Raw genomic sequence first — 56,704 nt, 5'->3', positions numbered from 1 at the left:
GACATCGTCGAGGCCGCACGGCTCGCGCCGGACCACTGGATCAGCATGATCGACCCCGGCTGGGACGGCGAGGGCGTGCCGCCCGACCGGGTCGTGGTCGGACGCTGGCGCACGGGAGCGACCGGTGAGATCGAGGAGTGGGAGGACAACGAGGCGTACCGCCCCTCCCCGGAAGCGCTCGGCTGGCCCGAGCCCACCGACGACGTCGACGCGGCCCTCCAGCTCGCGGTCACCGGTCACGGACCGGTCGAGGACGCCCTGCGCGCCCTGGCGACCGCCGAGGTGGCGGTGCTGACCCTGCCGGACGGCACACCGGTGACCGCCTCCGTCGGGGACGGCGGACTCGTCGTCCCGGTCTTCACCGCCGCACCCCATCTCCACGCGGCAGGCGGCTTCGCCTTCGAACGCGTCACCGTCCCGGCCCTCCTGGACCGCCTCCCACCCGGCCACGCCCTCTACGTCAACCCGGCCGGCCCGGCGGGCACGGTGCTGGAGCCCGACCAACTCGCGGAGACGGCCACGGACGGAACACGACCGGACGACACACCCGACCCCCTGACACCATAGGGTGCCGGCCCACAGAGCTCCGGGACTCAACACTCACCGCATCCCCGGTCGGCTTCCTCCTGCGCGTCGAACACGGGCCGAAACCCACCACCGCGCGTGTATGAGGGCCTCGGACCCTGCCCAAAGGCCGCTGTCGCTTCCCTGCGCTTGGAGGCATGACGTCCGGGTGAGCGCAGCGCATGGTGCCGGCCGACGAACGCTGAGGTGGTCTCCAGGGAGCGAACGCCCCCTCACTCTGCCGAAAAGGGTGAACATCCGGCGGGCAAATGTGACTCGTGCACTCAAATGAGCGGAGTATGAACACTGAAGGGCGGAATGCTCCCGCTTTTCGAAAAGACACATGCCTTCCGGCGGTGTGGTGAGGGGTCACGCGCTCGACGCCGTGACCGCACGCCAGGGCGTGACGCGGAGCGTGCGGGGGCAGGACCGTGTGGTGCGAGCTGCCCGACGGTTCCGGCAGTCACCTCTGACCGGACGGGCACCTCTCGTCACGGGAAGCGCCGACCGGGGTCCGTTCCCTCAGCACTCGATGATGTTCACCGCGAGCCCGCCCCGCGCCGTCTCCTTGTACTTGACCGACATGTCCGCGCCGGTCTCCTTCATCGTCTTGATGACCTTGTCCAGGGACACCTTGTGCGAGCCGTCGCCGCGCATCGCCATCCGGGCCGCCGTGACCGCCTTCACCGCGGCCATGCCGTTGCGCTCGATGCACGGGATCTGCACCAGACCCCCGACGGGGTCGCAGGTCAGGCCGAGGTTGTGCTCCATGCCGATCTCGGCGGCGTTCTCCACCTGCTCGGGGGAGCCGCCCAGCACCTCCGCCAGCGCGCCCGCCGCCATCGAGCAGGCGGAGCCGACCTCGCCCTGGCAGCCGACCTCGGCGCCGGAGATCGAGGCGTTCTCCTTGAAGAGCATGCCGATCGCGCCGGCCGCCAGCAGGAAGCGGACCACGCCCTCCGCGTCGGCGCCGGGCACGAAGTTCATGTAGTAGTGCAGGACGGCGGGGATGATCCCGGCCGCGCCGTTCGTCGGGGCGGTGACGACCCGGCCGCCGGCCGCGTTCTCCTCGTTCACGGCCATGGCGTACAGGGTGATCCACTCCATGGCGAGGGCCTGCGGGTCGCCCTCGGAGCGCAGCTTGCGCGCGGTGTTCGCGGCGCGGCGGCGCACCTTCAGGCCACCCGGCAGGATGCCCTCGCGGGACATGCCCCGGTCCACGCACGCCCGCATCACCCGCCAGATCTCCAGCAGGCCCGCGCGGATCTCCTCCTCGCTCCGCCAGGCGCGCTCGTTCTCCAGCATCAGGGCGGAGATCGACAGGCCGGTCTCCTTGGTGAGGCGCAGCAGCTCGTCACCGGTACGGAAGGGGTACTTCAGGACCGTGTCGTCCAGCACGATGCGGTCCGCGCCGACCGCGTCCTCGTCCACGACGAAACCGCCGCCGACCGAGTAGTACGTCTTGGTCAGCAGCTCCGTACCGGAGGCGTCGTACGCCCACAGGGTCATGCCGTTGGCGTGGTACGGGAGCGCCTTGCGGCGGTGCAGCACCATGTCGTCGTCGAAGGAGAACGCGATCTCGTGCTCGCCGAGCAGCCGGATCCGGCCACCGTCCTTGATCTTCTCCACCCGCTCGTCGGCCGACTCCACGTCCACCGTGCGCGGCGAATCGCCCTCCAGGCCCAGCAGCACCGCCTTGGGCGTGCCGTGGCCGTGCCCGGTGGCGCCCAGGGAGCCGTACAGCTCCGCCCGGACCGAGGCGACGGAGTCCAGCAGGCCCTCGTTGCGCAGCCGCCGGGCGAACATCCGGGCCGCCCGCATCGGGCCGACCGTGTGCGAGCTGGACGGGCCGATGCCGATCGAGAAGAGATCGAAGACCGAGATGGCCACGGGAGGACTCCTAAGGGTTCGGCGGACGACGCTGTCCACCGGAAAGGGTGGTTCAGAAAAAGGGGGATCGTCGGTGCGGCGGTACATGGTGCGGGGCACCGCGCCCACCGACCCAGTGTGCGCGATGCCCCTGATGTTCGTACGTAGGAAAGCGTACGAAATTACTTCAGACCGGGGTACAGCGGGTGCTTCGCGGCGAGTGCCGTCACCCGGGCCCGGAGCGCCTCCGCGTCGAAGGACGGCTTCAGCGCCTCGGCGATCACGTCCGCGACCTCGGCGAAGTCCTCGGCCGTGAAGCCGCGGGTGGCCAGGGCGGGCGTACCGATGCGCAGGCCCGAGGTGACCATCGGCGGGCGAGGGTCGTTCGGGATCGCGTTGCGGTTGACGGTGATACCGACCTCGTGGAGGCGGTCCTCGGCCTGCTGGCCGTCCAGCTCGGAGTTCCGCAGGTCGACCAAGACCAGGTGCACGTCCGTGCCGCCGGACAGCACGTCCACGCCCACGGCCTTCACATCGTCCTTGACCAGGCGCTCGGCCAGGATGCGGGCGCCCTCCAGGGTACGGCGCTGGCGCTCCTTGAAGTCCTCGGAGGCGCACACCTTGAAGGCGACCGCCTTGGCGGCGATCACGTGCTCCAGCGGGCCGCCCTGCTGACCGGGGAAGACCGCGGAGTTGATCTTCTTGGCCAGTTCGGCCGTGGAGAGGATCACACCGCCGCGCGGGCCGCCGAGGGTCTTGTGCGTGGTGGTCGTCACGACGTGGGCGTGCGGCACCGGGTTCGGGTGCAGGCCCGCGGCGACCAGACCGGCGAAGTGCGCCATGTCGACCATGAGGTACGCGCCGACCTCGTCCGCGATCCGGCGGAACGCGGCGAAGTCCAGCTGACGCGGGTACGCCGACCAGCCGGCGACGATCAGCTTCGGCTTCTTCTCCTTGGCGAGGCGCTCGACCTCGGCCATGTCGACCTGGCCGTCGTCGCCGACGTGGTAGGCGACCACGTCGTAGAGCTTGCCGGAGAAGTTGATCTTCATGCCGTGGGTCAGGTGCCCGCCGTGCGCGAGGTTCAGGCCCATGATCGTGTCGCCGGGCTTGAGCAGCGCGAACATCGCGGCGGCGTTGGCCTGCGCGCCCGAGTGCGGCTGCACGTTGGCGTGCTCGGCGCCGAAGAGCTCCTTGACCCGGTCGATGGCGATCTGCTCGATCACGTCGACGTGCTCGCAGCCGCCGTAGTAGCGGCGGCCGGGGTAGCCCTCGGCGTACTTGTTGGTGAGGACCGAGCCCTGGGCCTCCATGACCGCGACCGGGGCGAAGTTCTCCGAGGCGATCATCTCGAGGGTGGACTGCTGGCGGTGCAGCTCGGCGTCGACCGCGGCGGCCACGGCGGGGTCGAGCTCGTGCAGGGGCGTGTTCAGAACGGACATGCGGCTACGGACTCCTCAGCCGGCGATCTCGGCGTCGTACTCGGCGGCGGAGAGCAGGTCGGCCGGCTCGTCGGTGACCCGCACCTTGAACAGCCAGCCGCCCTCGAAGGGGGCGGAGTTCACCAGCGACGGGTCGTTCACCACGTCCTCGTTGACCTCGGTGACCTCACCGGTGACCGGGGAGTACAGGTCGCTGACCGACTTGGTCGACTCCAGCTCGCCGCAGGTCTCGCCCGCGGTCACGCTGTCACCGACCTCGGGGAGCTGGACGAAGACCACGTCTCCGAGCGCGTTGGCCGCGTGCTCCGTGATACCGACCGTCGACACGCCGTCCTCGGCGGCCGACAGCCACTCGTGCTCCTTGCTGTAACGCAGCTGCGTGGGGTTGCTCATGACCTGGATTCTCCTGTACGGGGGGACTGCGGATGACTGGGGGGATTGCGTGCGGCGCGTCGGTGAGCAGGCACGACGTGCTCACCGGCGCGCGTGGGAGCCGTCTGTGACGGTGTCACTTCCGCCGCTTGTAGAACGGCAGCGCCACGACCTGGTACGGCTCGTGGCTGCCGCGGATGTCCACGCCGACGCCCTCGGTGCCGGGCGCCGCGTGGGCGGCGTCGACGTACGCCATCGCGATCGGCTTGCCCAGCGTGGGGGAGGGGGCGCCGGAGGTGACCTCGCCGATCACCTCGCCGCCGGCCACGACCGCGTACCCGGCGCGCGGGACCCGGCGGCCCTCGGCGACCAGGCCGACCAGGACGCGGGGCGGCTCGGAGGCGGCGCGCCCGGCGGCCTCGGCGAGCGCCGCACGGCCCACGAAGTCGCCCTCCTTCTCGAACTTCACCACCCGGCCGAGACCGGCGTCGAAGGGCGTGAGGCCGGTGGTCAGCTCGTGCCCGTACAGCGGCATGCCGGCCTCCAGGCGGAGCGTGTCCCGGCAGGACAGCCCGCAGGGGACCAGGCCCGCGCCCTCGCCCGCCTTGGTCAGCGCCTGCCACAGCTCGACCGCGTGCTCGGGCTTCACGAACAGCTCGAAGCCGTCCTCGCCGGTGTAGCCGGTACGGGCGATGAGCGCGGGCACACCGGCGACCGTGCCGGGCAGACCGGCGTAGTACTTCAGGCCGTCCAGGTCGGCGTCGGTGAGCGAGGCGAGGATGCCGGGGGACTCGGGGCCCTGCACGGCCAGCAGCGCGTACGCGTCGCGGTCGTCGCGGACGTCGGCGTCGAAGCCGGCCGAGCGCTCGACGAGCGCGTCGAGCACGGTCTGCGCGTTGGAGGCGTTGGCGACCACCATGTACTCGGTGTCGTCCAGCCGGTAGACGATCAGGTCGTCCAGGATGCCGCCGTCCTCGCGGCAGATCATGGTGTAGCGGGCGCGGCCGGGCTTCACGCCGCCGATGTCGCCGACCAGCGCGAAGTCCAGCAGCGCGGCGGCCCCCGGCCCGGTGACGGTGATCTCGCCCATGTGCGAGAGGTCGAAGAGGCCGGCCCCGGTGCGGACGGCGTTGTGCTCGTCGCGCTCGGAGCCGTAGCGCAGCGGCATGTCCCAGCCGGCGAAGTCGGTCATCGTCGCACCGAGCGAGCGGTGCAGGGCGTCGAGCGCGGTCCGGCGGGGTTCGGTACTGCTCATCGGTCGGTCTCCCAAAGCATGACGGGCGGCGAGGGCGTTTCCTCCCCATCTGTCATCGGAACCTGAGAGGTTCGCCATGACCGCCCCGCGGGGGTGTCCTGGCTTGCACCTTGGGTGGAGCCGCCGGAGCACTGCTGCATGCCCTTCGGCGGCCCGCTTTTCAGATGTGCCTCGCCCGCGCGGTAACGGGGCCTGAGAGATTCAAGGGAGGGACTTGCTCCTTCGGCGCCCCGGCGGCAAACGGTGCCGGGGACTCTCCCGCGCGGATTCAAACGGCCGGTATGCAGTTGGCGCGCACATCATTGCACGCATCGCGGGGCCGCGGCAGGGGGACCCTTCACAGGGGGTGCACCGGGTGTACGGGCGCCGTCACAGGGGGCTGTGACACGCCTGTTTCGAGAAACGGACGGAAACGACAGACATCCGGCATTACCTTCTCTTTACACTCGGCGGGGATCGGTACTCGTACCCGGCCCCAGGGGAGGACGATCACGGTGAACAGGACCACGGCGTGCGCCACCACCACGGGCGTCACGCTGCCCCAGCAGCCGGCCGCCCGGGCCCGGGGGGCCCGCGGCGCGCTGCCGGCGCCCGTCGTCCGCGATCTGCGCGCGCGGGCCGGCCGCAGCCCGCGCGCACTGCTCTTCGGACCCCGGGACCTCGTCGTGGTCACCGGGCTGCCCGGCAGCGGCAAGTCCACGCTGATGCGGCGCACGGTGCGCGGCACCCGTGTCGACTCCCAGGACACCCGGGACCGCTGGGACCGCCGCATGCCGCGCCTGCTGCCGTACGCGGTGTACCGCCCGCTGGTCCGCCTCGCCCACTACGCCGGGCTGCGCCGCGTGCTGCGCACCGGCGGGCCGGTCGTCGTGCACGACTGCGGTACGCAGGCCTGGGTGCGCCGCTGGCTGGCCCGCGAGGCCCGCCGCCGGGGCGCGAGCCTGCACCTGCTGCTGCTCGACGTCACCCCGCAGCAGGCCCTGGCCGGCCAGCGCGAACGCGGGCGCGGCGTCTCGCGCTACGCGTTCCTGCGGCACCGCGCGGCGAGCGAGCGGCTGCTGCGCGCGGTGGAGCGGGGCGCCCTGCCGGCGGGCTGCGGTTCGGCCGTCCTGATCGACCGGGACGCGGCGGACACGCTGCACCGGGTCGGCTTCACGGGCTGACCGGATAGCCTTTCCAGCCACAGCAGTGGCTTCAGGCAGCAGGCGGTAGGCAGATGGACTTCCCGGCGGACTTCCCGGCACAGGCGCACCCCCATCCGCACGGCGGATGGCCCGGCAACGAGCTGGAGGAGGTGCTCTCCGCCTCCCTGGGCGTCCCCTCGGCGGGCGGCAGGATCGTCGAGGTGCTGGGCCGCAGCTTCGTCTGGGTCCCGCTGCCGAACGGCGGCGGCCCGGACAGCGGCCCGCTGGACCTGCCCACGCTGGAGATCGACGGCCAGGCCTACGTCCCCGTCTTCAGCTCCGAGGAGCAGTTCCGCCAGGTCGTCGGCTCCCACCTGTCGTACACGGTCGCGCCCGCCGTGGAGTTCGCCCGCGGCCTGCCGCCGCAGGCCGGGATCGCGGTGAACCCCGGCGGCGTGGTCGGCATCCCGCTGCCGCCGCCGGCCGTCGCCGAACTGTGCCGGGCCGGACGCACCCTGCTGGACGGCCCGGCGGCCGGCGGCCGGGTCCGGCTGTTCGAGCCCGACTGGCAGGACGACCCGCTGGACTTCCTCGCCGCCGCCTCGGCGGAGTTCGACGCCCTCGGCGTGGTGACCACCGCCCGCCGCTGCCTCGCCGCGATCGAGACGGCCGACCCGGTCCTCTTCATCGGCGTGGAGCTCTCCCAGTGGGAGGGCGACGCCCGCACCCTCCCCCTGAACGCCCTGGGCCGGGCCCTCGGCCGCACCCCCGCCCCCTGGCCGGTCAACCTCATCGTCCTGGACATCGCCCAGGACCCGGTCGGCGACTGGCTCCGCACCAAGGTCAGCCCCTTCTACCAGCGCCAGCAGTAACCCCCCTGGGCGTGGGACCGTACCGACGTGCGGCTCCGCCGCGCGGGCGCGACCGACCACGACGCACCCGCACCCGCCGGACAACGCGCGGCCCCGAGCTCTTCCGCGAGCTCGCCGCAACGCAGCCAGGCAGCCCGCCGCACGGCGTCGGCTTAAGCTAGGTCCATCCGCTGGCGAGGTACGGAGGGGCGATACAAGTGAGCGCTGGCACCGCGGCGACCGGACAGGTCGAGCACATGCTGCGCCAGGTGACGCCCGGGCGTTACGACGCGTACGAGGCGTTGCTGCGCGCCCTCGCGACCCCCGCCTCCGGCCAGGTCTGGATGCTGCTCTGGCACGGCCAGGCCGGCTCCCCCGACGCCCAGTACGCGAACATGGAGGTCGACGGCTTCGGCTACGCGCCCTGCGTCACCTCCGCCCAGGAACTGTCCGCCAGCGGCTGGAACCGGTCGTACGAGGTGGTCGACGGCCTCGAGGTGGCCCGCGCGCTCTACCCCGGCCACTACGGGCTCTGGCTCAATCCGCACGCCCCCGGCGGCGGCGTCGGCATCCCCTGGCTGGACCTGCGCCGGATCGCCGGCGGCCTGGACCACCGGCCCGCCGGACCGCTGCGGCTGTCCGAACCGGCCATCGAGATCCCTCAGTTCTACGCCCTCCTCGCGCAGAACGCCCACCGCACCCCGGCCGTCCGCTCCCTGCGCCGCGCCTGGGTGCAGCCCGCGCTGGGCGCCCCGTACCTCGCCATCGGCCTGGACGTGTACGACGCCTCCCCGCCCGCCGTGGACGCCGTACGCGCGATGATGCAGCAGTCCATCGGCGCGGTCCCGGACGGACTGCCCGTGTCGACCGTCGCGATGTCCGACGAGTACGACCCGGTCGCGATGTGGCTGCGCGTCAACTCCCGCCCGTTCTACGACCGCGAGGCCCACGGCGTCGCGCCGTCCCCCGCCGCGGCCTACGGCTACCCGCCCGCGCACCGGGGCTGACCGACCACACACCGGCGCTACCCGCCCGCGCACCGGGGCTGACCGGCCCGGACGTCGGCATGGTGACGGAGCGTGACTGTCCACCAGGTGGACAGGGGGCGCCGACCGGAATCGATGCTTCCGCACGGCCTGCCGCGCGTCGTCGATTTCGCGACACATTTTCAGTCATGTGCACTCAGCAACAGCCCGTTGACCCCCTGTCACCTGCGGTTTCACTCGTTCTCCATGTCACCCGGCGCTACCTGGGCGACTGCCGGAACGGTACTTACATGTCCGGCGGGTTAAATCTTGGCGGGGGGACGCCTGAACCGTCCCTTATGTCAACTGTTCAGATCTCAGGTAGGTATCACCGTTATCCGGACTGTTCCTGACCGACTGTGAACGTCTGTAGTGTTCGGCCGGTCAAGATGCATCCACATAGCGGACCCGGAGTGGCCCTAGTATGCGCATATTCAAGTCCCGAGCCGCTCGGGCGATCACGGCCGCGGTGGCGGTCGGTCTGATCGCCACGGGCTGCTCCAGCGAACGGGACGCTGACAACGGAAGCGGCGGCGGTGACAAGGACACGTTCGTGTTCGCCGGCGCAGGTGACCCCGGTTCCCTGGACCCTGCCCTCGCGAGCGACGGTGAAACCTTCCGTGTGACGCGTCAGGCGTTCGAGGCTCTGCTCGAGCACGAGTCCGGCGGGACCAAGCTGGTCGGCGGCCTCGCCGAGACCTGGTCGAGCAACGACGAGGGCACGGTCTGGACCTTCAACCTCCGCAAGGGCGTGAAGTTCCACGACGGTGAGGCGTTCAACGCCGCGGCGGTCTGTGCCAACTACGACCACTGGTTCAACTGGAAGGGCACCTACCAGTCCAGCGCGGTCTCGTACTACTGGCAGACCATCATGGGCGGCTTCGCGAAGAACGAGGACAAGGAGACGCCCGAGGCGAACTACAAGTCCTGCACCGCGAAGGACGAGAACACCGCCGTCATCGAGGTCAAGAAGCCCTCCGCCAACCTCCCCGGCGGCTTCTCCCTCCAGGCCCTGGCGATCCACTCGCCGAAGGCCCTCAAGGAGTACGAGAAGGAAGAGGCGACCGCCAAGGGCGACGCCATCACGTACCCCAAGTACAGCCAGGAGGCCGGCACGGTCGCCGGTACCGGCCCGTACAAGATCACGAAGTGGAACAAGGGCAACAAGGAAGTCACCCTTGAGCGCTTCGACGACTACTGGGGCGAGAAGGCGAAGATCAAGAACCTGGTCTTCCGCACCATCGACACCGAAGAGGGCCGCCGCCAGGCGCTCCAGGCCGGTGACATCGACGGCTACGACCTCGTCGCCCCGGCCGACGTCAAGACCCTCGAGGACCAGGGCTACGTCGTCCCGACCCGTGGCGTCTTCAACCTCTTCTACGTGGGCATGAGCCAGGGGGCCAACAAGGCCCTCAAGAAGAAGGAAGTCCGCCAGGCGATCGCGCAGGCGATCGACAAGGAGAACCTGGTCAAGACCCAGCTGCCCGAGGGCGGCAAGGTCGCCGACCAGTTCGTGCCGGACACCATCGCGGGCTACTCCAAGAACGTCAAGAAGTACCCGTACGACACCGCGGCGGCCAAGAACCTCCTCAAGAAGGCCGGTGAGGAGAAGCTCAAGGTCGAGTTCTGCTACCCGACCGAGGTCACCCGCCCGTACATGCCTGCCCCGCAGGACCTGTTCGAGCTGATGAAGGCCGACCTGGAGAAGGCCGGCATCACCGTCACGCCGAAGGCCATGAAGTGGGCCCCGGACTACCTGGACGCCACCGAGGCGGGCTCCTGCGACCTGCACATGCTCGGCTGGACCGGTGACTTCAACGACGGCTTCAACTTCATCGGCACCTGGTTCGCCGAGTACGACAAGCAGTGGGGCTTCAAGGACAAGAAGGTCTTCGACGCCGTGACCGCCGGCTCGAAGCTGGGCAAGGCCGAGGAGCGCACCGCCGCGTACGAGAAGGCCAACGAGGTCATCATGGACTACCTCCCCGGTGTCCCGATCTCGTCCTCCCCGCCGGCCATCGCCTTCGCCAAGAACGTGAACCCGCCGAACGTCTCCCCGCTGACGCAGGAAGTCTTCGCCGAGACGTCCTTCAAGTAGGCGAGCAGCGGTAGGAAACCGAAACGGGGGGTCCGCCCGGTCGTCGCAACTCGGCGGCCGGGCGGGTCCATTCATGTAAGACATCACGTAAGAAAGGGGCATGCGGGGTGCTGCGTCTCGTCGTACGAAGACTGCTCCAGCTCATACCCACGCTGCTCGGCCTGTCGGTTCTGCTCTTCCTGTGGCTCGACCGTCTGCCCGGTGGACCCGCCTCAGCGATCCTGGGGGAGAAGGCCACCGAGGCCGAAGTGGCGCGCATCAACCGCGCGCTCGGGCTGGATCAGCCCGTCTACGTCCAGTACTGGCGTTTCCTGAAGCGCATCGCCGAACTCGACCTGGGCACCTCCACCCAGACCGGACAGCCGGTGTGGGACGAGTTCGTCCTGCGCTTCCCCGCGACCGTGGAGCTGTCCCTCCTCGCGATCCTCATCGCCGTGGCCGTCGGCGTCCCGCTCGGTTACTTCGCGGCCCGCAACCGCGGCGGCTGGCTCGACGTCACGTCCGTCTCCGGCTCGCTCGTCGGCATCTGCATCCCGGTCTTCTTCCTGGCTCTGCTGCTGAAGCAGGTCTTCGCCGTCAACCTCGGCATCTTCCCCGCCTTCGGGCGCCAGGACACCGGCATCAACGCCACCGACGTGACCGGCTTCGCCGTCCTGGACGGCATCCTCACCGGGGAGTTCGACGCCTCCTGGGACGCGATCATGCACTTGGTCCTGCCCTCGATCGCCCTGGCGTCCATCCCGCTCGCCGTCATCGTGCGCATGACCCGCGCCAGCGTCCTCGAGGTGCAGGACGAGGACTACGTCCGCACCGCCGAGGCCAAGGGTCTCAAGCGGAGCGTCATCCGGAGCCGGCACGTGCTGCGCAACGCGATGCTCCCCGTGGTGACCGCGGTCGGCCTGCTCACCGGCTCCCTGCTGTCCGGCGCGGTCCTGACCGAGTCCGTGTTCTCCTTCGGCGGCATCGGCTCCTTCATCCGGACCGCGATCGACGGCCGCGACTACCCCGTGCTCGTCGGGTTCATCATGTTCATCGCGCTGATATACGTCCTGATCAACTTGCTGGTGGACCTGGCGTACAGCCTCATCGACCCGAGAGTGCGGGTGCACTGACATGAGTGTCGCCACCAAGACCGACAAGATCCAGCGCCTCGCGGAACTGGCCGCCACCAAGGAGACCAGCACCGGAGCCAGCCTCTGGCGGGAGGCCTTCCGCCGCCTCAAGCGCAGCAAGATGGCGATCATCGGTGCGATCGTCATCGCCCTGTTCGTCGTCCTCGCGATCGTCGGGCCCTACATCGCCCCGTACTCCCCGACCGCCCAGACCTGGCGCAACGAGGTCTTCCCCAACCGGGGCGAGTTCGTCGGCGCACGCGGCGAGAACTGGTTCGGACTCGACCACCTCGGCCGGGACATGTTCTCCCGCATGCTGGTCGGCGCCCGCCAGACCCTGCTCGTCGGCGTCGTCGCCACGCTGATCGGCCTGGTCATCGGCTTCGTGATCGGCGGCCTCGCCGGCGCCTTCGCCACCCTCGGCGGTGACACCGGCAAGCGGATCGACTCCGTCATCATGCGCTTCATCGACATGATGCTGGCGCTGCCCTCGCTGCTGCTCGCCGTGTCCATCGCCGCCGTCATGGGGCAGTCGCTGACCACGGTGATGATCGCCGTGGGTGTGGTCCAGATCCCGGTGTTCGCCCGGCTGCTGCGCGGCTCCATGCTCGCCCAGGGCAACGCGGAGTACGTGCTCGCCGCCCAGTCCCTCGGTGTGCGCAAGCGGCGCATCGTCCTCTCGCAGATCATCCCCAACTCGCTCAGCCCGGTGATCGTGCAGGCCACGCTCTCCCTGGCCACCGCGATCATCGAGGCGGCCGCCCTGTCCTACCTGGGCCTCGGCAACCCCGACCCGGCCATCCCCGAGTGGGGCGTCATGCTCACCCAGGCGCAGCGGTTCTTCGACAACGCGCCGATGATGGCGGTCTACCCCGCCGTCGGCATCATCATCACCGCCCTCGGCTTCACCCTCCTCGGCGAGGCCATGCGGGAAGCCCTCGACCCGAAGCTGAGGGGCTGAACCACCATGTCTCTGCTCAATGTCGACGAACTGACCATCACCTTCGGCGGCCGCGGCCGCAAGGAGTCCCGGGCGGTCGACGGCGTCTCCTTCGAGGTCGACCAGGGCCAGGTCGTGGGCCTGGTCGGCGAGTCCGGCTGCGGAAAGTCCGTCACCTCCCTGGCCCTGATGGGCCTGCTGCCGAGCAAGGGCGTCACCATCGGCGGCCGTGCCGAGTTCGACGGCGCGGACCTGTTCACGATGAGCCCGTCCGCCCGCCGTGACCTGCGCGGCAGCGAAATGGCGATGATCTTCCAGGACCCGCTGTCCTCGCTCAACCCGGTCGTGCCGATCGGCGTGCAGGTCACCGAGATCCTGGAGCGCCACCGCGGGATGAAGGGCGAGGCCGCCCGCAAGGAGGCCGCCCACCTGCTGGACCGGGTCGGCATCCCCGACCCGACCCGGCGCCTCAAGGAGTACCCGCACCAGCTCTCCGGCGGTATGCGCCAGCGCGCGCTGATCGCCATGGCGGTGGCCTGCGCCCCGCGCATGCTCATCGCCGACGAGCCCACCACGGCCCTCGACGTGACCATCCAGGCGCAGATCCTGGAGCTGCTCAAGGAGCTCGTGGACCAGGAGGGCACCGCCCTGCTGATGATCACCCACGACCTCGGCGTGGTCGCCGGCCTCTGCGACCAGGTCAACGTGCTCTACGCGGGCAAGACCGTGGAGTCCGCCGGGCGCCGCGAGCTGTTCGCCCACCCGACCCACCCCTACGCGCACGGACTGCTGGGCTCCATCCCGCGTCTGGACGCACCCCGGGGCGAGCCCCTCAAGCCCATCCGGGGCTCCATCAACGACCGCATCGCCTGGGCCGACGGCTGCGCCTTCGCGCCCCGCTGCGACCGGTACGAGATGGGCTGCCTGACCGGCTCCCCGCAGCTCACCGAGCCGCGCGCGGCCGGCCACCAGGTGCGGTGCGTCAACCCCGTACTCGACGACGCGAAGGCCGAGGAGGTCACCGCATGAGCCTGCTCGAACTGGACGGCGTCAAGGTCCACTTCCCCATCAAGAAGGGCGTCTTCGTCGACCGCACGGTCGGTCACGTCTACGCCGTGGACGGGGTCTCCCTGAAGGTCGAGGCCGGCGAGACCTACGGTCTGGTCGGCGAGTCCGGCTGCGGCAAGACCACCCTCGGGCGGTCCGTGCTCCGGCTGGTGGACATCACCGAGGGCTCCGTCGTCCTCGACGGCACCGACCTGGCGAAGCTGCCCGGCGAGGAGATGCGCCGCTTCCGGCGCCGGCTCCAGATGGTCTTCCAGGACCCGCTGGGCTCGCTCAACCCCCGGCAGAACATCGAGTCCATCCTGTCCGAGGGCATGATCGCCCACGGCATCGGCAAGGACCAGGAGGAGCGCCGGGAGAAGATCAAGGCGATCCTGGACAAGGTCGGCCTGCCCTCCAACGCGCTCGCGCGCTACCCGCACGAGTTCTCCGGCGGCCAGCGCCAGCGCATCGGCATCGCCCGCGCCCTCGTCCTCGAACCCGACGTGATCATCTGCGACGAGCCGGTCTCCGCGCTCGACGTGTCGGTCCAGGCCCAGGTCATCAACCTGCTGGACGAGCTCCAGGAGGAACTCGGCCTGACCTACGTGGTGATCGCCCACGACCTCGCCGTGGTCCGGCACATCTCCGACACGATCGGCGTGATGTACCTGGGCTCGCTGGTCGAGGAGGCGCCGAGCGACGCGCTGTACGCCGAGCCGAAGCACCCGTACACCAAGGCCCTGATGTCGGCCGTGCCGGTGCCGGACCCGGAGGTGGAGGACAGGCGCGAGCGCATCCTGCTCACCGGCGACCTGCCCTCCCCGGCCAACCCGCCCAGCGGCTGCCGCTTCCACACCCGCTGCCCCTGGGCCCAGGCCGAGCGCTGCTCGACCGAGCGGCCGCAGCTGCGGGACCTCGGCGGCGGCCACCGGGTGGCCTGCCACTTCGCCGAGGACATCGAGTCCGGGAAGCTGGAGCTGACCCGGCCCACCGGCATCGAGGCCGTCACGAAGAGCGAGGACGTGGTGGTCGAGCGGACCGGGGACGAGGCGGAGGTTCCCGCCGCGCTCCTGCCGGCCGACTCGACGACCAAGCCGGACGCAGCGGCGGTCAAGGAGAAGGTGCCGGCGGCGGCCGAGACCCCGGGCGACCGGACGGCCGACACCGCCGCCGCGAAGGACTCCGCCGCCGCGAAGGACTCCGCCGTCGCGGAGCCGGACGCGGCCGGCAAGGAGAAGGAGAAGGAGCAGGACAAGGCCGGCTGACGGTCCGCCGTCCTTCCCGGGGCCTCGCACGGCCCCGCGGAAGGTGCGCGGACGGCAAGCTCACACCACCCCTCGCCTTGGTTTGCAAGGCGAGGGGTTCTTGTCGGGTGAGAATGTGAGGGTGCTCCAGCAACTGTTCAGTCCGTCCGTCCTGCACACGCTCGACCTGATCGGCATCTTCGTCTTCGCGATCTCCGGCGCCCTGCTGGCCGTCCGCAAGAACTTCGACGTCTTCGGCATCGCCGTGCTCGCCGAGGTCACCGCGCTCGGCGGCGGACTCTTCCGCGACCTGGTCATCGGCGCCGTACCGCCCGCCGCCTTTACGGACCTGGGGTACTTCGTCACCCCGCTGCTCGCCACCGCCCTGGTGTTCTTCCTCCACCCGCAGGTGGAGCGCATCCAGACCGGCGTCAACGTCTTCGACGCGGCCGGCCTCGGCCTGTTCTGCGTCGTCGGCACGACCAAGGCGTACGACCACGGCCTCGGCCTGACCGCCTCCGCCTGCCTGGGCCTGGCCACCGCGGTCGGCGGCGGCGTGCTGCGCGACGTGCTCGCCAACGAGGTGCCGTCGCTGCTGCGCTGGGACCGCGACCTGTACGCCGTCCCGGCCGTCGTCGGCGCGACCCTGACCGCGCTGTGCATCCGCTACGACGTGCTGAACGCGGGGACCAGCGGCGTCGCCGTGGTCACGGCCTTCGTACTGCGGCTGCTCGCGATGCGCTACCACTGGCGGGCCCCGCGCGCGTGGCACCGCCGGTCGACGGTCCAGGAGGAGTAGGCTCCCGGGCGCACTGGCAAAGCTACCGCTTAGTATTATCTTCTTGTACTGTTCAGCCATGTCAGAAGCAGCCTCCGCCCAGCCCGTCAGGGCCACCATCGGCGCCAGTGAGTTCGACCGCGACACCGCCCTCACCCCGCGCGCGCCCGGCGTCTACGACATCGACCTCTCCGCCGACTGGACGATCTTCAACGCCGTCAACGGCGGCTATCTGCTGGCGGTCCTGGGCCGCGCGCTCGAGGACACCCTGCCGCATGCCGACCCGTTCACCCTCTCCGCGCACTATCTGACCGCCTCCCGGCCGGGCCCGGCGGTCGTCCGCACCGAGACCGTGCGCACCGGACGGACCCTGTCGACCGGCCAGGCCTCCCTGTTCCAGTTCGACGAGCAGGGCGACGAGGTGGAGCGCATCCGCGTCCTCGCCTCCTACGGCGACCTGGACTCCCTCCCCGACGACGTCCGTACGACGGCCGAGCCGCCCGTGATACCGCCGATGGAGCAGTGCTTCGGAACGGAGGACGGCCCCGCCCCGGTCGACGGCGGCTCCGCCATCACCGAGCGCCTGATGCTCAAGCTCGACCCCTCGACCCTGGGATGGGCGCTCGGGCAGCCGTCCGGCAAGGGGGAGATGCGGGCCTGGTTCGGTCTCGCCGACGGCCGGGACCCCGACCCGTTCGCGCTGCTCCTCGCGGTGGACGCCCTGCCGCCGACCGCCTTCGAGCTGGGCCTGACCGGCTGGGTCCCCACGGTGGAGCTGACCGTCCACATCCGCTGCCGCCCCGCCCCGGGCCCGCTGCGCGTCTCGGTCACCACCCGCAACCTCGCCGGCGGCTTCCTGGAGGAGGACGCCGAGGTCTGGGACAGCGCCGACCGCCTGGTGGCCCAGTCCCGCCAACTGGCCCGGGCACGCCTCTGAATCCAGCCCTTCTGGGGGAGTGCGAGAGCGGGGGTCCGGTGGCCCGGACCCGCCTGTGGATCCAGCCCCTCCGGCATTCGAGGAGCGGGGGTCCGGGGGCAGCGCCCCCGGGAACGGGAACGGGAAGGGGCGGCGGGGGCGAAGCGAACCTCACCCGCCCCGTTCCGGACCTCGCACTCGTGCGGGCGGACACCACGCTCCCCCGGAGCTTCCGGGCGGGCGGCACATCCCGGCCGACCGTGATCCGTGGCCGCTGCACCCGGCCCCGTAGAATCGGCCCCACCATGGCTTACCTCGACCACGCCGCGACCACCCCGATGCTTCCCGAGGCAGTCGAGGCACTCGCCGCGCACCTGGGCGTCACCGGCAATGCCTCCTCCCTCCACGCGGCCGGCCGCCGTGCCCGGCGCACCGTCGAGGAGGCCCGCGAGACCCTCGCCGAGGCCCTCGGCGCCCGGCCCAGCGAGATCGTGTTCACCTCCGGGGGGACCGAGGCCGACAACCTCGCCGTGAAGGGGCTGTACTGGTCCCGCCGCGACGCGGACCCGGCCCGCACCCGGGTCCTCGCCAGCCCCGTCGAGCACCACGCCGTCCTCGACGCAGTCCACTGGCTCGCCGAGCACGAGGGCGCCACCGTCGAGTACCTGCCGGTCGACCCCCACGGCCGGGTCCACCCGGACGCCCTGCGCGAGGCCATCGCCCGCGATCCCGACGACGTCGCCCTCGCCACCGTCATGTGGGCCAACAACGAGATCGGTACGATCCTGCCGGTCCGCGAACTCGCCGAGACCGCCGCCGAGTTCGGCGTGCCGCTGCATTCCGACGCGGTCCAGGCCTTCGGCCAGGTCCCGGTGGACTTCGCCGCGTCGGGGCTCGCCGCGATGACCGTGTCCGGCCACAAGATCGGCGGGCCGTACGGCATCGGCGCGCTGCTCCTGGGCCGCGAACACACACCCGTGCCCGTCCTGCACGGCGGCGGCCAGGAACGCCACGTCCGCTCCGGCACCCTCGACGTCCCCGCCGTCGCCTCCTTCGCGGTGGCCGGGCGGCTCGCCGCCGAGCAGCGGGAATGGTTCGCCCGCGAGATCGGGAGGCTGCGCGACGACCTGGTCGCCGCGGTCCACGAGGCCGTGCCGGACGCGATCCTCGGCGGCGACCCCGCCCCCGGGGGGCGCCTTCCGGCCAACGCGCACTTCACCTTCCCCGGCTGCGAGGGCGACTCCCTGCTGCTCCTCCTGGATGCCCAGGGCATCGAGTGCTCCACCGGCTCCGCCTGCACCGCCGGCGTCGCCCAGCCCAGCCACGTCCTCCTGGCCACCGGCACCGACCCCGACCTGGCCCGCGGCACCCTCCGCTTCTCCCTCGGCCACACCTCCACGGAGGCCGACGTGGAAGCCGTGGCCAAGGCCATCGGGCCGGCGGTGGAACGGGCCCGCGCGGCGGGACTGACCTAGAAGGCCGATGAAGACCTTCTAGCCCGCCGTGGCCGACGGGGAGCCGGAGGGGCCGGTGTCCGCCCGCGCCGTACGGGCCCGGCGGACCAGCTTCATGTAACGGTCCCAGTCCCAGTGCGGCCCCGGGTCGGTGTGGTCCGTGCCCGGGACCTCGACGTGGCCGATGATGTGGTCGCGGTCGACCGGTATGCCGTAGCGGGCGCATATGCGGGCGGTGAGGCGGGCCGACGCCTCGTACATCTCGTCCGTGAAGTCCTCGGGGCGGTCCACGAAGCCCGCGTGCTCGATGCCGACGCTGCGCTCGTTGTAGTCGCGGTTGCCCGCGTGGTAGGCCACGTCCAGCTCGCGGATCATCTGGGTGACGCGGCCGTCCTGGCCCACGATGTAGTGCGAGGCGGCCTGGTGCTCCGGGTCCTGGAACGCCCGCACCGCGCTGTCGAAACTGCCCTGGGTGACGTGGACGATCACCATGTCGACGCCGAAGTCGTCCGGCCGGTCCGCGCGGCGCCAGTTGGCGTCCGAGGCCGCCACCCAGCGGGCGCCCGCGTAGTCCACCACGCCCTGCTCGCGCGGCTTCTCGACGCCCGGCACGCGCCACCACAGCCGCGCCAGCTCGTCCCGCGCCAGCACCGCAGTGCCCGTCGCCGCCACCACCCCGCCCACGATCAGTGCCCGCCGCCCGATGCGCCGGTCCCCGTCCTCGGATGCCTTCTGTGCCCCCATGTGATCTGGAACGGATATCCGGCGGCCGCGGTTCCCACGCCCCCGTACCCTGGAGGGGTTATGACTGAGACCTCGCAGCGCTCCCGCCCCCTCCGCGTCCTGGCCGCCATGTCCGGCGGCGTCGACTCCGCCGTCGCCGCCGCCCGCGCGGCCGAAGCGGGCCACGACGTGACCGGCGTCCACCTCGCGCTCTCCGCGAACCCGCAGTCGTTCCGTACCGGCGCGCGGGGCTGCTGCACCATCGAGGACTCGCGCGACGCCCGCCGCGCCGCCGACGTCATCGGCATCCCGTTCTACGTGTGGGACCTCGCCGACCGCTTCCGCGAGGACGTCGTCGAGGACTTCGTCGCCGAGTACGAGGCCGGCCGCACCCCCAACCCCTGCCTGCGCTGCAACGAGAAGATCAAGTTCGCCGCCCTGCTGGACAAGGCGCTCGCCCTCGGCTTCGACGCGGTCTGCACCGGCCACTACGCCCAGGTGGTCCTGCGTGAGGACGGCACCCGCGAACTGCACCGCGCCTCCGACATGGCCAAGGACCAGAGCTACGTCCTCGGCGTGCTCGACGACCGCCAGCTCGCCCACGCGATGTTCCCCCTCGGCGACACGGTCACCACCAAGGAGGAGATCCGCGCGGAGGCCGAGCGCAGGGGACTGGCCGTCGCCAAGAAGCCCGACTCGCACGACATCTGCTTCATCGCCGACGGCGACACCCAGGGCTTCCTCGCGAACCGCCTCGGCAAGGCGGAGGGCGACATCGTCGACGAGTCCGGCACCAAGGTCGGCAGCCACGAGGGCGCGTACGGCTTCACCATCGGCCAGCGCAAGGGCCTGCGGATCGGCACTCCCGCCCCCGACGGCAAGCCGCGCTACGTCCTCGACATCTCCCCGGTGACCAACACCGTCACCGTCGGCCCCGCGGCCGCTCTCGACGTCACCGCCCTCACCGCGATCAAGCCCCGCTGGTGCGGTGCCGCCCCCACCGGCCCCGGCACCTACACCGCCCAGCTGCGCGCCCACGGCGGCGAGACCGAGGTGACGGCGGAACTCGTCGACGGCGACCTGCGCGTGCGTTTCACCGAGCCCGTCCGCGGCGTGGCCCCCGGCCAGGCGATCGTCCTGTACGACGGCACCCGCGTGGTCGGCTCGGCGACGATCGCCTCGACGGTGCGGGCGACGGCCGGCGTCGCCTGACGGCGCTCCTCCGGTCCGGCGGGGCGCTCACCGCGTGAAGAACTCCGCCAGGACCGGGGCCAGGACGTCCGGTTCGACCATATGGGTCTGGCCCTCCAGGGTGCGGTACGTGCCCCGGGGGACGGACTCGGCGATCGCCCGCGCGGCCTCGCGCATCCACGCCGGGCTCGCGTCGCCCGCAATCGACAGCACCGGTACGCCGATCGATGCCAGCAATTCGCGCGGCACGCTCCCGTCGCCCATCACGGCGTCGTCGTACGCGAGGCTCGGCGCGAGCGACTCCATCCCGGCCCACATCGGTGACTGCCGTGCGCCCTGGATGACGTCCTCACCGAGGCCGGTCAGCCGCAGGAACAGCTCCACCGCGTCCCCGCGCCGCCCCTCGGCGAGCGCCGCCGTCAGCCGCTCGGTGTAGCGCGCCCGCTCCCCGAGGTCCTCCTCGGACATCGCGTACGGCGTCTCGTACACGGCGACGTGGTGCACCGGCAGTCCGCTCGCCGCCGCCCTGAGCGCCAGCGCGCCGCCCGAGGAGACGCCGTACAGCGCGGCCTCGCCGCCCACCGCCGCGATCAGCGCCGCCAGGTCCTCGACCTCGCGCTCCACCGCGTACGGCGCCGTGTCCCCGCTCGCGCCCCGGCCCCGGCGGTCGTACACGACCACCCGGAACCGCTCCGAGAGGGGCGCCGCCAGCGGGGCCACCGTGCCGCCCGTCGACATCGCGCCGCTGACGAGAACGACCGTGGCACCCCGCCCGGCGCTCTCGTACGCCAGGGAGGTGCCGTCACGCGAAGAGATGTTCTTGTCCATGTCACGCCAGACTGCCGCACGGCACGGCGTTCATCGGTGAGGCGGGCGGCGCGTTCGCCCAGCACAACCCGTTTACCTGATCAGCCGACTTCCACCTCGTAGAAGCAGAGGTGGTCCTTGATCCGTGCGACGTCCGGCTTCGGATCCGGGTACGCCCAGGCCAGGTCCGCCGCGTCCGGCAGCGACCAGTAGGACGCCGTGCCCTTGAAGGGGCAGCGCGTGTGCGTCTCGGAGGGCGTCAGCAGGTCCAGCCGTACGTCCGCCGGCGGGATGTAGTACCGGTCCGGACAGCCCGTCTCCTTCAGCAGCAGTGCCCCGTCGCTCTCCGCCAGCACCTGCCCGCCGCGCACCACGCGCACGTGCCGGTCACTGTCCTCGATGGTGATGCGGTGGCCCGTGGTCACGATCGTCCCTCCTCGGTTGGCCGATTCCGTGAGTACAGCGCACTCCGGAGCGGACTTCTTCCCGGGAGGGATCCGCGGGAGGACGAAAGGACCCGTACGGTGGGTCCGTGAACATCTGCGTCTTTCTCTCCGCCGCCGACCTCGACGAACGCTACACACGCCCCGCGCGGGAGTTCGCGCGGCTGCTCGGCAAGGGCGGGCACACGCTGGTGTGGGGCGGCTCCGACGTCGGCCTGATGAAGGTCGTCGCCGACGGTGTGGAGGAGGCGGGCGGCAGGCTCTGCGGCGTCTCCGTGGAGTTCCTCGCGGCGAAGGCGCGCGACGGCGTCGACGAGATGGTGATCGCGCGTGACCTCGCCGAGCGCAAGCGGCTGCTGCTGGAGAAGGCCGACGCGGTGGTCATCATGGTCGGCGGCACCGGCACCCTCGACGAGGCGACCGAGATCCTGGAGCTGAAGAAGCACGGACACACCGACAAGCCGGTGGTGCTGCTCAACACCGCGGGCTTCTACGACGGCCTCAAGGAGCAGTTCCGCCGCATGGAGGACGAGGGCTTCCTGCCCCGTCCGCTCACCGAGCTGGTGTTCTTCGCCGAGGAGCCGGTGGGCGCGCTGGCCTACCTGGAGGAGAGCCTGGGCGGAAAGTGACCGCCCGATGATGCGAGCATGGCGGGCATGGCTACACATGTGATCACCGGAGCGGGCTCCGGCATCGGCGCGGCCGTCGCCCGCCGCCTGCACGCGCGCGGCGACGAACTCGTGCTGCACGCGCGCGACGCGGGCCGGGCGAAGGAACTGGCGGCGGAGTTCCCCGGCGCACGCACCCTCGTCGGCGACCTGGCGGACCCCGACAAGCTCTCCTGGGCCTTCTCCCACCAGTCGCTCCCGGACCGGGTGGACTCCCTCCTGCACATCGCCGGCGTGGTCGACCTCGGCCCGGTCGGCGAGCTGACCCCGAAGACCTGGCGCCACCAGCTCAACGTCAACCTGATCGCCCCCGCCGAGCTGACCCGGCACTTCCTGCCCCAGCTCCGCGCGAGCCGGGGCCACGTGATCTTCGTCAACTCCGGCGCCGGCCTGAGCGCCCACGCCGACTGGTCCGCCTACGCGGCCTCCAAGCACGGCCTGAAGGCCCTCGCGGATTCCCTGCGCGAGGAGGAGCACGCGGGCGGCGTCCGCGTCACCTCGGTCTACCCCGGCCGCACGGCCAGCCCCATGCAGGCCAAGGTCCACCAGCAGGAGGGCAAGGAGTACGACCCCGCGCGGTGGATCGACCCCGAGTCGGTCGCCACGACCATCCTGACGGCCCTGGACCTCCCGGCCGACGCGGAGATCAACGACCTGACGGTCCGACCGGGGCGGTGACCGACAGCTGGTCCGGCACCCCCAGCCCCCTCCAGCCCCTCCGGCGTTTGAGGAGCGGGGGTCCGGGGGCGGAGCCCCCGGGGACGGGACGGGTAGGGGCGGCGGGGGCGAAAACCTCCGGCCGCCCACTGCGTACGCTTCTCGGGTGAGCGAAAACAGCCAGTTCAGCTTCGCCCCCGCGACAGGGATCGGCTCCATGCCGGGCGGGGACGCCCGAGAGGCCGCCAGAACGGTCACCGGCAGCTTCGAGACCTTCCCCCACCTCCCCGAACTCCCCGCCCGCGGCCCCGGCGCGGACATGATCGGCCGCACCGCGGGCCTGCTCGTGGAGCTGTACGCCCGCGTGGAGCCCAGCGGCTGGCGCATCGGCGACCGCCCGGGCCGCGACACCAAGCGCGCCCGCTCCTGGCTCGGCGAGGACCTCGACGCCCTGGAGGAGTTCACCCAGGAGTACCAGGGGCCCCTGAAGGTCCAGGCGGTCGGCCCGTGGACGCTCGCCGCCGCCCTGGAGCTGAAGAACGGCGAGGCCGTCCTCTCCGACCCCGGCGCCTGCCGCGACCTCGCCGCCTCCCTCGCCGAAGGGCTGCGCCTCCACCTCGCCGAGGTGCGGCGGCGCGTGCCCGGCGCGCGGCTCGTCCTGCAGCTCGACGAGCCCTCCCTCACCGCCGTACTGCGCGGACAGGTGCGGACCGCCAGCGGCTACCGCACCCACCGCGCGGTGGACCGGCAGCTCGTCGAGGCCACGCTGCGGGACGTCGTCGGGGTGCACGACGGCGGGCCCGTCGTGGTCCACTCGTGCGCACCGGACGTCCCGTTCGCCCTGCTGCGCCGGGCGGGCGCGGCGGGGGTCTCCTTCGACTTCTCCCTCCTCACCGAGCGTGACGACGAGGTGATCGGGGAAGCGGTGGAGAGCGGGACCCGGCTGTTCGCCGGCGTCGTCCCGGGCACGGACGGACCGTTGTCGGACCCGGGCGGTAGCGTCATGGGTGTCAGGACGCTCTGGCGCAGGCTGGGGCTGCGGCCGGGACTGCTCCCGGAGGCGGTCACGCTCACCCCGGCGTGCGGACTCGCGGGGGCCTCCCCGGAGTACGCGCGCAAGGCCCTCGCCCATTGCGTCCGGGCGGCGAGATCCCTCGCGGACAACCCAGAGTGACGGGAGGACACACGGTGGCCGGCGACAAGCAAGCGGAGACGACGAGCGTTCCCGCCGAGGCACGGGAGAAGCACGCCAGGCTCGCTGAGCAGATCGAGGAGCACCGCTTCCGGTACTACGTGAACGACGCCCCCGTCATCAGCGACGCCGACTTCGACCGGCTGCTGCGGGAGTTGGAGGCGCTGGAGGAGGAGCACCCGGAGCTGCGCACCCCGGACTCGCCGACCCAGAAGGTCGCGGGGGCGTACGAGACGGAGTTCACCTCCGTGCGGCACGTCTCGCGGATGCTCTCCCTCGACAACACGTTCAACGACGACGACCTCGCCGCGTGGGCGGAGCGCATCCAGCGCGAACTGGGCACGCAGAAGTACCACTTCCTGTGCGAGCTGAAGGTCGACGGCCTCGCCGTCAACCTCACCTACGAGCGGGGGCGGCTGGTCCGCGCGGCGACCCGCGGCGACGGCCGCACCGGTGAGGACATCACGCCCAACGTCCGCACCATCGCGGAGATCCCGGACCGGCTGAAGGGCGACGAGGTTCCGGACCTGGTGGAGATCCGGGGGGAGGTCTACTTCCCGATGGAGAAGTTCCAGGAGCTCAACGCGCGGCTGAACGCGGCCGGCGACAAGCCCTTCGCCAACCCGCGCAACGCGGCGGCCGGTTCGCTGCGCCAGAAGGACCCCCGGGTCACCGCCTCCCGCCCGCTGCACATGGTGGTCCACGGCATCGGCGTCCTGGAGGGCTACAAGGGCATGACCCGCCTCTCCCAGGGTTACGACCTGCTCAAGAGCTGGGGCCTGCCCACCTCCGAGCACAACAGGGTGGTCGACGACCTCGCCGGCGTACGGGAGTTCATCGCGTACTACGGCGAGAACCGGCACTCCGTGGCGCACGAGATCGACGGGGTCGTCGTCAAGCTCGACGAGATCTCCCTCCAGGGCCGTCTCGGCACCACCTCGCGCGCCCCGCGCTGGGCCATCGCGTACAAGTACGCGCCCGAGGAGGTCAACACCAAACTCGTCGACATCCGCGTGGGGGTGGGCCGTACGGGCAGGGTCACGCCGTACGCCCAGGTGGAACCGGTCACGGTGGCCGGGTCCGAGGTCGAGTTCGCCACGCTGCACAACCAGGACGTGGTCAAGGCCAAGGGCGTCCTCATCGGCGACACGGTGGTGCTGCGCAAGGCCGGTGACGTGATCCCGGAGATCCTCGGCCCGGTCGCCGACCTGCGGGACGGCAGCGAGCGCGAGTTCGTGATGCCGGCCGAGTGCCCCGAGTGCGGTACGCCGCTGAAGGCGATGAAGGAGGGCGACGTCGACCTGCGCTGCCCCAACGCCCGTACGTGCCCGGCACAGTTGCGGGAGCGGCTGTTCTACCTGGCCGGGCGCAAGGCGCTGGACATCGAGCACTTCGGCTACGTCGCCGCGGCGGCGCTGACCAGGCCGCTGGAACCGGAGGACCCGCCGCTGCGGGACGAGGGCGACCTGTTCGACCTCACCATCGAGCAGTTGCTGCCCATCAAGGCGTACGTCCTCGACCAGGACAGCGGGCTGCCCAAGCGGGACCCGAAGACCGGCGAGGAGAAGGTCGCCACCGTCTTCGCCAACCAGGAGGGCGAGCCGAGGAAGAACGCGGTCGCGATGCTGGCGAACATCGCGGCGGCGAAGGAGCGTCCGCTGGCGCGCGTGCTGACCGGTCTGTCGATCCGTCACGTCGGCCCGGTCGCGGCGGAGGCGCTGGCCCGTGAGTTCCGCTCCGTCGACCGCATCGAGCAGGCCACCGAGGAGGAGCTGGCGGGCACCGAGGGAGTCGGCCCGACCATCGCCGCCTCGCTCAAGCAGTGGTTCGCCGAGGACTGGCACCGGGAGATCATCCGCAAGTGGAAGGCGGCCGGTGTCCGCATGGAGGACGAGGGGGCCGGGGAGGACGAAGGGCCCCGCCCGTTGGAAGGGCTCACGGTCGTGGTGACCGGGACGCTGGAGAACTTCACCCGGGACGGCGCGAAGGAGGCGCTGCAGGGCCAGGGGGCGAAGGTGACCGGATCCGTCTCCAAGAAGACGTCGTTCGTCGTCGTGGGTGACAACCCCGGTACGAAATATGACAAGGCGATGCAGCTCAAGGTGCCGGTTCTGAACGAGGACGGGTTCGCCGTCCTGCTCGAACAAGGGCCGAAAGCCGCGGCGGACGCCGCTCTTTCGGCCGAGGAGTAGCGGTTGAAGGTCGGCCGATCGGCGCATATCAGATGCATACGGGTGGCTGGGGCGCATTCGGGCAACCGTCGGCGACCGGTGCCCGTACGGGCCATGTGCGGCCTACTGTTGAGATGTGCGCCTGCCGTGCCCAGCTGCGGTCGGGGCAACCCCGTACTCGTGAGGGGTCCGGGGTAAGGGCTTTCCACCGCGGAGCCGCTGAGGGTCGTCGGGCATCGGGCCGCGTGGCGTGGGCACCGCCGGCTGGGAGAGGGACGGGAATGGAACCGACCGAGAGCGCCGCCCCGGGCTCACGGCTGCGTCTGCGCCGCATGGCGGTCGCATGGCTGCGCGGCCGTGAGGACGGGCGGCCCGCGGGGCGACCGGGCGCGATGGAGCGCACCGGGGCGCGTGCCGCGGACACGCGCGGGGCAGACACGCGTGGGGCTGATGCGCGTGGTGCGAACGTGCGTGGTGCCGGGCAGTCGGTTGCCGGACGCGGACACGGGCACGGTCCCGGGCTGGCCGAGTTGTCCGAGTCGGACGCGGAACGGCATCCTTCCTGGCCCGCGTTGCCCACGGCGGTCGTCGCCGCGGCCGGTTTCGTGCTGGGCGTCGGCTTCCTGCGGGCGTTCACCGGAGGCCACGCGCTCTTCCCGTCCGGCACCGTCGGCTGGTCCCTGGCCGTGCTGACCGGAATCATCGTCGGCCATCTGGTGATGCTGGGCCGCTCCCGCTGGTGGGGAGGCACCGGCTCGGGCGCCGCCCTCACCCTTGCCGTGCTGCTGCTCTACGGCTGGGTCGCGGCCGGGATGATCAGCCTCACCGTCGTCGTGCTCGTCGGCGTGGCCCGGCGTGGCCGCTGGCGGCAGGGCGTGCTGCACGGCGCGGTGGACCTGCTCGGCATCGGCGCCGGGGCGCTGGTGCTGGCCGCGTTCGGCTGGGTGCCGTCCGTCGAGTCGCCGTCGACTCCGGACACCTGGACGCCGTACACCGCGCCGGGAGTGGTGCTGGTCGCCGTCACGTACCTCGTGGTCACGCGCACACTGCTCTGGTACCTGCACACCCCGCGCGCGGGGCTGCCGACCGTGGCCCGTACCGCTCTGGTCCGGCAGGGGCTCGTCGCGGTCGCCCTGCTCGGCATAGCGCCCCTGGTGTGCGTGGTCGCGGTCGCCAAGCCGGTGCTGCTGCCGCTCTTCTCCATTCCGCTGATCGCCCTCGACTCCACCCTGTGGATAGCCCGCGCGCGGGCCGAGGAGCAGCTGCGCGATCCGCTGACCGGGCTGCCCAACCGGCAGTGGCTGCTGGAACGCATCTGGACCGCGCTGGACGACGCCGAGCGGATCGGTGCCCGTGCCGCGCTCATGCTGATCGACCTGGACCGGTTCCGGTCGGTCAACGACACCCTCGGGCATCTCGCCGGTGACCGGCTGCTGCTGCAGATAGCCGACCGGCTCAGACTCGCCCTGCCGCGCGGGGCGGAGGCCGCGCGGCTCGGCGGTGACGAGTTCGCCGTCTTACTGCCCGTCGCCGACTCCACGACGTCCGCGACCCGTGTCGCCCGCGGCCTCGTCGCCGCCCTCAGTTCCCCGCTCGACCTCGATGGGCTCACCCTCGTCCTGGAGGCGAGTGCGGGGGTCGCCGTCTTTCCCGACCACGCGGACGACGCGGAGGGGCTGTTGCGGCGGGCGGACGTGGCGATGTACCAGGCCAAGCGGGACCGTACGGGGGTCGAGGCGTACGAGTCCAAGCGGGACTCCAACACCCCTGACCGGCTGGGGCTGCTGGGTGATCTGCGGCGGGCGCTGGACGCCCGGGAGGTCGAGCTGCACTACCAGCCCAAGGTCCGCTTCGACGGGCAGGTCGCGGGGCTCGAGGCGCTGGTGCGGTGGGTGCATCCGGAGCGGGGGAAGGTGCCGCCGGACGAGTTCATAGCGATCGCCGAGTCGTCCGGGCTGATGCCGCACCTCACCGAGTACGTGCTGGAGACCGCGCTGGGGCAGGTCGCCAAGTGGCGGGCCCAGGGGCTGTTCGTGCCGGTCGCGGTCAACGTCTCCCCGCGCGACGTCCACACCCCCGGCTTCGCCGGCTCCGTCGCGGCCCGGCTGGCCCGGCACGGCGTCCCGGCGGGAGCGCTCCAACTGGAGATCACCGAGCACGTCCTCCTGGAGGACCCGCAGCGTGCCGCCGACACCCTGAACGCCCTGACCGGGCACGGCGTGAAGATGTCCCTGGACGACTTCGGCACGGGGTACTCGTCGTTGGTGCACCTACGGCGGCTGCCGGTGAGCGAGCTGAAGATCGACCGGTCGTTCGTGGCCCGGCTGGCCGTGGACACCGAGGACGCGGAGATCGTGCGGTGCACCATCGATCTGGCGCATTCGCTGGGGCTGCTCGTCGTCGCGGAGGGGGTGGAGGACGACGAGACGTGGGAGCGGTTGCGTGATCTTCGCTGCGACGCGGTCCAGGGCTGGCTGGTGGCGGCGGCGATGCCGCCCGAGGAGACGACGGCCTGGCTCCTCGCCCGCGGCTCCCGCGGCTGGCAGCGCCCGGCCGCGGCGCTCCCGGCCGCGACGACCACGGTCGACGAATAGTCCGTACCGGGTGGGTGTCGTGCCCGCGGTGCGGCTGTTCGCCTCGGTGGGGCGGGGGCTTGCGCCTGTGGTGCGGCTGTTCGCCTCGGTGGGTGGGGTGCCTGCGGCGCAGCTTTCGGTTCGGTGGGGGCTGGGGTAGCGCCCATGGTCGGTGGGTGGGTCGGGGCCGTGTCGGGGGTGTCCGTCCTCGGACCGGCGCGGATCACGTCACTCGGAAGGGGTGCGGGGTGCGGACGCGCCGGCCACTGCGGGCGGCCACCCCCGCCCCGTCCCCTTCCCGCCGTACGCGCCTGCCGCTACCGCTGCCGCTACCGCTGCCGCTCCCCGCGTCAGCCGCGGGCAGTCATGCCTCCCCCGGTGCCTTAAAGGCCTGGGAGGTGCCCCCAGGGCGATGGGGGTCCCCCGGCCCGAGCGCAGCCGAGGGTGGGGGAGGGTGGGCGGTGGGGGTACCTCCCGCTCGAGCGAAGTCGAGAGTGGGGGAGGCACCCCGTGGGCGCCGGGCCGCGCGAACATCCCCGGCCCACCCCAACGCGGGGCACCCGCAAACGCGCCGGTGTCGCGCCCCCACCCCCGGCCGGCACCAGCACGGGGCACCCCGCAAGGCACCGGGCTGCGAAGCCCCCCGTCCCGCGGCGACGAAGGGCGCTCCGCCGCAGGCGGGGAAACGCCGGACGGCGCCCGGCGGGGCAGGCCCGGGGAAAGGGTTTCACGGGCACGGCCCGCCGCCCCATAGGATTGGCCCCAAACCACACACACTCACCCCAGAGGATCGCTGCATGCCTGGCATCACGCGCGAGGAGGTCGCCCACCTCGCCCGGCTGGCGCGTCTGGAGCTGAAGCCCGAAGAGCTCGACCACTTCGCAGGCCAGCTCGACGACATCATCGGCGCGGTCGCCCGCGTCAGCGAGGTCGCCGACCAAGACGTACCGCCGACCTCCCACCCGCTCCCGCTGACGAACGTCATGCGCGCGGACGAGGTCCGTCCCTCGCTCACCCCCGAGCAGGCGCTCTCCGGCGCCCCGGCCCAGGAGCAGCAGCGTTTCAAGGTGCCGCAGATCCTGGGGGAGGAGTAACCCGCCATGAGCGATCACATCATCAGGCTCACCGCCGCCGAGACCGCCGAGAAGATCGCCTCCGGCGAGCTCACGGCCGTGGAGGTCACCGAGGCGCACCTGGCCCGCATCGAGGCCGTCGACGAGAAGGTGCACGCCTTCCTGCACGTCGACCGCGAGGGCGCCCTGGCGCAGGCGCGCGCCGTCGACGAGAAGCGGGCCCGGGGCGAGAAGCTCGGCCCGCTGGCCGGCGTTCCGCTCGCGCTCAAGGACATCTTCACCACCGAGGGCATCCCGACCACCGTCGGTTCCAAGATCCTCGAGGGCTGGATCCCGCCGTACGACGCGACGCTCACCAAGCGGCTGAAGGCCGCCGACGTCGTCATCCTCGGCAAGACCAACATGGACGAGTTCGCCATGGGGTCCAGCACCGAGAACAGCGCCTACGGGCCGACCGGCAACCCGTGGGACCTCACCAGGATCCCGGGCGGGTCCGGCGGTGGTTCGTCCGCCGCGCTCGCCTCCTTCCAGGCGCCGCTGGCCATCGGCACCGACACCGGCGGTTCCATCCGCCAGCCGGCCGCCGTCACCGGCACGGTCGGTGTGAAGCCGACGTACGGTGCCGTGTCCCGGTACGGCATGGTCGCCTTCTCCAGCTCCCTGGACCAGGGCGGGCCCTGTGCCCGTACGGTCCTGGACGCCGCCCTGCTGCACGAGGTGATCGCCGGGCACGACCCGATGGACTCCACCTCCATCGACGCCCCGGTCCCGCCGGTCGTCGAGGCCGCCCGCAACGGCTCGGTCGCCGGCATGCGCGTCGGCGTCGTCAAGCAGTTCCGCGGCGAGGGCTACCAGGCCGGTGTCGTCCAGCGGTTCGACGAGTCCGTCGAGCTGCTGAAGGAGCTGGGTGCCGAGGTCGTCGAGCTGGACTGCCCCTCCTTCGACCTGGCGCTCTCCGCGTACTACCTGATCGCGCCCTCCGAGTGCTCCTCCAACCTCGCCCGCTTCGACGGCCTGCGCTACGGCCTGCGGACCGGCGACGACGGCTCGCACTCCGCCGAGGAGGTCACCTCGCTCACCCGTGAGGCCGGCTTCGGCGACGAGGTCAAGCGCCGCATCATGCTCGGTACGTACGCGCTCAGCTCCGGCTACTACGACGCGTACTACGGCAGCGCCCAGAAGGTCCGCACCCTGATCAAGCAGGAGTTCGAGCGGGCCTTCGAGCAGGTCGACGTGATCGTCTCCCCGACGACCCCGACCACGGCCTTCCCGATCGGTGAGCGCGCCGACGACCCGATGGCGATGTACCTCGCCGACCTGTGCACCATCCCCACCAACCTGGCGGGCAACGCGGCCATGTCGCTGCCCTGCGGCCTCGCCCCCGAGGACAACCTGCCGGTGGGTCTGCAGATCATCGCCCCCGCCATGAAGGACGACCGGCTCTACAAGGTCGGCGCCGCCGTCGAGGCCGCCTTCGTGGAAAAGTGGGGCCACCCGCTGATCGAGGAGGCACCGTCGCTGTGAGCGCACTGTCCAAGGCCAAGGGCTTCAAGAAGTCCAAGTCCGGTCTGTACGTCTCCATGGCCACCTCGGCGTTCGGCGCCGTCGGTGTGTACAAGCAGATCAAGAAGGCGCGTGGCGAGAGCGACACGCTGCGGCTGCTCGACGCCGTCGTCACCGGTGCCGCGGTCGTCACCAACCTCGCCATCCTCTACCGCGAGCTGAAGCGCCTCGGCGACGACGACGTCCTGCTGGGCTGAGAGGGAAGTTTCACCGTGACCACCACGACTGACCTGGTGTCGTACGAGGACGCGCTGGCGTCGTACGACCCCGTCATGGGCCTCGAGGTCCATGTCGAACTCGGCACCCGGACCAAGATGTTCTGCGGCTGCTCGACGGCGCTGGGCGCCGACCCGAACACCCAGACCTGCCCCGTCTGCCTCGGCATGCCCGGCGCGCTCCCGGTCGTCAACGCGACCGGCGTCGAGTCGGCGATCAAGATCGGTCTCGCGCTGAACTGCGAGATCGCCGAGTGGTGCCGCTTCGCCCGGAAGAACTACTTCTATCCGGACATGCCGAAGAACTTCCAGACCTCCCAGTACGACGAGCCGATCGCCTTCGACGGCTACCTCGACGTGCAGCTGGAGGACGGGGAGACCTTCCGCGTCCTGATCGAGCGCGCCCACATGGAGGAGGACACCGGCAAGTCGACGCACGTCGGCGGCGCCACCGGCCGCATCCACGGCGCGTCCCACTCCCTGCTGGACTACAACCGCGCCGGCATCCCGCTGATCGAGATCGTCACCAAGCCGATCGAGGGAGCGGGCGAGCGCGCCCCCGAGGTCGCGCGGGCGTACGTCCGTGAGCTGCGCGAACTCATCCGTGCCCTCGGCGTGTCCGAGGCCCGCATGGAGATGGGCCAGATGCGCTGCGACGTGAACCTGTCGCTGCGCCCCCACGGAACCGAGAAGTTCGGCACCCGCAGCGAGACGAAGAACGTGAACTCGCTGCGGTCCGTGGAGCGTGCGGCCCGGTTCGAGATCCAGCGGCACGCCGCCGTGCTCGGCGGTGGCGGGACGATCATCCAGGAGACCCGGCACTTCCACGAGGACACGGGGTCCACGACCTCGGGCCGCGTGAAGGAGGAGGCCGAGGACTACCGGTACTTCCCGGAGCCCGACCTGGTGCCGGTCGCCCCGTCCCGCGAGTGGGTCGAGGAGATCCGTGCCGCCCTGCCCGAGCTGCCGCTGGTGCGCCGCAACCGGCTCCGCGAGGAGTGGGGCATCTCCGGCACCGACATGCAGGCCATCCTCAACGCCGGTGCGCTGGACCCGATCGTCGCCACGATCGACGCCGGTGCCGACGCGGCCTCCGCCCGCAAGTGGTGGATGGGCGAGCTGGCCCGCGCCGCCAACGAGTCCGGCAAGGGCCTCGACGAGCTGGCGATCACCCCGGAGCAGGTGGCCCGGGTCGCCGAGCTGGTCGTGAAGGGCGATCTGAACGACAAGCTGGCCCGCCAGGTCATCGAGGGCGTCCTCGCCGGTGAGGGCACCCCGGACGAGGTGGTCGACAAGCGCGGTCTGAAGGTCGTCTCCGACGAGGGCGCCCTGGGCACCGCCGTCGACGAGGCCATCGCCGGCAACCCGGGCATCGCGGACAAGATCCGCGGTGGCAAGGTGACCGCGGCCGGAGCCCTGGTCGGCGCGGTCATGAAGGCCACGCGCGGGCAGGCCGACGCGGCCCGCGTGAAGGAGCTGATCCTTCAGAAGCTGGGCGTCGACGAGGGCTGATCCCCGGAGACGGCGGGAGGGGGCGCATCGGGTTCGATGCGCCCCCTCCCTCATGAGGTCATGCCGTCACGCGGTCAGGGACGGCGTCCCACCACGCGGGCGAAGCCCAGCGTGCGGCCCCGGTCCGTGCGCAGCATCTCCGCGCTCTCCCGGCTCATCCGCACGTGGAACTCCTCCGTGCTCTCCTCGGCGACGACGTCGCACCAGAGCAGCCACTCCCGCCAGCCGTCCTCCAGCCAGTCGGCCGTCTCGACCTCCACGGCCCCGCTGCGGGTCCAGTGGCGACGCCACCAGGCGGGGCTGTGGAAGCACCAGAACGCGGGGTCCCAGTACGGCTTCATGTGCTCCGGCGGCTCGGTGCCCTCGATCTCCTCGGGCATCGACGGGACGACGACCCCGATCCGCCCGCCGGGCTTCAGCAGCCGGATCAGCGTCGGCAGGTAGAGATCGTCGGTGCCGAAGTACTGGTACGCGTCGACGGAGACGATCGCGTCGAAGCTCTCCTCCCCGAAGGGCAGGTCGTGGGCCTCGGCGAGAACCGGGAACACCCGGTCGGCGACGCCCGCCTCCGCGATGCGGCGCGCGTTGTCGTCCGGCTTGATCCACAGGTCGGCCGCGGTGACCTGGACGTCGTACTCCCTGGCCAGGAAGACCGACGTCATGGCACGTCCGCAGCCCAGGTCGAGCACGCGCGCGCCGGGGCGCAGGGTGTCGAGGCCGAGGGCCGGGGCGAGCCACTCCAGCAGCCACAGCGCGTGCGGGCCCATCGCGTTCTCGATGGTCCAGCGGGCGTCGTAGGCACTGCTGCGCGGGTACCGGGGCAGGGTGAGGCGGCTAGCGAGGTCGTCGTGCGGGGTGTTCGATGTGATGTCCGACATCGGTGAACGGGCTCCTTGAGGCCGTGAAGAGGGAAAGGGTCGCGTCGGAGATCGGGCGGACAAGCATCAAAGCACCTGCTCAGATCGGCGGCGGACTGCCGCGGAACGTCGGAGCGGCGGACATTAGCAGGCGGGCCCACACCCCCGCATCCGGATTTCCGGACCGCGGGCGCCACGCTCGCGCGCTGCGGGCATCCCGCTCGAGGCCGCCGCGATGAACGTGGCCGCCGTCGCCTTCGGCATCGCGGTCGCCGTCGACGCCTTCGTCCCGCGCACCCTGCTCGTCCCCGCCCTCATGCGCCTCCTCGGCGGCGCCAACTGGTGGCTGCCGCGCCGGCCGGACCGGATCCTGCCGCGGATCGGCATCGAGCCGCCCGAGTCCCGGGCCGCCCGTGAGAGGCTGGCCGTCGCCACGGACGCCGAGGTGGCGGACGTGCCGGCCGAGGAGGAGCAGCAGCGGGATGTACGCGATACCACTGGGTGACGACGGAGCCGAACTGCGCCCCCTGGAGCCCTGGCACGCCGAGGAGTTCCTGGCCCATCTGGACCGGGGCCGGGAGTTCATCAACCGGTACATCCCCTTCGGCTCCCGGGCCACGGACGTGGCCGGCGCCCGGGAGGTGCTGCGGCGATACGCCGACTGGCGCGCCGCCGACACGGCCTCGCTGCACGGACTGTGGCTGGACGGCACGCTCGTGGGCGGGGTGCTCACCCTGAACTTCGACGCGGAGAACGGCACCTGCGAGGTCGGCTGCTGGCTGGAGCCCGCCGCCACCGGGCGCGGGCTCGTCACCCGCGCGATGCGGGTGCTCATCGACTGGGCGGTCGAGCAGCGCGGCATCCACCGGGTCGAATGGGTCGCGGCGGCCGGCAACGGGCCGAGCATCGGCGTCGCCCGCCGGCTCGGCATGACCAGGGACGGAGTCCGCCGCGAGGCCCACCTCCACCACGGGGTGCGCCACGACCTGGAGGTGTGGTCCGTCCTGGCCCCGGAGTGGCGCGCGCACAACGATCATTAAGCGGACTCTCAGAGAGCGTCCGTACGGTGCGGGGCATGGGAACCAGGACAGTGGACGAGACCGGAGCCGACACCGAGCGCGACGGGAAGGCGGTGGACGCCACCGAGCCCGTCGACACGGATACGGACACGGGCACGGACGCCGACGCCGACGTCGAGAAGACGGAACCGGAAGCGGCGCAGGACGCGCCCGGGACCGAGGACCGAGCCCCGTCCGGTGTCGGACAGGGCGCCGCCGCGGTCGTCTCGGCGGCCCTCGGCCTCGTCTCGCTCACCGGCAGCTGGCTGGGCACGGTGGCCGCCGCGCGGGAGACCCTCGTGGGACAGCTGGAGACGGCCGCGGACGCCGGCGTCGCCACCCAGGTCAAGGAGATCTACGGCGACGCCTGGCACACCAGCGCGCTGTGGGGCGGCCTGTTCGCGCTGACCGCGCTGATCGTGGGCGTGGTGGTGCTGGTGAGGCCCGCGTTCGGGACGCCCGGCCGGACGGTGCGGGCGCCCTGGATCAAGTCGGTCGCCTGGGCGGGCGTGTCGCTCGGCGTCGTCGGACTGCTGCTGGCGGTCCTCAAGTACACCGATGTGATCCTGGGCCTGCCGGCGGCCGGCTGAGTCGCGCCGTGGGGGGGGGGGGGTCTGCTGGCCGCCGGCAGACCCCCCCACGCGTGTTCAGGAGGCGAGGACGGCGCGCGCCTCGGCGATGATGGCCGCCAGCTCCTCGGTCTCGGACGCGGTGAGGGGCGTCAGCGGCGGGCGGACCGGTCCGGCCTCCAGGCCCTCCAGGGTGACCCCGGCCTTCACCAGCGCCACCGCGTACCCCGGGACCCGCTTGCGCAGCCGGACCAGCGGGTGGAAGAAGGCGCGCTGCAGCGCGTCGATCCGCTTCTGGTCGCCCTCCTCCACCGCGCGGTGGAAGGCGAGGGAGACGTCGGGGGCGAAGGCGAAGGCGGCCGACGAGTACAGCTCCACGCCCAGCGCCCGGTAGGCGAGCTGGCTCGCCTCGGCCGTGGGCATGCCGTTGAAGAACTGGAACTCCTTGCCGGTCCCGTCGAGCGCCTCCCGCACGGCGGGGACGATCCGCGCGAGGAGGTCGAGGTCACCGGTGCCGTCCTTGAAGCCCACGACGGTGGGCAGCGCGGCGACCGCCGCCGCCGAGCGCTCGTCGAAGCGGGCGTTGGCCCGGTTGTAGACGATCAGCGGCAGGGCGGTCTCGGCGGCCACCTCGCGGGTGTAGGCGACGAGCCCGTCGGCGGGGGCCTCGACCAGGTACGGCGGCATGAGCAGCAGACCGTCCGCGCCCGCCGCCGCGGCCGCCCGCGCCAGCCGGCGGGCCTGGCCGACGGCGCCGCCGGCCCCGGCGTACACCGGGACGCGTCCGCCCACCGCCTCGACGGCGGTGCGCACGACCGCGTCGTACTCCTCGTGGTCCAGGGCGTGGAACTCGCCGGTGCCGCAGGCGACGAAGACTCCGCCCGGTCCGGCGTCGACCCCGGCCGCGATGTGCCGGCGCAGGGCGTCGAGGTCGACGTCACCGGATGCGGTGAACGGGGTGACGGGGAAGAACAGAACGCCTTCGAGCATGGGTGTTTTCCTACTCTGGGTGAGGGGCGGGAGCGGTGTGGTCAGTGGTCGGGGGAGGGGGAACCGGCACGGACCACGTGGGTGAGCGCCTCACCCCGCTCCAGCCGGTCGATGTTCCCGGCGATCTCGGTCGCGCGGGCGGCGAAGGTGTCGGCCGTGTGGCCCGAGTGGTGCGGGGTCATCAGCACGTTCGGCAGGTCGTGGAAGGGCAGCCGGCTCGGCGCGTCGGGCGGGCCGGCCCACCACACGTCCAGTGCGGCGCCCGCGATGGTGCCCGAGCTCAGCGCGTCGTACAGCGCCTCCTCCTGTACGACCGGTCCGCGGGCGACGTTGACCAGCAGGGCCGCCGGGCCCATGGCCTTCAGCTCGGCGGGGCCGATCAGTCCGCGGGTGGCGGGGCTCAGCGGGACGGTGACCACCACGACGTCGGAGTCGGCGAGGAGGTCCGGCAGCCGGTCGTCGCCGCCGATCCAGTCGGGCCGCAGGTCCGCCGGGTACGGGGCCGAGGGGTCACGCCGTACGGCGCGGACGCGCATGCCGACCGCCTGGCACAGCCGGGCGACCTCGGTGCCGGTCTCGCCGAAGCCGATGACGCCGACCCGGCGGCCGTGCAGCGTGGTCCCGAAGGGCAGCGCGGGGTCGACCGCCACGTTGCGCCACGTGCCGGCGCGCAGCGCGCGGTCGGCGCTCAGGACGTCGCGGGAGAGCATCAGCGTCGACATGAGCACGTGCTCGGCGATGGAGCGGCCGTGGTGGTGGGTGGTGGCGACGGTCACCGAGGGGTGGAGCGCGTCCAGCGGGATGCCGTCGTAGCCGGCGCCGACGACGTGGACGAGCCGCAGCCGCTCCGCGCGCCGGGCGTCCTCGGGGCTCAGCTTCGAGCCGACGTAGACGTCGATGTCGCCGACGGCCTCGGAGAGCCGGGCCGCGTCCCAGTCGAAGGCCTCCAGCCAGTCGTGCTCGCCCCGGGTGGACGCCTTGAGCCGGTCGTGGAAGCGGCTGAGGATGCGGTGGTTGAGCAGGATGCGCATCGGCCGCTCACCACCGGGGGGTCTCGGTGGAGAAGGACGGCTCGAAGCGGCGCATGTAGCCGGTGTCGTCGCGGTCGCGCAGCCCGCAGTCGAGGTACTGCCGGTGCAGCCGGGCGAGGGCGTCCCGGTCCAGTTCCACGCCGAGTCCGGGGGCCGTCGGCACGGCGAGCCGGCCCTCGGTGAAGCGCAGCGGCGTGGGGTCGACGACGTCCTCGTCGGGCCGCTTCCAGGGCCAGTGCGTGTCACAGGCGTAGGTCAGCCGCGGGGTCGCGGCGGCCAGGTGGGTCATGGCGGTGAGGCTGATGCCGAGGTGCGAGTTGGAGTGCATCGACAGGCCGAGGCCGAAGGTCTCGCAGATCGCGGCGAGCTGCCCGCAGCGCCGCAGACCGCCCCAGAAGTGGTGGTCGGACAGGACGATGCCGACGGCTCCCTTCGCCACCGCCGGGGCGAGGTCGTCGAAGGAGACCACGCACATGTTGGTGGCCAGCGGGGTCGAGGTCCCGCGGGCGACGGCGGCCATGCCGTCGATGCCCTCGGTCGGGTCCTCCAGGTACTGCAGGACGCCGTCCAGTTCCCGGGCGACGTGCAGGGACGTTTCCGTACTCCACGCCGCGTTGGGGTCGAGCCGCAGCGGCAGCTCCGGGAACTCCTTGCGCAGCGCCCTGATCGCCGCGATCTCCTCGTCGGGCGGGAGGACGCCGCCCTTGAGCTTGATCGAGGTGAAGCCGTACGTGTCGATCATGCGGCGGGCCTGTTCGACCAGTCCCGCCGGGTCGAGGGCGGGGCCCCAGTCGTCGTCCTCCTGGCCGGGGTGGCCGGCCCACTTGTAGAAGAGGTACGCGCTGTACGGCACCGACTCGCGGACCGCCCCGCCCAGCAGGTCGCTGACCGGGCGGCCCACCAGCTTGCCCTGGATGTCCAGGCAGGCGACGTCGAAGGGGGACATGACCCGGTCCACGGTGCTGCTGCCCGTGACCATGCCGGACATGCCGTCGCCGCCGGTGGTGTCGCCGCCCAGGGCGCGGGCGGTACGGGCGATCAGCTCGTTGAGGCTCCACACGTCCATGCCGGTCAGGGCGTCGGCGGTGCGCCGCAGCCGCTCCAGGTGCACCGTGCCGCCGTAGGTCTCGCCGACGCCGCTGACACCGGACTCGGTGGTGATCTCCACGATGGTGCGCAGGGCGTAGGGCTCGTGTACCCCGACCGTGTTCAGCAAGGGGTGGTCCCGGAAGGCCACGGGGGTCACGGTGACGCCGGCGATCCGCTCTGAGGTCCGAACCATGAATGCCATCCTCATATGTAGTCGGCGTTCTCATTTGTAGACAGCCTGGTGGGGTGGTGTCAATGGGCGGACCCCGGGACCGGGGTGAGCAGCACCCCCTCGGTCATGAACCGCTCCACGTTGCGCAGCACCAGGTCGCCCATGGCCGCGCGGGTCTCCCGGGTGGCGCTGGCGATGTGGGGGAGCAGGACCACCCGGTCCGAGTCCAGGAGCGCCCGCGGCACGTTCGGCTCGTCGGCGAAGACGTCGAGCGCCGCGCCCGCGATCCGTCCCGCCTCCACCGCCGCGACCAGGGCGGACTCGTCGACGACGCTGCCGCGCGCGACGTTCACCAGATGGCCGTCGGGGCCGAGCGCCTCCAGTACCGTCGCGTCGACCAGGCCCTCGGTGCCCGCGCCGCCCGCGACGGTGACGACGAGCGCGTCGCACGCCTCGGCCAGCTCCCGCGCGGTGGGCAGACGGCGGTACGCGACCCCGGGCACCGGGGTGCGCGAGCAGTACGACACCTCCACGCCGAACCCCTCGAGCCGTCGCGCCACCGCCCGGCCGATCCGGCCCAGCCCGAGGACGCCGACCCGCTTCCCGCTCACCCGCGAGGCCAGCGGGAAGGGCGCGGTGCTCCAGCGGCCGGCCCGCACGTACCGGTCGGCCTCCGACATCCGGCGCATGACGTCGATCAGCGCGCCGACGGCCAGATCCGCCACGCAGTCGGTGAGCACGTCCGGGGTGTTGCTGACGCCGATGCCGCGCGCCCGGGCGCGGACCACGTCCGTGGTCTCGTAGCCGACGCCGAAGTGCACGATCGCGCCCAGTCGCGGCAGCGCGTCCATCAGCGCGTTCCCGACCCCGAACCGCGCGCTGGTCACGGCGGCCACCACGTCCCCGCCCCGCTCGCGCAGGAAGCGCTCCGGATCGGGCAGTTCGTGCAGGCGCACCGTGCGGTGCCGCTCGGCCAGGGACCGCTCCAGGTCGGGGAGGAGCGGGGAGACCTGCAGCACGGTGGCCGGTCCGGTGGGTGAGTCGGGGGTGGTGCGGAGGCTGGGCATGGTGTTCTCCTGTTCTTCGGCGAGTTCCGGAATGTGGCACTCCGTCCGGCGCGCGAGCTCCGCGGCCGCTGTCGGGAGACGGTGCGGGGTCCGGGCGGGCCGGCCGTGCGGAGGGAGCGGTGCGGAGATCCGTTCCCGCGCATGTCTTGACGCTGCCACGGTGCCGGTTTAGCTTCGGCGTTCACAGATGCGGACCGAGTACGCAAGTGTAGACAGCCTCTCGCAGTCGCCGTACGTGGAACGCGACACACCAGCACTCACCGGAGACAGGGCCGACAATGAAGTTCTCCGTTTCCTCCCATCCGCCCACCGGACGAAGGCGCCTGCGCGCACCGACGGCGACACTCGTGGCGGGCACGGTGCTGCTGTCCAGCGGCTGCGCCGTGGCGGGCAGCGCCGCCGGTGACGCCGGCCGCGCCGACGGACGCACCCTGCGGGTGGTGCTCACCCAGGAACCACCGACCCTGGAACCCTGCGAGGCCTCGCTGACCGGCACCGGCGTCGTCGTCCGGTCCAACATCACCGAGCCCCTCGTCGAACGCGACCCCGACTCCGGTGAACTCCACCCGCTGCTCGCCACCGGCTGGAGACAGACCGGCGACCGCACCTGGACCTTCGACACGCGCGAAGGGGTGACCTTCCAGAACGGCGAGCCGTTCACCGCGCGGGACGCCGCCTTCTCCATCGACCGGGCCGTCAACTCCGACCTCGCCTGCAACGTCGAGGGCTACGTCTTCGGCGACGACGACCTGAAGGTGAAGGCGGAGAGCGACACCCGGCTGACCGTCACCACCGAGCAACCCGACCCGATCCTGCCGCTGCGCCTGAGCTTCGTGGAGATCGTGCCGCGCACCACGGACGCCGACGCCAAGGTCCGCATCCCCGTCGGCACCGGCCCCTACGCCGTCAGCTCCTGGCAGCCCGGAGCGGCCATCAACCTCAGCCGCCACGACGACTACTGGGGCGACGCCCCCGACTTCCCCCGCGCCCGCTACGTCTGGCGCAGCGACGCCAGCGTCCGCGCCGCCATGATCGACAAGGGGGAGGCGGAGATCGCCGTGGCCCTCGACCCCGTCGAGGCCGGGAAGGACACCACGGTCGCCTACCCCAACAACGAGACCACCGCGCTGCGGCTGGACGGCCGCGAGGCACCGCTCGACGACATCCGCGTACGCCGCGCCGTCGACCTGGCCGTGGACCGCGACGGCATCATCGACGCCCTCCTCGGCGGACTCGCCGAACCGGCCGGCCAGCTCGTCCCGCCCGGAGTGGTCGGACACGACGAGGAGATCGAACCGACCCGGCAGAACGTGGCCGAGGCCAAGGCCCTGATCGAGGAGGCCGAGGCCGACGGCGTACCCGTCGGCCGGCAGATCACCCTGGTCGCCCGCAACGGCATGTTCTCCGGGGTGTCGGAGACGGCCGAGGCGCTCCAGTACCAGATGCGGCGGATCGGACTGAACGTCAAGGTCCGGATGGCGGACACCGCCACCCAGCTCCAGTACCAGCTCCGGCCGCTGCCGAAGAACGTCGGCCCCATCGCCCTGCTGATCATGCACGGCAACCAGGCCGGCGACGCGGCCTTCACCACGAGCCAGTACCTGCTGAGCGACGGACCCCAGTCCACCTTCGGCACCGAGGAGCTCGACCGGCGCATCGCCGACGCGGGCGCGCTCTCCGGCGAACAGCGCCAGCAGGCCTTCGCCGGTCTGCTCGCGGACCAGAACAGGTCGGTCGTCCAGTACGCCCACCTGGCCCACATGAGCGGACTGCTCGGCCTGTCACCGTCCATCCGGTACGAGCCGAACTCCGCCACCGGCGACGAGATGCGGCTGGCAGAGGTCGGCCCGGCGAAGGCGGGACAGCACTGACATGGTCACCTTTCTGCGCAAACGCGTCCTCTCCAGCGCCGTCCCCCTGGTGTGCGTGGTGCTGGGCGTGTTCTTCCTGGCCCGGATGACCGGCAACCCGGTCGACCTCTACCTCCCGCTGAGCGCCACCGCCGAACAGCGCGCGGAGTTCTCCGCCGCGCAGGGCTTCGACCTCTCCGTCCCGGCCCAGCTGTGGAACTACCTCGTCGACGCCGCCCACCTGGACTTCGGCACCTCGCTGCGGACCGGACAGCCCGCCACCGAGATGGTGCTGGACGCCTTCCCCGTCACCCTCCAGCTCGCCGGCGTCACCATGCTCCTCGCGATCACCGGGGCGGTGCTGATCGGCAGCCTGGCCGCCTACCGGCCCAACTCCCTGATCGACCGGATCGCCAGCCTGCTGTCGATGACGGCCGCCAGCATCCCCGACTTCTGGTTCGCCGTCATGGGCGTCCTCGTCTTCGGCGTGAGCCTCGCCTGGCTGCCCACCTCGGGCACCCTGGGCGGACCCGAGGTCTGGGTCCTGCCCGTCGCGACCCTGCTGATCCGCCCGTTCGGCGTGCTCGTCCAGGTGGTGCGCGGCAGCATGGTCTCCGCGCTCTCCGCGCCCTACGTCAAGATCGCCCGCGCCAAGGGCGCCACGCCCCAGCGGGTGGTCTTCGGCCACGCCCTGCGCAACGCCGTGACGCCGGTGCTGACCGTCGCCGGCGACCTGACGGTGGGCCTGGTCAACGGCGCCGTCATCGTGGAGACGATCTTCGGCTGGCCCGGCATCGGCAAACTCATGATCGACTCCATCCTCCAGCGCGACTTCGCGGTCCTCCAGGCGGCCGTCCTGCTGACCGCCGTGACGATCTTCGCGCTGAACATCCTCGTCGACGTCTGCCACGCGCTGACCGACCCCCGAGTACGCCAGGCGGTGCCGGCGTGAGCGAAGGAAGCATCATGACCACAGCGGAGACCGCCACCGCGGACGGTGCCACCCCCGTCCGGAAGAGCCCGCCCCGCTGGTGGCGGCTGCTCGGCCGGGACCGCGCCGCCGCCGTCGCCGCCGTCGTCCTGAGCCTGGTCGTCCTGGTCGCCCTCTTCGGCCGGCTGTTCATCGGCGACCGCGCACAACGCCAGGACCTGGACGCCTCCCTGCGGGCGCCCTCCCTGAACGACGGCCTCTACGGACTGCTCGGCACCGACGTCCTCGGCCGCAGCGTGCTGGCCCGGCTGATCGACGCGGCCGCCACCACCCTGTCCGTGGCCGTCCCCGCGGTGCTCTGCTCCCTGGTGATCGGATCGGCGATCGGCCTGTGGGCCGGCTACCACGGGGGCCGCCGGGAGAGCGTGGCGATGCGCGTCGCCGACGTCATCCTCAGCTTCCCCTCCCTGCTCGTCGCGGTCGTCGTGCTGTACGTCTTCTCGCCCTCCGCGATGAACATCGTGCTGATCCTCGCCGTGGCCCGCATCCCGGTCTACCTGCGCACCTCCCGCGCGGAGGCGGCCGAGCTGCGCAGCCGCCTGTTCGTCGACGCGGCCCGCACCTTCGGCACCCCCAGCCGGCACATCATCCACCGGCACATCCTGCCCATCGCCCTGCCGACGCTGCTGACCGTCGCCACCCTCGACTTCTGCTTCGTGATGCTCACCGAGTCCTCGCTGAGCTTCCTCGGCATCGGCATCCAGCCCCCGGACGTCAGCTGGGGCCTGATGGTCGCCCAGGGCCGGCAGTACCTCCAGACCGCCTGGTGGATCACGGTCCTGCCCGGACTGGCCATCGTGCTCACCACCGTGTCCGCCACGGTCCTCGCCGCCTGGGCCCGCATCGCCACCGACCCCGCCCAGCGCTGGCGCCTGACGCTGCCCCGCAAGCGCCGTGGAGCCTCCGCCGCCGTACCCCCGGAGATGATCCCGTGACGACCACATCCGCACCCGCCCCGTCCGACACCGGCCCCGCCCTCGACGTCGAAGGGCTGTGCGTGGACCTGAGCACGGCCTCCGGCACGGTGCGCGCCGTCGACGGCGTCAGCTTCAGCGTCCGCCGCGGCCGCACCCTGGCCCTCCTCGGCGAGTCCGGCTGCGGCAAGTCGATGACCGCGCTGTCGGTCGTGGGCCTGCTCGACCCCGCCGCCGAGGTGACCGGGGGCGCCGTACGGGTCAGGGGCGAGGACACCCTGCGGATGAGCGCGGCCGAGCGCCGCAAGCTCGCCGGACCCGTGCTGTCGATCGTCTTCCAGGACGCCCTGACCGCCCTCAACCCGGTGCAGCCGGTGGGCCGGCAGATCGGCGAACCGTTCCGCATCCACCGCGGGCTCTCCCGGCGCGAGGCGCAGGAAAAGGCGATCGAGCTGATGACCCGCGTCGGCATCCCCGAGCCGAGGCAGCGGGCCAAGTCCTACCCGCACCAGTTCTCCGGCGGCATGCGCCAGCGGCTGCTGATCGCGATGGCCGTCGCCCTCGACCCCGACGTGCTCATCGCCGACGAGCCGACCACCGCCCTCGACGTCACCGTCCAGGCCCAGATCATGCGGCTGCTGCGGGACCTCCAGGACGAACGGGACATGGCCGTCGTCCTGATCACCCACGACCTCGCCGTGGTCGCCCAGCGCGCCGACGACGTCGTCGTGATGTACGCCGGAACGGTCGTGGAGCAGGGCACGGTGCGCGACGTCTTCTCCGCGCCCCGCCACCCCTACACCCGCGGACTGCTCGACTCCGTCCCCGAGGACGCCGAGCGCGGACAGCCGCTGCCCGCCGTCCCCGGCAGCCCGCCCGAGCTGAGCGCGGTGCCGTCCGGCTGCGTCTTCCAGGCCCGCTGCCCGCTGGTGCGGGAACGCTGCGTGTCGGAACGCCCCGCCCTGCGCGCCACCGGCGACGGACGGTCGGCCGCCTGCCACTTCTCCGAGGAGCTCGACCGTGACTGAGTCCCGCACCACCACCGAGACCGCCGGGCCCCGGACCGACGCGCACCCTCCGCTGCTGGAGGTTCGCGGCGTCACCAAGTCCTTCGGTGGCGGCCGCCGCCGGCTGACCGCCCTCGACGGAGTGGACCTGCGGCTCGGCCGGGGGGAGACCCTCGGGCTCGTCGGCGAGTCCGGCTGTGGCAAGTCCACCCTCGCGCGGGTGCTGCTCGGGCTGGAACGGCCCGACGCGGGCACGGTCCGCTACGACGGCGTCGACCCGTTCGCCCTGCGCGGCAAGGAGCTGCTGAACTGGCGCCGCCGCGTCCAGATGGTCTTCCAGGACCCCTTCGCCTCGCTCAACGCCCGCATGTCGGCCGCCGATCTGATCGGCGAGCCCTGGCGCACCCACAAGGACGTCGTCCCGGACGCCAAGGCCCGCGAGAAGCGGATCCGCGAACTGCTCTCCCTGGTCGGGCTCCGGGACAGCGACGCCCACCGCTACCCCAACGAGTTCTCCGGCGGACAGCGCCAGCGCATCGGCATCGCCCGCGCGCTCGCCCTCGACCCCGACCTCATCGTGTGCGACGAACCGGTCTCCGCCCTCGACCTGTCGGTACAGGCCCAGGTCCTCAACGTGCTCTCCGAACTCCAGTCCCGGCTCGGCGTCGCGTACGTGTTCATCTCCCACGACCTGTCCGTGGTGCGGTACATCTCCGACCGGGTGACGGTGATGTACCTGGGCAAGGTCATCGAACACGGGGAGACCGAGGACGTCTTCGACCGCCCCCAGCACCCCTACACCGCCGCGCTGATGTCGGCCGCACCGGTCCTGGACGCCACCCGCACCGCCCACGACCAGGAGATCCGGCTCAAGGGCGAGATCCCCTCGCCCTTCGACATCCCCTCCGGCTGCCGCTTCCGCACCCGCTGCTGGCGCGCCGAGGACACGTGCGCCACCGAGGCGCCCCCGCTCGCCGTCCGGGAGTCCGGGGGCGACGGCGACGACCACACCGCCCTGTGCCACTTCCCCCTGGAGGCGCGGCCCGCGTGGGCATGACCGGCGCGGAGTTCGCCCTGCTCTCCCTCACGGTGGGCGTCGGCGCGGTGCTCCAGGTGTCCGTCGGCTTCGGCCTGGGCATGATCGCCGCGCCGGTGTTCTCCCTGGTGGACCCCACCCTGGCACCGTCGGTGGTGCTGCTGCTCGCCGCCGGGGTGACCGCGGCGGTGCTGGTGCGGGAGCGGGGCTCGGCGGACCTGCGCGGCTGCGGCTGGGCCCTCGTCGGACGGGTACCGGGCGCGGCCGCGGGAGCGCTGCTCGTGGTGGCGCTGCCGGCCGAGTACCTCGCACTGCTCATCGCCGGGGTGGTGCTCACCGGCGTCGCGGTGAGCGCGGCGGGATACGTACCCCGGACGCGGCGCTCCTCGGTGTTCCTGGCCGGGATGGCGTCGGGGCTGATGGGCACGGCGACCTCCATCGGGGGCCCGCCGATGGCGATGGTGTGGCAGCGGCTGAGCGGGCCCCGGCTGCGGGCCACGATGAGCGCGTTCTTCCTGGCCGGCTCGTTGATGAGCCTGGTCGCGCTGGCGGCGGCGGGGGTGGTGGGCGCGCACACGTTCCAGCGCACGGTGCTGCTCGCGCCGGCCGCGGTCGCCGGCGTACTGCTCGCCGGCCCGCTGACCCGGCGGCTGAACGCGCGGCACACCCGTACGGCGGCCATGGCGCTCGCGGTCGCCGGCGCGGCGGGGCTGGTGGCACAGCAACTGACGCCTTGGACGGCCTGAGTGCTTTCCTGAGGCCCCGCGCCGGCCGGAGTACCCGTGTGGCGGGCCTACGACCAGTGGCTGCGCGCCGAGTCGCTGCGCGCCGAGGCCGGGTTCGAGCCGGACGTGTGGTCCGTGGCCGTCGAGGCGGTGGAACCGCTGGGGCGGCCTTACGGCCTCGCCCGCGTCCGGCTCCGGCGCGCCGAGGCGCTGCTCGCCACCGTCGCGGGCGACGACGAGCGCGCCCGCGTCACGGAACCGCTGCGGCCGGTCGACGCCGTCACCGGCCACCTCGGCGCCGCACCGCCGCGCCGTCGGCGCGGCACGCCCGCCTCGCGCTGTCCCCCGCCGCCCGCGAACCGGCCCCCGTCGCCCCGGCCGACGCGCTCGGCCTCACCCGCCGCGAGCGCGACGTCCTGCGCCTGGTGGCCGCCGGCCGCACCGGCCGCCGTATCGCCGAGGCACTCTTCATCCCCCGAGACGGCCGGCGTCCACGTCTCCCGCATCCTCGCCGAGCCGGGCGTCGTGGGACGGGGGAAGCGGCGGCGGTGGCGCACCGGCTCGGACCGTTCGCGGCGGAGACGGGTGAACGGCCGGCCGCGGGACAATAGGTGTGCGACCCACCCGTCCCTGGAAAGGGGAGCGATGTTCAACGCCTTCGAGGAACTGTTCGCCCCTGGCCGTAAACACACCCGCGACGAGCAGAACCGACTGGAACTGACCAAGGAGGACGTCGGTGACGCCGACCCCGGACGCGGGCCGATAGACCTCGCCTCCGGAAAGGTCACCGTGCGCCGGCCGACGGCACCGGAGGAGGAGCCCGAGACGGACTGAGCGGCTAGCTCACCTCCAGCTCCAGGATCCGGTCGTCCCCCTTCTCCGGGTTGCCGCGCCCGTCCGTGTTGCTGGTGACCAGCCACAGCTTGTCGCCGCCCGCCGCGGCCACCGTGCGCAGCCGGCCGTACTCGCCCCCCAGGAAGGCCTGCGGGGCCGCCGACGCCTCCGTGCCCTTCAGCGGGACGCGCCACAGCCGCTCGCCGCGCAGGCCCGCCATCCAGACCGAGCCCTCGGCGTACGCGATGCCGCTGGGGGAAGCCTCGTCGGTGCTCCACTGGTCGACCGGGTCGTGGAAGCCGTCGTCGTCCGACTCGCCCTCCGCCTCCGGCCAGCCGTAGTTGTCGCCCGGCTTGATCGCGTTCAGCTCGTCCCAGGTGTTCTGGCCGAACTCCGCCGCGAACAGCCGCTGCCTGCCGTCCCACGCCAGACCCTGCACATTGCGGTGGCCGTACGAGTACACCGGGGAGCCGGGGAACGGGTTGCCCGGGGCCGGCTCGCCCTCCGGGGTCAGCCGCAGGATCTTGCCGCCCAGGGACTCCTTGTCCTGGGACAGGCCCGTGTCACCGCTCTCGCCCGTGCCCGCGTACAGCATCCCGTCCGGGCCGAAGGCGATCCGTCCACCGTTGTGGATCTCGCCCTTGGGGATGCCCCGGAAGACGGTGTCCGGCGCGCCCAGCTGCTCGCCGGCCGGCTTCTCCTCGTCGTAGATCATGCGGACGACGCGGTTGTCGGAGGCCGAGGTGAAGTACGCGTAGACCATGCGGTCCGAGGCGTACGCGGGGGAGAGGGCGATGCCGAGCAGGCCGCCCTCGCCGGACGGCGACACCCCGGGCACCTCGCCCAGCTCGGTCTTCTCGCCGGTCTTCCCGTCGACCCGGGTGATCGTCGCCTCGTCCCGGGAGGAGACCAGCAGGTCGCCGTCGGCCAGCGGGGCCAGGCCCCAGGGGGAGTTCAGGCCGGTGGCCACCGTGCGGACCACCTTCACCGAGCCCTTCGTGGGCGGCGTCTCCTCCGCGCTCCCCTCCGGCGACGAGGACGGCGACGCCGCCGCCGTACCGGTCGGGGAGGCGCCGCCGCCTCCGCCCGGCGGTCCTCCGTCGTCGGAGGAGCAGCCTGCGGCCAGCAGGAGCGTGGCGGCGGCCAGTACGGCCGGCACGGCTCGTCGTTGCACGATCTCGTCCCTTCGACGCGGCGGGGTCCTACCTGTCATACACCGCTCGTGCCCACGAAGTTCCCGATCGCGGACCCCCGAACCGCGAGACCGCCACCGGTCCGCCGCTCAGTCCCACGACCCCTGTGCCGCGGGCAGCCCCGCGATCTCCGCGAGGTCACGCTCCGTCAGGCGCAGGTCCACCGCGGCCGCGTTCTCCGCGACCCACCGCTCCTGCTTGGCGCCGGGCACCGGGATCACCTGGCGGCCCCGGCCCAGCACCCAGGCCAGCGCCACCTGCGCCGGGGTGACGTGCTCGCCGTGCCGGCGGGCGATGCGGCGCAGACCGGCCACGATCGGCTGGTTCGCGGCCATCATCTCGGCCGTGAAGCGGGGGTGCCGGGCGCGCAGGTCGTCCTCCTCGAAGCCCACACCGGGCGTCAGCGTCCCGGTCAGGAAGCCGTTGCCCAGCGGCATCGCCGCCAGGAAACCGATCCCCCGCGACGCGCACCACGGCAGCAGCGCCCGCAGCGCCTCCGGCGACCACACCGACAGCTCCGCCTCCACCGCGCTCACCGGGAAGACCTGCTGCACCCGCTCCAGCTGCCGGATCGTCGTGTCGTGCGGCCGCGCCCTCGGCCGCCGCGCCGAGCGGGCCCCCACCGCGCACAGCCCCAACGCCCGTACCTTGCCCGCCCGTACGAGCTCCGCCATCGCACCCCAGGTCTCCTCGACCGGGACCTCCGGGTCGGCGCGGTGCAGCTGGTAGAGGTCGATGACGTCGGTCTGGAGCCGGCGCAGCGACGCGTCGCAGGCCCTTCTCACGTAGCCGGGGCGGCCGTTGGCCACGATGTGCTGGTCACCCACCAGCAGCCCGACCTTCGTGGACACGAAGGCGTCGGAGCGCCGCTCCCTCAACACCCGCCCCAGCAGCAGCTCGTTGGTGAACGGGCCGTACATGTCGGCGGTGTCGAGGAGCGTCGAGCCCGCGTCCAGCGCCCGGTGCACCGCCCTGAGCGACTCCTCGCCGCGCTGCCGGGACGTGCTGTAGCCCCAGCTCATCGGCATGCACCCGAGTCCGACGGCCCCCACCGCGAGCGCCCCCGCACCGATCGTCCTGCGCTCCACCTGGTCGTGACCCTCCCTCTCCGGCCCCCAACCTAACCTCTGCGCCCCCGCGCCCCTGAACTAGCCTCCGGACCATGACTGCCTCTGACGTATGGCTTCCCATTCCGCCGGACGAGATCGAGGGCCTCCCCGAGGGGCCGCACTACCGTTTCTGGGACGGCGCCGAGGAGTTCCCCGCCGACCCGGCCGACTGCGCCTTCTACGTCGTGCCCTACATGAAGCCCGCGGAGACCGGCGTGCGCCCGCTGCCGCTGATGCGCTCCGTCCGCGTCGTGCAGACCCTGTCGGCCGGTACCGACCACGTGGAGCCCGGCCTGAAGGACCTGCCCCCCGGCGTACGGCTGTGCAACGCGCGCGGTGTGCACGAGGCCAGCACCGCCGAGCTCACGCTCGCGCTGATCCTGGCCTCCCTGCGGGGCATCCCCGATTTCGTGCGGGCGCAGGACGAGGGGGAGTGGCGCGGCGGGTTCCGGCCCGCGCTCGCCGACAAGAACGTGCTCATCGTGGGGTACGGCGCGATCGGCGCGGCCATCGAGGACCGGCTCGTTCCGTTCGAGCTCGCGCGGGTGGCGCGCGTCGCGCGCTCCGCACGCGCCACGGAGCGCGGGCCGGTGCACCCGCTCACCGAACTGCCCGCCCTGCTCCCGGAGGCGGACGTCGTCGTCCTGTCCACGCCGCTGACCGAGGCCACCCGGCACCTCGTGGACGCCGGATTCCTGGCCCGGATGAAGGACGGCGCCCTGCTGGTGAACGTGGCCCGCGGCGGCGTCGTCGACACCAAGGCGCTGCTCACCGAGCTGGAGAGCGGCCGCATCACCGCGGCCCTCGACGTCACCGATCCCGAACCGCTGCCCTCGGAACATCCCCTGTGGCGGGCGCCGGGCGTCCTCGTCAGCCCGCACGTCGGCGGAGCCACCTCCGCCTTCCGGCCGCGCGCCGAACGGTTGCTGGTCCACCAGTTGCGCCGTTATCTGAACCGGGAGGAGCTCGGCAACGTGATCCTGGTGACGGGAGCGGAAGCCTCGTAGTCCGATTCGGGTACCGTCCGCGTTTCCCCGGGCGCGGTGGGTACCCATATACCTGTTGATCGTTACGGAGCGTAGAGAACCTATGTCCCTGAGTGACGATACTGGTGTATCGTCCCGACAGGGGCCGCGCCGCTGACCAACGGCGCGGGAGCAGGACACTGCGGACAGTGAGGGGGGCGACGGACGATGCACGGCCCATGGACGAGCGATCCGACGCGGCGGAGCCGTCGGCGACGACCGTTGCGCACGGCCGCGCGCAGCCGCGGTCGCCACGGCGGCCACCACACCCGGCACGGCGGCCCTCACGACGGTCCCGGCCGTCACCATCCCGGGCGCGACGGCCGCCGCGGACACACCCACCCGGTGCCCCGGGGGCCGAAGGGCCCGGGAGCGGAGCGGACCGGGAGGTGCCGGTGAGCGCGCCGACCCCCACCCCCACGCTCGACGGAGCACCGCGGCAGCAGCCCGCGCCGACGGCGCCGCCGTCCGGCGCACCGGTCACCGGCCGCCGGCCCGGTCCGGCCGCCCAACTCGTCCTGGCCCTGGTCTGCGCCGCCTACGCCGTCGGCGCAGCGTTCGGCTGGGGCTCGGAGCGCCTCGCGCTGATCATGGGCGACTTCGGACTGAGCGCCGCGGCCGGTGCCGCCGCCGTGTCCTGCTTCGTCTACGCACGCAGCCCCCGCACCCGGTTCCGGCCCGCCTGGGTGATGTTCGGCCTCTCCTCGGCCATGGCCTCCCTGGGCAACCTGGTCTGGGGGTGGTACGAGGTCGTCCTCGGGCTTCCCGTGCCCAGCCCCAGCTACGCCGACCTGTTCTTCCTGTGCTTCGCGCCACCCGCCATCGTGGGACTGCTGGTGCTCGCCAAACGGCCCGCGAACAAGGCCGGCTGGGTCTGCCTCTCCTTGGACGCCTGGCTGATCGGCGGCTCCCTGCTCACCCTCGCGTGGAGCCTCGCGCTCGCCCAGGCCGCCCGGGCCGAGGGGCCGGACGTCGCGCACACCGCGCTGTCACTGGCGTACCCGCTGCTCGACATCGTCCTGGTCAGCATGGTGCTGGCGCTGCACTTCCGGCGCTCGGAGGTCAACCGGTCCGCGGTCAACACCGCGATCGGCGCGCTCGCGCTGACCGTGATGTGCGACGCCCTGTTCACCTCCCCGCTGCTGCACGCCGGTTACCGTTCCGGACAGCTGCTCGACGCGGGCTGGTTCGCCGGCTCGCTGCTCCTGGCGTACGCCCCCTGGACCGCGCCCCGCGACGGACGGCCCGAGCCGGACGGGCACACGCGCGCGGTCCGCGAGCACCCGGCCGGCCGGTGCGGCCCGCCGGACCACCACCACGGGCCGCCGCCCGGCGGACCCACCCGGTATCCGCTCTCCCGGCCCATCGCCGCGCTCACGCCGTACCTAGCCGCCGCCGTATGCACCCTGAGCATCCTCTACAACGTCCTCAACGGCCGCAGCGTCGACCGCGTGGTCCTGCTCACCGGGGGCACCGTGGTGCTCGCGCTCGTCGTGCGCCAAGGCATCATGCTGCTCGACAACATCACCCTGACCCAGGAACTGGCGCAGCAGGAGAACCACTTCCGCTCCCTGGTGCAGGGCTCCAGCGACGTCATCATGATCGCCGCCCCCAGCGGCATCCTCCGCTACGTCTCCCCGGCCGCCGCCGGGGTGTACGGCAGGCCCGCGGAGGAGCTGGAGGGAACCGAACTGGCCAGTCTCATCCACCCGGAGGACCTCAGCTGCGTCGTGCACGAGGTGCGCCGCTTCCTCGCCGCCGACCCGGTCGCGGAACCCACCACCCGGATCGAGTGCCGCTTCCGCTCCGGCGGCGAGGCAGGCTGGCTGAACGTCGAGTCGACCGTCAACCGGCACCACGGCGGCCTGATCTTCAACAGCCGCGACGTCACCGAACGCGTGCGGCTCCAGGCGCAGCTCCAGCACAACGCGGAGCACGACCCGCTCACCGACCTGCCCAACCGCGCCCTGTTCACCCGGCGCGTCCAGCAGGCACTGTCCGGCCGCCGCGCCTCGGACCGCGGGACCACCCTCAGGGGCACGGCGGTGCTCTTCATCGACCTGGACGGCTTCAAGGGCGTCAACGACACCATCGGGCACCAGGCCGGGGACGAGCTGCTCGTCCAGGCCGCCCGCAGACTCCAGGACGCGGTCCGCAAGGGCGACACCGCGGCCCGGCTGGGCGGCGACGAGTTCGCGGCCCTGATCGTCGGCGACGGCGCCCGCGACCGGGACGCCCGCGAGCGGCACATCCTGGACCTCGCCGACCGCCTGAGAGTGACCCTCTCCCAGCCCTACGTCATCGACGGCAACGATGTCCGGGTCAACGCCTCCATCGGCGTGGCCTTCGCCGAACCCGGCCTCGGTGCGGGCGAGTTGCTGCGCAACGCCGACCTCGCCATGTACCGGGCCAAGGCCGCGGGCAAGGGCCGCGTGGAGCTGTACAAGCCGCAGATGCAGCAGGACGTGGTGCGCAGGGCGGAGCTGGCCACCCGGCTGCGCGCGGCGCTGCACCACGGCGAGTTCACCCTGCTGCACCAGCCGGTGGTGTCCCTGGAGGACGGCCGGATCACCTCGGTCTGCGCCCAGGCGCGCTGGCGCTCCTCCCAGGGCGTGCTGTTCACCCCCGCGGAGTTCCTGCGCGTGGCCGAGGACAGTGAGAAGACCGCCGAGCTGGGCCGCTGGGTGCTGGAGGAGGCCGTCGAACGGGCCGCCGAACGGCACACGACCGGTCTGCCCGTCCCGGTGGCCGTCCGGCTGAGCGCGCACCGGCTCCTCGACCGGTCACTGCCCCTGGGCTCGATCGAGGCCCTGCTGACCCGGTACCGGCTGCCGTCCGGCTCCCTGATCGTCGAACTGGCCGACACCGACCCCAGGGTGTCGCTCGACGAGCTGGAGCGCCGGCTGACCGTGCTCAAGCGGCTCGGCGTCCGGATCGCGCTCGACGGCTTCGGCAGCGGCCCCGGGACGATCATGGCCCTGAGGCGGCTCCCCGTCGACGTGCTGAAGCTCGACCGGGGCCTGGTCGAGGGTGTGGCGGAGTCCGCGCGGCTGCACAAGATCACCAGTGGTCTGCTGCGGATCGCCTCCGACCTCGGGATGCAGTCCGTGGCCGACGGCGTGGATCTGCCCGAGCAGGTCGCGGCCCTGCGCGCGATGGGCTGCACGCACGGCCAGGGCAAGGCGTTCTCCGGGCCGCTGGACGAGTACCGGCTGCGCAGGGCGCTGGCCGCCGGGCACTGTCCGGTGCTGCAGGGGCCGGCCGAACCCGTGTTCGTCGGCCGGGGTTCCGGGGTGTACTCCACCGGGGTGACCGCCGTACTCCGGGGCGGTCCGGTGCTGCGCTCACATAATGAGACTCCCGTCCCACCCACTTGACACTGGGTGCGCGCCGGGTGGAGGGTCAGTGCCATGCGCACCCGAATTCTCGTACTTGGAAAGCGCGTCGGCTGACGCTGAGCCTCCACCGCTCAGCGACCACCACCCGGCGCGCTCCCCTCGCTTGCCTTACGGCACGAGGGGTTTTTTGTTGCACAGGCACCTGCCGAGCAGCACGCGTGACCCGTACAAACTTCGCAAAAACCCTCAGCATCGAGAAGAGAATGCCGATGACCGAGCAGGCCACCGGGGCCCATCACCCGCAGCCCCGGCCCCGATCCGGAGGACAGTCCGCCCCCGTCGAGCACGTCACGGGCGCACAGTCCCTCATTCGCTCTCTCGAGGAGGTCGGCGCCGACACGGTATTCGGCATTCCCGGCGGCACGATCCTGCCGGCGTACGACCCCCTGATGGACTCCACGCGGGTGCGCCACGTGCTGGTCCGCCACGAGCAGGGCGCCGGCCACGCGGCCACCGGTTACGCCCAGGCCACCGGCAAGGTCGGGGTGTGCATGGCGACGTCCGGTCCGGGCGCCACCAACCTGGTCACCCCGATCGCGGACGCCCACATGGACTCCGTGCCGCTGGTCGCGATCACCGGGCAGGTCGTGTCCAAGGCGATCGGCACGGACGCCTTCCAGGAGGCGGACATCGTCGGCATCACCATGCCGGTCACCAAGCACAGCTTCCTGGTCACCAAGGCGGAGGACATCCCCCAGGCGATCGCCCAGGCGTTCCACATCGCCTCCACCGGCCGCCCGGGGCCGGTCCTGGTCGACATCCCCAAGGACGTCCTCCAGGCGAAGACCACCTTCTCCTGGCCGCCCACCATGGACCTGCCCGGCTACCGGCCCGTCACCAAGCCGCACGCCAAGCAGATCCGCGAGGCCGCCAAGATGATCACCGCCGCGAAGCGGCCGGTCCTCTACGTCGGCGGCGGCGTCCTCAAGGCGCGGGCCACCGCCGAGCTGAAGATGCTCGCCGAACTCACCGGAGCGCCCGTCACCACCACCCTGATGGCGCTCGGCGCGTTCCCCGACAGCCACCCGCTGCACGTGGGAATGCCGGGCATGCACGGTTCGGTCACCGCCGTCACCGCGCTGCAGAAGGCCGACCTGATCGTCGCCCTCGGAGCCCGCTTCGACGACCGCGTCACCGGCAAGCTGGACAGCTTCGCTCCGTACGCCAAGATCGTCCACGCCGACATCGACCCGGCGGAGATCGGCAAGAACCGCGCCGCCGACGTGCCGATCGTCGGTGACGCCCGCGAGGTCCTCGCCGATCTCGTCCAGGCCGTCCAGAAGGAGCACGCCGAGGGCGGCAAGGGCGACTACAGCGCCTGGTGGAAGGACCTGAACCGCTGGCGCGAGACCTACCCGCTCGGCTACGACCAGCCCGAGGACGGCTCGCTCTCCCCGCAAGCGGTCATCGAGCGCATCGGGCAGCTGGCGCCCGAAGGCACGATCTTCACGGCCGGCGTCGGCCAGCACCAGATGTGGGCCGCGCACTTCATCCAGCACGACAAGCCCGCCACCTGGCTGAACTCCGGCGGCGCCGGAACCATGGGCTACTCGGTCCCGGCCGCCATGGGCGCCAAGGCGGGCGCCCCCGACCGCGCGGTCTGGGCGATCGACGGCGACGGCTGCTTCCAGATGACCAACCAGGAGCTCACCACCTGTGCCCTGAACAACATCCCGATCAAGGTCGCCATCATCAACAACGGCGCCCTCGGGATGGTCCGCCAGTGGCAGACCCTCTTCTACAACCAGCGGTACTCCAACACGGTGCTGCACTCCGGCCCCGGCGCGGACGGCACCGAGAAGAGCGCCGGCACCCGCGTCCCCGACTTCGTGAAGCTGTCGGAGGCCATGGGCTGCTACGCGATCCGCTGCGAGGACCCGGCCGACCTCGACAAGGTCATCGAGGAGGCGAACTCCGTCAACGACCGCCCGGTCGTCGTGGACTTCATCGTCCACGAGGACGCGATGGTCTGGCCGATGGTCGCCGCCGGCACCTCCAACGACACGATCATGGCCGCCCGGGACGTCCGCCCCGACTTCGGCGACAACGAAGACGACTGAGAGCCGTCAGGACTTTCAAGCAGAGGAAGCAGATCATGTCCAAGCACACGCTCTCCGTCCTGGTGGAGAACACCCCGGGCATCCTGGCCCGCATCGCCGCCCTGTTCTCCCGCCGCGGCTTCAACATCGACTCGCTCGCCGTCGGCGTCACCGAACACCCCGACATCTCCCGCATCACCATCGTGGTGAGCGTCGAGGAGTTCCCGCTGGAGCAGGTCACCAAGCAGCTCAACAAGCTCGTCAACGTGCTGAAGATCGTCGAGCTCGAACCCGGGCAGGCCGTCCAGCGCGAACTCGTCCTGGTGAAGGTGCGCGCCGACAACGAGACGCGTTCCCAGATCGTGGAGATCGTCCAGCTGTTCCGCGCCAAGACGGTGGACGTCTCCCCGGAGGCCGTGACCATCGAGGCCACCGGCAGCAGTGACAAGCTGTCCGCCATGCTCAAGATGCTGGAGCCGTTCGGCATCAAGGAGCTCGTCCAGTCCGGCACGATCGCGATCGGACGCGGCGCCCGTTCCATCACGGACCGGTCGCTGCGCGCCCTGGACCGGTCGGCGTAAGACCCGGAGCGGGCGGCCGGCGACGACCCGGCCGCCCGTATTCCGAGACCGAGAGACTTCCCTTCCCCCCACCGGCATACGGTGGGACGCAACACCCGCACACAAGGAGAGAACCCAGTGGCCGAGCTGTTCTACGACGCCGATGCCGACCTGTCCATCATCCAGGGCCGCAAGGTCGCGGTCATCGGTTACGGGAGCCAGGGCCACGCCCACGCCCTGTCGCTGCGTGACTCGGGTGTCGACGTGCGTGTCGGTCTGCACGAGGGCTCCACGTCCAAGGCCAAGGCCGA

At 72.0% G+C, this 56,704-nt stretch carries 50 protein-coding genes, 2 pseudogenes and 1 riboswitch (1 of these 53 cut by a window edge); of the genes and pseudogenes, 38 read left to right on the top strand and 14 right to left on the bottom strand.

What is annotated here, in order from left to right; translation table 11 throughout:
• Positions 1 to 567, top strand: partial view of a type VII secretion system-associated protein gene (locus ACH5AO_RS32325; protein ID WP_398930913.1) — the 3' portion only. It extends 21 nt beyond the left edge of the window; 567 of the gene's 588 nt are visible here — the last part of the coding sequence; the start codon falls outside the window, past its left edge; the stop codon is at positions 565 to 567.
• Positions 568 to 1,086: 519 nt separating this feature from the next.
• On the opposite strand, the gene ACH5AO_RS32320 is transcribed toward ACH5AO_RS32325, so the two are convergent.
• The 4 genes from ACH5AO_RS32320 to gcvT all read right to left on the bottom strand — a co-directional run bounded on the left by ACH5AO_RS32320 (position 1,087) and on the right by gcvT (position 5,502).
• Positions 1,087 to 2,454 carry an L-serine ammonia-lyase gene (locus ACH5AO_RS32320; RefSeq protein ID WP_398930911.1) on the bottom strand — a complete coding sequence of 456 codons (1,368 nt, stop codon included), beginning with the start codon at positions 2,452 to 2,454 and terminating at the stop codon, positions 1,087 to 1,089.
• 161 nt (positions 2,455 to 2,615) lie between these two features.
• Positions 2,616 to 3,875, bottom strand: a complete 1,260-nt coding sequence (gene glyA, locus ACH5AO_RS32315; RefSeq protein WP_398930909.1) for a serine hydroxymethyltransferase — start codon at positions 3,873 to 3,875, stop codon at positions 2,616 to 2,618.
• A gap of 15 nt (positions 3,876 to 3,890) precedes the next feature.
• On the bottom strand, positions 3,891 to 4,268 hold the full coding sequence (gene gcvH, locus ACH5AO_RS32310; RefSeq protein ID WP_398930907.1) for a glycine cleavage system protein GcvH: 378 nt from the start codon (positions 4,266 to 4,268) through the stop codon (positions 3,891 to 3,893).
• A 115-nt stretch (positions 4,269 to 4,383) separates the two neighbouring features.
• Positions 4,384 to 5,502, bottom strand: a complete 1,119-nt coding sequence (gene gcvT, locus ACH5AO_RS32305) for a glycine cleavage system aminomethyltransferase GcvT (protein ID WP_398930905.1) — start codon at positions 5,500 to 5,502, stop codon at positions 4,384 to 4,386.
• 170 nt (positions 5,503 to 5,672) lie between these two features.
• Positions 5,673 to 5,773: riboswitch (glycine riboswitch) on the bottom strand.
• Positions 5,774 to 5,996: 223 nt separating this feature from the next.
• Between gcvT and ACH5AO_RS32300 the strand changes: the two genes are divergently transcribed.
• The 11 genes from ACH5AO_RS32300 (at position 5,997) to ACH5AO_RS32250 (ending at position 18,112) form a co-directional block, all read left to right on the top strand.
• The gene (locus ACH5AO_RS32300; protein WP_398930903.1) at positions 5,997 to 6,665 is read left to right on the top strand and encodes an AAA family ATPase; all 669 of its coding nucleotides are present in this window, start codon (positions 5,997 to 5,999) and stop codon (positions 6,663 to 6,665) included.
• A 53-nt stretch (positions 6,666 to 6,718) separates the two neighbouring features.
• The gene (locus tag ACH5AO_RS32295; protein WP_398930901.1) at positions 6,719 to 7,498 is read left to right on the top strand and encodes an enhanced serine sensitivity protein SseB; all 780 of its coding nucleotides are present in this window, start codon (positions 6,719 to 6,721) and stop codon (positions 7,496 to 7,498) included.
• A gap of 236 nt (positions 7,499 to 7,734) precedes the next feature.
• Entirely contained in the window at positions 7,735 to 8,484 is a 750-nt protein-coding gene (locus ACH5AO_RS32290; protein ID WP_398930966.1) for an enhanced serine sensitivity protein SseB C-terminal domain-containing protein, read from the top strand.
• A gap of 442 nt (positions 8,485 to 8,926) precedes the next feature.
• Entirely contained in the window at positions 8,927 to 10,600 is a 1,674-nt protein-coding gene (locus ACH5AO_RS32285; protein ID WP_398930899.1) for an ABC transporter substrate-binding protein, read from the top strand.
• 107 nt (positions 10,601 to 10,707) lie between these two features.
• Positions 10,708 to 11,712, top strand: a complete 1,005-nt coding sequence (locus ACH5AO_RS32280; protein ID WP_398930897.1) for an ABC transporter permease — start codon at positions 10,708 to 10,710, stop codon at positions 11,710 to 11,712.
• Position 11,713: 1 nt separating this feature from the next.
• Positions 11,714 to 12,673, top strand: coding sequence for an ABC transporter permease (locus tag ACH5AO_RS32275; protein ID WP_398930895.1), 960 nt, complete (start codon positions 11,714 to 11,716; stop codon positions 12,671 to 12,673).
• Positions 12,674 to 12,679: 6 nt separating this feature from the next.
• Positions 12,680 to 13,681 carry an ABC transporter ATP-binding protein gene (locus ACH5AO_RS32270; RefSeq protein ID WP_398930893.1) on the top strand — a complete coding sequence of 334 codons (1,002 nt, stop codon included), beginning with the start codon at positions 12,680 to 12,682 and terminating at the stop codon, positions 13,679 to 13,681.
• Positions 13,678 to 14,964 (top strand): ABC transporter ATP-binding protein, encoded by a 1,287-nt coding sequence (locus ACH5AO_RS32265; RefSeq protein WP_398930891.1) that lies wholly within the window; start codon positions 13,678 to 13,680, stop codon positions 14,962 to 14,964. The genes ACH5AO_RS32270 and ACH5AO_RS32265 overlap by 4 nt, the downstream gene beginning before the upstream one ends.
• A gap of 121 nt (positions 14,965 to 15,085) precedes the next feature.
• Positions 15,086 to 15,742 (top strand): trimeric intracellular cation channel family protein, encoded by a 657-nt coding sequence (locus tag ACH5AO_RS32260; protein WP_398930889.1) that lies wholly within the window; start codon positions 15,086 to 15,088, stop codon positions 15,740 to 15,742.
• A 58-nt stretch (positions 15,743 to 15,800) separates the two neighbouring features.
• A complete protein-coding gene (locus tag ACH5AO_RS32255) occupies positions 15,801 to 16,658 on the top strand; it encodes a thioesterase family protein (protein WP_398930887.1) in 858 nt (285 codons plus the stop codon).
• Positions 16,659 to 16,942: 284 nt separating this feature from the next.
• The gene (locus tag ACH5AO_RS32250; protein WP_398930886.1) at positions 16,943 to 18,112 is read left to right on the top strand and encodes a cysteine desulfurase family protein; all 1,170 of its coding nucleotides are present in this window, start codon (positions 16,943 to 16,945) and stop codon (positions 18,110 to 18,112) included.
• An 18-nt stretch (positions 18,113 to 18,130) separates the two neighbouring features.
• On the opposite strand, the gene ACH5AO_RS32245 is transcribed toward ACH5AO_RS32250, so the two are convergent.
• Positions 18,131 to 18,835 (bottom strand): N-acetylmuramoyl-L-alanine amidase, encoded by a 705-nt coding sequence (locus ACH5AO_RS32245; RefSeq protein ID WP_398930884.1) that lies wholly within the window; start codon positions 18,833 to 18,835, stop codon positions 18,131 to 18,133.
• Positions 18,836 to 18,895: 60 nt separating this feature from the next.
• Between ACH5AO_RS32245 and mnmA the strand changes: the two genes are divergently transcribed.
• Positions 18,896 to 20,026, top strand: coding sequence for a tRNA 2-thiouridine(34) synthase MnmA (gene mnmA, locus ACH5AO_RS32240; RefSeq protein WP_398930882.1), 1,131 nt, complete (start codon positions 18,896 to 18,898; stop codon positions 20,024 to 20,026).
• A 27-nt stretch (positions 20,027 to 20,053) separates the two neighbouring features.
• Here mnmA and ACH5AO_RS32235 read toward each other — a convergent pair whose 3' ends face one another.
• Entirely contained in the window at positions 20,054 to 20,833 is a 780-nt protein-coding gene (locus ACH5AO_RS32235) for an alpha/beta fold hydrolase (protein WP_398930879.1), read from the bottom strand.
• Between the two features lie 80 nt (positions 20,834 to 20,913).
• Positions 20,914 to 21,237 carry a DUF427 domain-containing protein gene (locus ACH5AO_RS32230; protein WP_398930877.1) on the bottom strand — a complete coding sequence of 108 codons (324 nt, stop codon included), beginning with the start codon at positions 21,235 to 21,237 and terminating at the stop codon, positions 20,914 to 20,916.
• A gap of 107 nt (positions 21,238 to 21,344) precedes the next feature.
• Here ACH5AO_RS32230 and ACH5AO_RS32225 point away from each other — a divergent pair, with 107 nt between their 5' ends.
• The 9 genes from ACH5AO_RS32225 to gatB all read left to right on the top strand — a co-directional run bounded on the left by ACH5AO_RS32225 (position 21,345) and on the right by gatB (position 32,879).
• Positions 21,345 to 21,884: a TIGR00730 family Rossman fold protein gene (locus ACH5AO_RS32225; protein ID WP_398930875.1), complete on the top strand. Its 540-nt coding sequence runs from the start codon at positions 21,345 to 21,347 to the stop codon at positions 21,882 to 21,884.
• A gap of 18 nt (positions 21,885 to 21,902) precedes the next feature.
• Positions 21,903 to 22,601: an SDR family oxidoreductase gene (locus ACH5AO_RS32220; RefSeq protein WP_398930873.1), complete on the top strand. Its 699-nt coding sequence runs from the start codon at positions 21,903 to 21,905 to the stop codon at positions 22,599 to 22,601.
• 145 nt (positions 22,602 to 22,746) lie between these two features.
• A complete protein-coding gene (locus ACH5AO_RS32215; RefSeq protein ID WP_398930871.1) occupies positions 22,747 to 23,754 on the top strand; it encodes a methionine synthase in 1,008 nt (335 codons plus the stop codon).
• A gap of 14 nt (positions 23,755 to 23,768) precedes the next feature.
• Positions 23,769 to 25,964, top strand: coding sequence for an NAD-dependent DNA ligase LigA (gene ligA / locus ACH5AO_RS32210; RefSeq protein WP_398930869.1), 2,196 nt, complete (start codon positions 23,769 to 23,771; stop codon positions 25,962 to 25,964).
• Positions 25,965 to 26,224: 260 nt separating this feature from the next.
• Complete coding sequence (locus tag ACH5AO_RS32205) at positions 26,225 to 28,537, top strand: putative bifunctional diguanylate cyclase/phosphodiesterase (protein WP_398930867.1); 2,313 nt, start codon at positions 26,225 to 26,227, stop codon at positions 28,535 to 28,537.
• A 776-nt stretch (positions 28,538 to 29,313) separates the two neighbouring features.
• A complete protein-coding gene (gene gatC, locus ACH5AO_RS32200) occupies positions 29,314 to 29,610 on the top strand; it encodes an Asp-tRNA(Asn)/Glu-tRNA(Gln) amidotransferase subunit GatC (RefSeq protein ID WP_006130840.1) in 297 nt (98 codons plus the stop codon).
• Positions 29,611 to 29,616: 6 nt separating this feature from the next.
• Positions 29,617 to 31,113 carry an Asp-tRNA(Asn)/Glu-tRNA(Gln) amidotransferase subunit GatA gene (gene gatA / locus ACH5AO_RS32195; RefSeq protein ID WP_398930865.1) on the top strand — a complete coding sequence of 499 codons (1,497 nt, stop codon included), beginning with the start codon at positions 29,617 to 29,619 and terminating at the stop codon, positions 31,111 to 31,113.
• Positions 31,110 to 31,349, top strand: a complete 240-nt coding sequence (locus tag ACH5AO_RS32190) for a hypothetical protein (RefSeq protein ID WP_030188427.1) — start codon at positions 31,110 to 31,112, stop codon at positions 31,347 to 31,349. The genes gatA and ACH5AO_RS32190 overlap by 4 nt, the downstream gene beginning before the upstream one ends.
• Positions 31,350 to 31,364: 15 nt before the next feature.
• Complete coding sequence (gene gatB / locus ACH5AO_RS32185) at positions 31,365 to 32,879, top strand: Asp-tRNA(Asn)/Glu-tRNA(Gln) amidotransferase subunit GatB (RefSeq protein WP_398930863.1); 1,515 nt, start codon at positions 31,365 to 31,367, stop codon at positions 32,877 to 32,879.
• A gap of 74 nt (positions 32,880 to 32,953) precedes the next feature.
• On the opposite strand, the gene ACH5AO_RS32180 is transcribed toward gatB, so the two are convergent.
• Positions 32,954 to 33,757: an SAM-dependent methyltransferase gene (locus ACH5AO_RS32180; RefSeq protein WP_398930861.1), complete on the bottom strand. Its 804-nt coding sequence runs from the start codon at positions 33,755 to 33,757 to the stop codon at positions 32,954 to 32,956.
• A 220-nt stretch (positions 33,758 to 33,977) separates the two neighbouring features.
• On the opposite strand from ACH5AO_RS32180, the gene ACH5AO_RS32175 reads away from it, so the two are divergent.
• From ACH5AO_RS32175 to ACH5AO_RS32165, 3 genes are read left to right on the top strand one after another with little or no spacing between them, the layout of a single operon-like run.
• On the top strand, positions 33,978 to 34,241 hold the full coding sequence (locus tag ACH5AO_RS32175) for an MMPL family transporter (RefSeq protein WP_398930964.1): 264 nt from the start codon (positions 33,978 to 33,980) through the stop codon (positions 34,239 to 34,241).
• Positions 34,219 to 34,776 carry a GNAT family N-acetyltransferase gene (locus tag ACH5AO_RS32170; RefSeq protein WP_398930859.1) on the top strand — a complete coding sequence of 186 codons (558 nt, stop codon included), beginning with the start codon at positions 34,219 to 34,221 and terminating at the stop codon, positions 34,774 to 34,776. The genes ACH5AO_RS32175 and ACH5AO_RS32170 overlap by 23 nt, the downstream gene beginning before the upstream one ends.
• A 35-nt stretch (positions 34,777 to 34,811) precedes the next feature.
• Positions 34,812 to 35,384, top strand: coding sequence for a hypothetical protein (locus ACH5AO_RS32165; protein ID WP_398930857.1), 573 nt, complete (start codon positions 34,812 to 34,814; stop codon positions 35,382 to 35,384).
• 57 nt (positions 35,385 to 35,441) lie between these two features.
• On the opposite strand, the gene ACH5AO_RS32160 is transcribed toward ACH5AO_RS32165, so the two are convergent.
• The 4 genes from ACH5AO_RS32160 to ACH5AO_RS32145 are packed head-to-tail and all read right to left on the bottom strand — an operon-like array spanning position 35,442 to position 39,712.
• Positions 35,442 to 36,398, bottom strand: a complete 957-nt coding sequence (locus ACH5AO_RS32160; protein WP_398930962.1) for a 5-dehydro-4-deoxyglucarate dehydratase — start codon at positions 36,396 to 36,398, stop codon at positions 35,442 to 35,444.
• Positions 36,395 to 37,384, bottom strand: coding sequence for a 2-hydroxyacid dehydrogenase (locus ACH5AO_RS32155; protein ID WP_398930855.1), 990 nt, complete (start codon positions 37,382 to 37,384; stop codon positions 36,395 to 36,397). The genes ACH5AO_RS32160 and ACH5AO_RS32155 overlap by 4 nt, the downstream gene beginning before the upstream one ends.
• A 7-nt stretch (positions 37,385 to 37,391) precedes the next feature.
• Positions 37,392 to 38,666 (bottom strand): glucarate dehydratase family protein, encoded by a 1,275-nt coding sequence (locus ACH5AO_RS32150; protein ID WP_398930853.1) that lies wholly within the window; start codon positions 38,664 to 38,666, stop codon positions 37,392 to 37,394.
• Positions 38,667 to 38,725: 59 nt separating this feature from the next.
• Positions 38,726 to 39,712 (bottom strand): 2-hydroxyacid dehydrogenase, encoded by a 987-nt coding sequence (locus ACH5AO_RS32145; protein ID WP_398930851.1) that lies wholly within the window; start codon positions 39,710 to 39,712, stop codon positions 38,726 to 38,728.
• Between the two features lie 347 nt (positions 39,713 to 40,059).
• Here ACH5AO_RS32145 and ACH5AO_RS32140 point away from each other — a divergent pair, with 347 nt between their 5' ends.
• From ACH5AO_RS32140 to ACH5AO_RS32105, 8 genes and pseudogenes are all read left to right on the top strand, one after another.
• On the top strand, positions 40,060 to 41,583 hold the full coding sequence (locus ACH5AO_RS32140) for an ABC transporter substrate-binding protein (RefSeq protein WP_398930850.1): 1,524 nt from the start codon (positions 40,060 to 40,062) through the stop codon (positions 41,581 to 41,583).
• A 1-nt stretch (position 41,584) separates the two neighbouring features.
• Complete coding sequence (locus tag ACH5AO_RS32135) at positions 41,585 to 42,514, top strand: ABC transporter permease (protein ID WP_398930847.1); 930 nt, start codon at positions 41,585 to 41,587, stop codon at positions 42,512 to 42,514.
• Positions 42,515 to 42,528: 14 nt separating this feature from the next.
• The gene (locus ACH5AO_RS32130) at positions 42,529 to 43,488 is read left to right on the top strand and encodes an ABC transporter permease (protein WP_398930845.1); all 960 of its coding nucleotides are present in this window, start codon (positions 42,529 to 42,531) and stop codon (positions 43,486 to 43,488) included.
• Positions 43,485 to 44,495 (top strand): ABC transporter ATP-binding protein, encoded by a 1,011-nt coding sequence (locus ACH5AO_RS32125; RefSeq protein WP_398930843.1) that lies wholly within the window; start codon positions 43,485 to 43,487, stop codon positions 44,493 to 44,495. Before ACH5AO_RS32130 ends, ACH5AO_RS32125 begins: the two co-directional genes overlap by 4 nt.
• The gene (locus ACH5AO_RS32120) at positions 44,488 to 45,531 is read left to right on the top strand and encodes an ABC transporter ATP-binding protein (RefSeq protein WP_398930841.1); all 1,044 of its coding nucleotides are present in this window, start codon (positions 44,488 to 44,490) and stop codon (positions 45,529 to 45,531) included. The genes ACH5AO_RS32125 and ACH5AO_RS32120 overlap by 8 nt, the downstream gene beginning before the upstream one ends.
• Positions 45,528 to 46,256 carry a sulfite exporter TauE/SafE family protein gene (locus ACH5AO_RS32115; RefSeq protein ID WP_398930960.1) on the top strand — a complete coding sequence of 243 codons (729 nt, stop codon included), beginning with the start codon at positions 45,528 to 45,530 and terminating at the stop codon, positions 46,254 to 46,256. The genes ACH5AO_RS32120 and ACH5AO_RS32115 overlap by 4 nt, the downstream gene beginning before the upstream one ends.
• A 27-nt stretch (positions 46,257 to 46,283) precedes the next feature.
• Positions 46,284 to 46,846, top strand: a pseudogene (locus ACH5AO_RS32110) (LuxR C-terminal-related transcriptional regulator); the annotation flags it as partial.
• Positions 46,847 to 46,880: 34 nt separating this feature from the next.
• Positions 46,881 to 47,069 carry a DUF6191 domain-containing protein gene (locus tag ACH5AO_RS32105; RefSeq protein WP_398930839.1) on the top strand — a complete coding sequence of 63 codons (189 nt, stop codon included), beginning with the start codon at positions 46,881 to 46,883 and terminating at the stop codon, positions 47,067 to 47,069.
• A gap of 4 nt (positions 47,070 to 47,073) precedes the next feature.
• Here ACH5AO_RS32105 and ACH5AO_RS32100 read toward each other — a convergent pair whose 3' ends face one another.
• Positions 47,074 to 48,282: a PQQ-dependent sugar dehydrogenase gene (locus ACH5AO_RS32100; RefSeq protein ID WP_398930837.1), complete on the bottom strand. Its 1,209-nt coding sequence runs from the start codon at positions 48,280 to 48,282 to the stop codon at positions 47,074 to 47,076.
• A gap of 69 nt (positions 48,283 to 48,351) precedes the next feature.
• A complete protein-coding gene (locus tag ACH5AO_RS32095) occupies positions 48,352 to 49,350 on the bottom strand; it encodes an aldo/keto reductase (RefSeq protein WP_398930835.1) in 999 nt (332 codons plus the stop codon).
• A gap of 74 nt (positions 49,351 to 49,424) precedes the next feature.
• Between ACH5AO_RS32095 and ACH5AO_RS32090 the strand changes: the two genes are divergently transcribed.
• The 5 genes and pseudogenes from ACH5AO_RS32090 to ACH5AO_RS32070 form a co-directional block, all read left to right on the top strand.
• Positions 49,425 to 50,378 (top strand): 2-hydroxyacid dehydrogenase, encoded by a 954-nt coding sequence (locus ACH5AO_RS32090; protein WP_398930833.1) that lies wholly within the window; start codon positions 49,425 to 49,427, stop codon positions 50,376 to 50,378.
• Positions 50,379 to 50,791: 413 nt separating this feature from the next.
• Positions 50,792 to 53,773 (top strand): putative bifunctional diguanylate cyclase/phosphodiesterase, encoded by a 2,982-nt coding sequence (locus tag ACH5AO_RS32085; RefSeq protein ID WP_398930831.1) that lies wholly within the window; start codon positions 50,792 to 50,794, stop codon positions 53,771 to 53,773.
• A 230-nt stretch (positions 53,774 to 54,003) separates the two neighbouring features.
• Positions 54,004 to 55,854, top strand: coding sequence for an acetolactate synthase large subunit (locus ACH5AO_RS32080; protein WP_398930829.1), 1,851 nt, complete (start codon positions 54,004 to 54,006; stop codon positions 55,852 to 55,854).
• Between the two features lie 35 nt (positions 55,855 to 55,889).
• On the top strand, positions 55,890 to 56,414 hold the full coding sequence (ilvN, locus tag ACH5AO_RS32075) for an acetolactate synthase small subunit (protein ID WP_030216544.1): 525 nt from the start codon (positions 55,890 to 55,892) through the stop codon (positions 56,412 to 56,414).
• Between the two features lie 117 nt (positions 56,415 to 56,531).
• Positions 56,532 to 56,704 (top strand): annotated as a pseudogene (locus ACH5AO_RS32070) (ketol-acid reductoisomerase); the annotation flags it as partial.

Source organism: Streptomyces sp. NPDC018964, from assembly GCF_044390325.1.
In the GTDB taxonomy this organism is placed as follows: domain Bacteria; phylum Actinomycetota; class Actinomycetes; order Streptomycetales; family Streptomycetaceae; genus Streptomyces.
Note: the sequence above shows the minus strand (reverse complement) of the source record. Positions and strands in the feature narration are given on the sequence as shown.

What these genes read in the sequence shown, in the direction of transcription:
- glyA (WP_398930909.1), bottom strand. Translation starts at nt 3,875, where the DNA reads ATGTCCGTTCTGAACACGCCCCTGCACGAGCTCGACCCCGCCGTGGCC.
- gcvH (WP_398930907.1), bottom strand. Translation starts at nt 4,268, where the DNA reads ATGAGCAACCCCACGCAGCTGCGTTACAGCAAGGAGCACGAGTGGCTG.
- gcvT (WP_398930905.1), bottom strand. Translation starts at nt 5,502, where the DNA reads ATGAGCAGTACCGAACCCCGCCGGACCGCGCTCGACGCCCTGCACCGC.
- ACH5AO_RS32295 (WP_398930901.1), top strand. Translation starts at nt 6,719, where the DNA reads ATGGACTTCCCGGCGGACTTCCCGGCACAGGCGCACCCCCATCCGCAC.
- ACH5AO_RS32290 (WP_398930966.1), top strand. Translation starts at nt 7,735, where the DNA reads ATGCTGCGCCAGGTGACGCCCGGGCGTTACGACGCGTACGAGGCGTTG.
- ACH5AO_RS32285 (WP_398930899.1), top strand. Translation starts at nt 8,927, where the DNA reads ATGCGCATATTCAAGTCCCGAGCCGCTCGGGCGATCACGGCCGCGGTG.
- ACH5AO_RS32275 (WP_398930895.1), top strand. Translation starts at nt 11,714, where the DNA reads ATGAGTGTCGCCACCAAGACCGACAAGATCCAGCGCCTCGCGGAACTG.
- ACH5AO_RS32270 (WP_398930893.1), top strand. Translation starts at nt 12,680, where the DNA reads ATGTCTCTGCTCAATGTCGACGAACTGACCATCACCTTCGGCGGCCGC.
- ACH5AO_RS32265 (WP_398930891.1), top strand. Translation starts at nt 13,678, where the DNA reads ATGAGCCTGCTCGAACTGGACGGCGTCAAGGTCCACTTCCCCATCAAG.
- ACH5AO_RS32255 (WP_398930887.1), top strand. Translation starts at nt 15,801, where the DNA reads ATGTCAGAAGCAGCCTCCGCCCAGCCCGTCAGGGCCACCATCGGCGCC.
- ACH5AO_RS32250 (WP_398930886.1), top strand. Translation starts at nt 16,943, where the DNA reads ATGGCTTACCTCGACCACGCCGCGACCACCCCGATGCTTCCCGAGGCA.
- ACH5AO_RS32245 (WP_398930884.1), bottom strand. Translation starts at nt 18,835, where the DNA reads ATGGGGGCACAGAAGGCATCCGAGGACGGGGACCGGCGCATCGGGCGG.
- mnmA (WP_398930882.1), top strand. Translation starts at nt 18,896, where the DNA reads ATGACTGAGACCTCGCAGCGCTCCCGCCCCCTCCGCGTCCTGGCCGCC.
- ACH5AO_RS32235 (WP_398930879.1), bottom strand. Translation starts at nt 20,833, where the DNA reads ATGGACAAGAACATCTCTTCGCGTGACGGCACCTCCCTGGCGTACGAG.
- ACH5AO_RS32220 (WP_398930873.1), top strand. Translation starts at nt 21,903, where the DNA reads ATGGCGGGCATGGCTACACATGTGATCACCGGAGCGGGCTCCGGCATC.
- ACH5AO_RS32205 (WP_398930867.1), top strand. Translation starts at nt 26,225, where the DNA reads ATGGAACCGACCGAGAGCGCCGCCCCGGGCTCACGGCTGCGTCTGCGC.
- gatC (WP_006130840.1), top strand. Translation starts at nt 29,314, where the DNA reads ATGCCTGGCATCACGCGCGAGGAGGTCGCCCACCTCGCCCGGCTGGCG.
- gatA (WP_398930865.1), top strand. Translation starts at nt 29,617, where the DNA reads ATGAGCGATCACATCATCAGGCTCACCGCCGCCGAGACCGCCGAGAAG.
- ACH5AO_RS32180 (WP_398930861.1), bottom strand. Translation starts at nt 33,757, where the DNA reads ATGTCGGACATCACATCGAACACCCCGCACGACGACCTCGCTAGCCGC.
- ACH5AO_RS32170 (WP_398930859.1), top strand. Translation starts at nt 34,219, where the DNA reads ATGTACGCGATACCACTGGGTGACGACGGAGCCGAACTGCGCCCCCTG.
- ACH5AO_RS32165 (WP_398930857.1), top strand. Translation starts at nt 34,812, where the DNA reads ATGGGAACCAGGACAGTGGACGAGACCGGAGCCGACACCGAGCGCGAC.
- ACH5AO_RS32155 (WP_398930855.1), bottom strand. Translation starts at nt 37,384, where the DNA reads ATGCGCATCCTGCTCAACCACCGCATCCTCAGCCGCTTCCACGACCGG.
- ACH5AO_RS32150 (WP_398930853.1), bottom strand. Translation starts at nt 38,666, where the DNA reads ATGGTTCGGACCTCAGAGCGGATCGCCGGCGTCACCGTGACCCCCGTG.
- ACH5AO_RS32145 (WP_398930851.1), bottom strand. Translation starts at nt 39,712, where the DNA reads ATGCCCAGCCTCCGCACCACCCCCGACTCACCCACCGGACCGGCCACC.
- ACH5AO_RS32135 (WP_398930847.1), top strand. Translation starts at nt 41,585, where the DNA reads ATGGTCACCTTTCTGCGCAAACGCGTCCTCTCCAGCGCCGTCCCCCTG.
- ACH5AO_RS32130 (WP_398930845.1), top strand. Translation starts at nt 42,529, where the DNA reads ATGACCACAGCGGAGACCGCCACCGCGGACGGTGCCACCCCCGTCCGG.
- ACH5AO_RS32115 (WP_398930960.1), top strand. Translation starts at nt 45,528, where the DNA reads ATGACCGGCGCGGAGTTCGCCCTGCTCTCCCTCACGGTGGGCGTCGGC.
- ACH5AO_RS32105 (WP_398930839.1), top strand. Translation starts at nt 46,881, where the DNA reads ATGTTCAACGCCTTCGAGGAACTGTTCGCCCCTGGCCGTAAACACACC.
- ACH5AO_RS32100 (WP_398930837.1), bottom strand. Translation starts at nt 48,282, where the DNA reads ATGACAGGTAGGACCCCGCCGCGTCGAAGGGACGAGATCGTGCAACGA.
- ACH5AO_RS32090 (WP_398930833.1), top strand. Translation starts at nt 49,425, where the DNA reads ATGACTGCCTCTGACGTATGGCTTCCCATTCCGCCGGACGAGATCGAG.
- ACH5AO_RS32080 (WP_398930829.1), top strand. Translation starts at nt 54,004, where the DNA reads ATGACCGAGCAGGCCACCGGGGCCCATCACCCGCAGCCCCGGCCCCGA.
- ilvN (WP_030216544.1), top strand. Translation starts at nt 55,890, where the DNA reads ATGTCCAAGCACACGCTCTCCGTCCTGGTGGAGAACACCCCGGGCATC.